46 protein-coding genes (1 of these 46 only partly in view) are annotated in these 55,526 nt (G+C 51.5%); 28 read left to right on the top strand and 18 right to left on the bottom strand.

Going from position 1 to position 55,526, the window contains the following annotated elements; translation table 11 throughout:
- Positions 1-424: 424 nt before the first annotated feature.
- Entirely contained in the window at positions 425-1,291 is an 867-nt protein-coding gene (locus tag V7775_RS17345) for a helix-turn-helix transcriptional regulator (protein WP_335753174.1), read from the bottom strand.
- 191 nt (positions 1,292-1,482) lie between these two features.
- On the opposite strand from V7775_RS17345, the gene V7775_RS17340 reads away from it, so the two are divergent.
- The 13 genes from V7775_RS17340 (at position 1,483) to V7775_RS17280 (ending at position 16,140) form a co-directional block, all read left to right on the top strand.
- Positions 1,483-2,739: a cysteine desulfurase-like protein gene (locus V7775_RS17340; RefSeq protein ID WP_335753173.1), complete on the top strand. Its 1,257-nt coding sequence runs from the start codon at positions 1,483-1,485 to the stop codon at positions 2,737-2,739.
- Positions 2,740-2,780: 41 nt separating this feature from the next.
- Entirely contained in the window at positions 2,781-3,599 is an 819-nt protein-coding gene (locus tag V7775_RS17335) for a transporter substrate-binding domain-containing protein (RefSeq protein WP_335753172.1), read from the top strand.
- 76 nt (positions 3,600-3,675) lie between these two features.
- A complete protein-coding gene (locus V7775_RS17330) occupies positions 3,676-4,371 on the top strand; it encodes an ABC transporter permease (RefSeq protein WP_335753171.1) in 696 nt (231 codons plus the stop codon).
- Positions 4,368-5,057, top strand: coding sequence for an ABC transporter permease (locus V7775_RS17325; protein ID WP_335753170.1), 690 nt, complete (start codon positions 4,368-4,370; stop codon positions 5,055-5,057). Before V7775_RS17330 ends, V7775_RS17325 begins: the two co-directional genes overlap by 4 nt.
- Positions 5,058-5,064: 7 nt before the next feature.
- Entirely contained in the window at positions 5,065-5,808 is a 744-nt protein-coding gene (locus V7775_RS17320) for an amino acid ABC transporter ATP-binding protein (protein ID WP_335753169.1), read from the top strand.
- Between the two features lie 24 nt (positions 5,809-5,832).
- On the top strand, positions 5,833-6,618 hold the full coding sequence (locus V7775_RS17315) for an inositol monophosphatase family protein (protein ID WP_335753168.1): 786 nt from the start codon (positions 5,833-5,835) through the stop codon (positions 6,616-6,618).
- A gap of 4 nt (positions 6,619-6,622) precedes the next feature.
- Positions 6,623-7,582: an ornithine cyclodeaminase family protein gene (locus tag V7775_RS17310; protein ID WP_335753167.1), complete on the top strand. Its 960-nt coding sequence runs from the start codon at positions 6,623-6,625 to the stop codon at positions 7,580-7,582.
- Entirely contained in the window at positions 7,579-8,721 is a 1,143-nt protein-coding gene (locus tag V7775_RS17305; protein WP_335753166.1) for an aminotransferase, read from the top strand. Before V7775_RS17310 ends, V7775_RS17305 begins: the two co-directional genes overlap by 4 nt.
- A gap of 41 nt (positions 8,722-8,762) precedes the next feature.
- Positions 8,763-11,768, top strand: coding sequence for an aminotransferase class III-fold pyridoxal phosphate-dependent enzyme (locus V7775_RS17300; protein WP_335753165.1), 3,006 nt, complete (start codon positions 8,763-8,765; stop codon positions 11,766-11,768).
- Positions 11,769-11,829: 61 nt separating this feature from the next.
- A complete protein-coding gene (locus V7775_RS17295; protein ID WP_335753164.1) occupies positions 11,830-12,789 on the top strand; it encodes an ornithine cyclodeaminase family protein in 960 nt (319 codons plus the stop codon).
- 10 nt (positions 12,790-12,799) lie between these two features.
- Positions 12,800-13,771 (top strand): pyridoxal-phosphate dependent enzyme, encoded by a 972-nt coding sequence (locus tag V7775_RS17290; RefSeq protein ID WP_335753163.1) that lies wholly within the window; start codon positions 12,800-12,802, stop codon positions 13,769-13,771.
- Entirely contained in the window at positions 13,768-14,730 is a 963-nt protein-coding gene (locus V7775_RS17285; RefSeq protein ID WP_335753162.1) for a succinylglutamate desuccinylase/aspartoacylase domain-containing protein, read from the top strand. Before V7775_RS17290 ends, V7775_RS17285 begins: the two co-directional genes overlap by 4 nt.
- Before the next feature lie 549 nt (positions 14,731-15,279).
- Complete coding sequence (locus V7775_RS17280) at positions 15,280-16,140, top strand: formylglycine-generating enzyme family protein (RefSeq protein ID WP_335753161.1); 861 nt, start codon at positions 15,280-15,282, stop codon at positions 16,138-16,140.
- Between the two features lie 38 nt (positions 16,141-16,178).
- Here V7775_RS17280 and V7775_RS17275 read toward each other — a convergent pair whose 3' ends face one another.
- Positions 16,179-17,219 (bottom strand): L-idonate 5-dehydrogenase, encoded by a 1,041-nt coding sequence (locus tag V7775_RS17275; protein WP_335753160.1) that lies wholly within the window; start codon positions 17,217-17,219, stop codon positions 16,179-16,181.
- A gap of 90 nt (positions 17,220-17,309) precedes the next feature.
- On the opposite strand from V7775_RS17275, the gene V7775_RS17270 reads away from it, so the two are divergent.
- Positions 17,310-18,080, top strand: coding sequence for an SDR family oxidoreductase (locus V7775_RS17270; protein ID WP_335753159.1), 771 nt, complete (start codon positions 17,310-17,312; stop codon positions 18,078-18,080).
- Positions 18,081-18,311: 231 nt separating this feature from the next.
- On the opposite strand, the gene V7775_RS17265 is transcribed toward V7775_RS17270, so the two are convergent.
- A complete protein-coding gene (locus V7775_RS17265; RefSeq protein ID WP_335753158.1) occupies positions 18,312-19,844 on the bottom strand; it encodes a bifunctional diguanylate cyclase/phosphodiesterase in 1,533 nt (510 codons plus the stop codon).
- Between the two features lie 394 nt (positions 19,845-20,238).
- On the opposite strand from V7775_RS17265, the gene V7775_RS17260 reads away from it, so the two are divergent.
- The 12 genes from V7775_RS17260 (at position 20,239) to V7775_RS17205 (ending at position 38,255) form a co-directional block, all read left to right on the top strand.
- The gene (locus V7775_RS17260; protein WP_335753157.1) at positions 20,239-21,492 is read left to right on the top strand and encodes an alginate export family protein; all 1,254 of its coding nucleotides are present in this window, start codon (positions 20,239-20,241) and stop codon (positions 21,490-21,492) included.
- Between the two features lie 11 nt (positions 21,493-21,503).
- The gene (locus tag V7775_RS17255; protein ID WP_335753156.1) at positions 21,504-22,100 is read left to right on the top strand and encodes an alginate O-acetyltransferase AlgF; all 597 of its coding nucleotides are present in this window, start codon (positions 21,504-21,506) and stop codon (positions 22,098-22,100) included.
- Between the two features lie 24 nt (positions 22,101-22,124).
- Positions 22,125-23,522 carry an MBOAT family O-acyltransferase gene (locus V7775_RS17250; protein ID WP_335753155.1) on the top strand — a complete coding sequence of 466 codons (1,398 nt, stop codon included), beginning with the start codon at positions 22,125-22,127 and terminating at the stop codon, positions 23,520-23,522.
- An 11-nt stretch (positions 23,523-23,533) separates the two neighbouring features.
- On the top strand, positions 23,534-24,583 hold the full coding sequence (locus V7775_RS17245) for an alginate O-acetyltransferase AlgX-related protein (RefSeq protein ID WP_335753154.1): 1,050 nt from the start codon (positions 23,534-23,536) through the stop codon (positions 24,581-24,583).
- A complete protein-coding gene (locus tag V7775_RS17240) occupies positions 24,580-25,893 on the top strand; it encodes an alginate O-acetyltransferase AlgX-related protein (RefSeq protein ID WP_335753153.1) in 1,314 nt (437 codons plus the stop codon). Before V7775_RS17245 ends, V7775_RS17240 begins: the two co-directional genes overlap by 4 nt.
- A 119-nt stretch (positions 25,894-26,012) precedes the next feature.
- Positions 26,013-26,534, top strand: coding sequence for a molybdopterin-dependent oxidoreductase (locus V7775_RS17235; protein ID WP_335753152.1), 522 nt, complete (start codon positions 26,013-26,015; stop codon positions 26,532-26,534).
- Positions 26,535-26,574: 40 nt separating this feature from the next.
- The gene (locus tag V7775_RS17230) at positions 26,575-29,136 is read left to right on the top strand and encodes a hybrid sensor histidine kinase/response regulator (RefSeq protein WP_335753151.1); all 2,562 of its coding nucleotides are present in this window, start codon (positions 26,575-26,577) and stop codon (positions 29,134-29,136) included.
- Positions 29,137-29,254: 118 nt separating this feature from the next.
- A complete protein-coding gene (locus V7775_RS17225; RefSeq protein ID WP_335753150.1) occupies positions 29,255-30,679 on the top strand; it encodes an HlyD family secretion protein in 1,425 nt (474 codons plus the stop codon).
- The gene (locus tag V7775_RS17220) at positions 30,666-32,249 is read left to right on the top strand and encodes a glycosyltransferase (RefSeq protein WP_335753149.1); all 1,584 of its coding nucleotides are present in this window, start codon (positions 30,666-30,668) and stop codon (positions 32,247-32,249) included. Before V7775_RS17225 ends, V7775_RS17220 begins: the two co-directional genes overlap by 14 nt.
- A gap of 191 nt (positions 32,250-32,440) precedes the next feature.
- On the top strand, positions 32,441-33,880 hold the full coding sequence (locus V7775_RS17215; RefSeq protein WP_335753148.1) for a mannose-1-phosphate guanylyltransferase/mannose-6-phosphate isomerase: 1,440 nt from the start codon (positions 32,441-32,443) through the stop codon (positions 33,878-33,880).
- Positions 33,881-34,094: 214 nt separating this feature from the next.
- Positions 34,095-35,507 carry a nucleotide sugar dehydrogenase gene (locus tag V7775_RS17210; RefSeq protein ID WP_335753147.1) on the top strand — a complete coding sequence of 471 codons (1,413 nt, stop codon included), beginning with the start codon at positions 34,095-34,097 and terminating at the stop codon, positions 35,505-35,507.
- 42 nt (positions 35,508-35,549) lie between these two features.
- Positions 35,550-38,255: a calcium-binding protein gene (locus V7775_RS17205; protein ID WP_335753146.1), complete on the top strand. Its 2,706-nt coding sequence runs from the start codon at positions 35,550-35,552 to the stop codon at positions 38,253-38,255.
- 19 nt (positions 38,256-38,274) lie between these two features.
- Here the strand turns inward: V7775_RS17205 and V7775_RS17200 are convergent, their stop codons facing one another.
- The 13 genes from V7775_RS17200 to V7775_RS17140 form a co-directional block, all read right to left on the bottom strand.
- On the bottom strand, positions 38,275-38,889 hold the full coding sequence (locus V7775_RS17200; RefSeq protein ID WP_335753145.1) for a response regulator transcription factor: 615 nt from the start codon (positions 38,887-38,889) through the stop codon (positions 38,275-38,277).
- Between the two features lie 237 nt (positions 38,890-39,126).
- Complete coding sequence (locus V7775_RS17195) at positions 39,127-39,558, bottom strand: universal stress protein (protein WP_335753144.1); 432 nt, start codon at positions 39,556-39,558, stop codon at positions 39,127-39,129.
- The gene (locus tag V7775_RS17190; RefSeq protein WP_335753143.1) at positions 39,555-42,164 is read right to left on the bottom strand and encodes a TRAP transporter permease; all 2,610 of its coding nucleotides are present in this window, start codon (positions 42,162-42,164) and stop codon (positions 39,555-39,557) included. The genes V7775_RS17195 and V7775_RS17190 overlap by 4 nt, the downstream gene beginning before the upstream one ends.
- A 92-nt stretch (positions 42,165-42,256) precedes the next feature.
- Positions 42,257-43,213 (bottom strand): TAXI family TRAP transporter solute-binding subunit, encoded by a 957-nt coding sequence (locus V7775_RS17185; RefSeq protein ID WP_335753142.1) that lies wholly within the window; start codon positions 43,211-43,213, stop codon positions 42,257-42,259.
- A 656-nt stretch (positions 43,214-43,869) separates the two neighbouring features.
- A complete protein-coding gene (locus V7775_RS17180; protein ID WP_335753141.1) occupies positions 43,870-44,640 on the bottom strand; it encodes a hydroxypyruvate isomerase family protein in 771 nt (256 codons plus the stop codon).
- Positions 44,640-45,284 carry a 3-oxo-tetronate 4-phosphate decarboxylase gene (gene otnC, locus V7775_RS17175; RefSeq protein ID WP_335753140.1) on the bottom strand — a complete coding sequence of 215 codons (645 nt, stop codon included), beginning with the start codon at positions 45,282-45,284 and terminating at the stop codon, positions 44,640-44,642. The genes V7775_RS17180 and otnC overlap by 1 nt, the downstream gene beginning before the upstream one ends.
- On the bottom strand, positions 45,281-46,525 hold the full coding sequence (otnK, locus tag V7775_RS17170; RefSeq protein WP_335753139.1) for a 3-oxo-tetronate kinase: 1,245 nt from the start codon (positions 46,523-46,525) through the stop codon (positions 45,281-45,283). The genes otnC and otnK overlap by 4 nt, the downstream gene beginning before the upstream one ends.
- Positions 46,525-47,424, bottom strand: coding sequence for an L-threonate dehydrogenase (gene ltnD / locus V7775_RS17165; RefSeq protein ID WP_335753138.1), 900 nt, complete (start codon positions 47,422-47,424; stop codon positions 46,525-46,527). Before ltnD ends, otnK begins: the two co-directional genes overlap by 1 nt.
- 17 nt (positions 47,425-47,441) lie before the next feature.
- Positions 47,442-48,251 carry an alpha/beta fold hydrolase gene (locus V7775_RS17160; RefSeq protein WP_335753137.1) on the bottom strand — a complete coding sequence of 270 codons (810 nt, stop codon included), beginning with the start codon at positions 48,249-48,251 and terminating at the stop codon, positions 47,442-47,444.
- Positions 48,248-49,078: a sulfite exporter TauE/SafE family protein gene (locus V7775_RS17155; RefSeq protein WP_335753136.1), complete on the bottom strand. Its 831-nt coding sequence runs from the start codon at positions 49,076-49,078 to the stop codon at positions 48,248-48,250. Before V7775_RS17155 ends, V7775_RS17160 begins: the two co-directional genes overlap by 4 nt.
- A gap of 1 nt (position 49,079) precedes the next feature.
- Entirely contained in the window at positions 49,080-50,567 is a 1,488-nt protein-coding gene (locus V7775_RS17150; protein WP_335753135.1) for a tripartite tricarboxylate transporter permease, read from the bottom strand.
- 10 nt (positions 50,568-50,577) lie between these two features.
- Positions 50,578-51,033 carry a tripartite tricarboxylate transporter TctB family protein gene (locus tag V7775_RS17145; RefSeq protein ID WP_335753134.1) on the bottom strand — a complete coding sequence of 152 codons (456 nt, stop codon included), beginning with the start codon at positions 51,031-51,033 and terminating at the stop codon, positions 50,578-50,580.
- 62 nt (positions 51,034-51,095) lie between these two features.
- On the bottom strand, positions 51,096-52,052 hold the full coding sequence (locus V7775_RS17140; protein WP_335753133.1) for a Bug family tripartite tricarboxylate transporter substrate binding protein: 957 nt from the start codon (positions 52,050-52,052) through the stop codon (positions 51,096-51,098).
- A 108-nt stretch (positions 52,053-52,160) separates the two neighbouring features.
- Here V7775_RS17140 and V7775_RS17135 point away from each other — a divergent pair, with 108 nt between their 5' ends.
- Both V7775_RS17135 and V7775_RS17130 read left to right on the top strand, forming a co-directional pair.
- Positions 52,161-53,174, top strand: coding sequence for a LacI family DNA-binding transcriptional regulator (locus V7775_RS17135; protein ID WP_335753132.1), 1,014 nt, complete (start codon positions 52,161-52,163; stop codon positions 53,172-53,174).
- Positions 53,175-53,447: 273 nt separating this feature from the next.
- A complete protein-coding gene (locus V7775_RS17130) occupies positions 53,448-54,488 on the top strand; it encodes an NAD(P)H-dependent flavin oxidoreductase (RefSeq protein WP_335753131.1) in 1,041 nt (346 codons plus the stop codon).
- A 34-nt stretch (positions 54,489-54,522) separates the two neighbouring features.
- On the opposite strand, the gene V7775_RS17125 is transcribed toward V7775_RS17130, so the two are convergent.
- Positions 54,523-54,885, bottom strand: coding sequence for a VOC family protein (locus V7775_RS17125; RefSeq protein WP_335753130.1), 363 nt, complete (start codon positions 54,883-54,885; stop codon positions 54,523-54,525).
- Positions 54,886-55,000: 115 nt separating this feature from the next.
- A protein-coding gene (locus V7775_RS17120; protein ID WP_335753129.1) for an MSMEG_1061 family FMN-dependent PPOX-type flavoprotein crosses the window boundary here: on the bottom strand, positions 55,001-55,526 show its 3' portion. It continues 113 nt past the right edge of the window; 526 of the gene's 639 nt are visible here — the last part of the coding sequence; the start codon falls outside the window, past its right edge — the gene reads right to left on this strand; its stop codon occupies positions 55,001-55,003.

The following is a 55,526-nucleotide window of genomic DNA, read 5'->3' as shown; positions in this document are numbered from 1 at the left end:
ACACACATAAACCTACCTGAACCAAAACTACGTCTCTGTTTTTAAAACATAATTTTTGAGTCACACAGAGGGTCATCAAAGCGGGCGCTATATGTCATGTCACAACGACGCCTGCTTGAATTAATCAGATTGTTTTGATGGTCTGTGGCACGCTTAGAAACCCAATCGTCGCCTTTACCACGCCTAGTCTGGCCAAATTCTAGCCCAATAACCAGAAGATTGAGCGGTATCAAATTCAAGGGGACTAATTACTAGCCATCCCAACCACCAAACCTTTTGAATCACGTCATCAAAGCTGCCCGCTGAAAGAATCACGAAGCAGAGAACCAAATAACTTAGCTCCAAGGGCGCAAGAGAGCGGTTCTCTTATCGCAAGGAGAACAACCACCGCCCAAATTAAGAACGTCCCAGTCGACCGATAGGCTTAAACATTCTTTAGATGCAGTAGGAACAAGCTGAACAGCTCGGCCTGAGATGAAATTTCTAGTTTCACATAGATGTTTCGCCTATGCGATTTAACCGTCGAAATTGAGACACCCAACTGCAGAGAGATGGATGTACTGGTGTGCCCGACGAGGACCAGTTGCACGACCTGCATCTCACGGTCCGTCAGGACGTCGCTGCCGAAGTCTTGAAAACGATCTTCTTGGCCGGGCCGTTGGTCCGCGCAGTCAAAGCTTGCCGGATCAATCTCAAATTGTCGGCGCACGATCCGCTCTAACACCGGAAACAGGCGCTCTAAACGCACCGAACAAGTGGTGGATTGTCTCTGCCCACGTGGAATTAGGAAGCTAAAGTCAAGCGCCATGCCGTTCGGTAACCGGATCAGAACAATGCATTCGGCCATGTTCTTTGGCCATCCTGGTGTGCGGTAGCCGATCGTTTCGCTGTCCTCTACGAAAATATCTATATCCGCAGTATCTATGACCCGTTTGAAATCATCGGGAACAAAGTCTGAAATCTGGTAGACGCCCGATGCCGCATTGCCTTGGTACGCCCGAAACACCGGATTGATAACATACGTAAAATTCAGAAAATTGTCCAAACCCCGCTGATAATTACACAAGACCGGGCGGTTCGCGAGGTTAACAGGGCCCACGTTGGCCTGATAAAGAAAGATGTGGAAACATTCGAAACCAAACGTGTTGGCCAATGTGTCAGAAAGATTGCTAAAAAAATCCTTTGACGCAATCAACCCTATCAACGCAAGAGGATCAAAAAGCAGCGGCTCTGTTTGAATGCCATCAGCCACCTGCTCCAATGGCTTAGAAATTTGTACGCTCTGGTTCATGCATTCATTAGAGTGCCGTGTGGCCGACATAGCAAGGCTCGAGCAAAGAAATGAACGTCGCGGCGGCTTCATCCCATGACATCGCACAAGAACTCATCCTTTAGGACGATATACCGTCGGCGCCGCCCGCCCGTAGGCTGCACCCTAAGAGGCCGACGCGGATTAACGTGAGGGCCAGCCTTGGGGGACTGATGGCTTTTCCGATATCCGAAGTGCGGGCGTGCTTTCCATCGCTTGCCCAAACAGACAACCATCAGCCACGTATCTACGTGGATAATCCCGCAGGCACGCAGGTGCCATTGTCTGTTGCGAATGCCGTGCGAGATTACATGCTAACCAATGCCTCCAACGCGGGCGGTCATTTTGTGACCAGCGTCGCTACGGATGCTGTGTGGCAAAAGGCGCATGAAGACGCCGCGCTATTCTTGGGGGCTCGTTCGTTCAAGGAAATCATCATCGGACAAAGCATGACGTCACTGGCGTTTCACCTGTCGCGCAGCATTTGCCATGATTTCCAACCCGGAGATGAGATTGTCATCAGCCGCATGGAACATGAAGGGAATGTTGGCGCTTGGCTGGAGATAGCCAAGGACAAAAACCTAACCGTCCGTTGGGTCGATTTTAACCATGAAACGTGGCAAGTCGAACCCGAAGACCTAGCCGCCCAGCTTAGCCCACGCACCAAACTGGTGGCGCTGAATTATGCCAGCAACATGACCGGGTCGATCAACGACATCCCTACCCTCGCAAAATTGGCAAAAGATGCAGGCGCACTGGTGTTTGTAGATGCGGTGCAATTGGCCCCCCATCATCTGGTCGACGTTTATGCCATAGGGTGTGATTTTCTGGCCTGTTCCTCCTACAAATTTTTCGGACCACATCTGGGGCTTATTTGGGGGCGTGGTGATCTCCTAGGCGCGCTATACCCATACAAAGGGCGCTGCGTATCGGACGACATTCCGGATCGCTTTGAATGCGGCACACCCCAATATGAATTGCTGGCTGGGCTATCAGCGACAGTGCAATATTTTGAGGATCTTGGCCGCAAAGGGTCATCATCAACAGACCGCCGCGCCCTTGTTGCGGCCTCATACCAGATGTCGCGCGATTATGAAGAGCCGCTGACCAACCTGTTGATCGACGGCCTAAAGCAAATCTCCGGTGTGAAAGTCTACGGCATCACCAATCCCAACAGGATCACACAGCGCGTGCCAACGGTCTCAATTCGGCATGCGTCCATGCCGCCCACGGATATTGCACAAGCACTTGCAAAGGCCGGTATTTTTGTCTGGCACGGACACAACTACGCCTACGAACCTGCGCGGTCCTTGGGTCTGCCATTAGATGAAGGCGTCGTCCGCATCGGACTGTCACATTACAACACTAAAGAAGAGGTCGAGGCCATTGTCACTGGCATCGAGCGGATAACACGGGGGAGCAACCCTTGAGGATAAGTCAACAAAACGAAACGTAACCAACGGAGAGCATCATGAAATTCACCACATTACGTAAAATGACAATCGGACTGGCAGCCGCCCTAACGCTAGGCGGCGCGGCTGGTGCATCTGCTGAAACGCTGCGCGTCGGCATGGAATGCACCTATGCGCCATTCAACTACCGCACATCTGACGGCGAACTGGTCGGGTATGACGTGGACGTCGCCAAAGGTGTTGCCGAAATCATCGACGCCGATCTGGAATATGTCTGCCAACAATGGGACGGTATGATCCCCGCGCTTTTGGCCAACAAGTTTGACCTGATTGTCGCATCCATGTCGATTACGAACAGCCGATTGGAGAAAATCGATTTCTCCAGCCCTTACCGGGACTCTGTAGGCCGTTTGGTTGGAAGAAAAGGCATGGACAAGCCACTGTTTGATCCTTCAGGCGGTCCAATTGCAGAAAATTTTGCCGGTCTGCGCATCGGGCTAGAGCGCGCATCAACTTATGAAAGCTGGTTCAACGCGACGCTGCCAGACGCAGATATCGTGCTCTATGACGGATCCGAACCGCTTTATCTTGATCTTGTGAATGGCCGCGTTGATGCGATCATGACCAACCCGATGAAAGCACACCTGCGCTTTTTGGCCAAAGAAGAAGGCACCAACTACGAGTTCGTAAGCCCAGCCATCAGCGAAGTTGAATACTTTGGTGTCGGTGTCGGCATTGGCCTGCGTCAGGGACAACCCGAACTAAAAGCCCGCCTCGACGGTGCCATCAAGAAATTGATCAACGACGGCAAGTTGACGGAATATGCGCTCAAGTATTTCCCGTTCCCAATTCACAACCAAGAATGGGGTAACGACTGATCCAGTCGCGCGTCCCCTCCCCCACGGCGCATCATCGCGCCGTGGGTCTTAACTGAAACACAACCGAGGATTTATCGTGGACGCATTGGTCGGATGGTGGGATGACTATTTTTGGGGCTCCGTTGTGGTGGCTCAGGTGTTCATCTGTTCACTGTTCCTCATGGTTATCTTCGGCCTGATCGGGGCGGCGGCTAAACTTTCTGACAGTGTCGTTGCTCAAAAATTGGCGAACGGCTACACAATCGTGTTTCGCGGTACACCAGAAATTTTGGTCATTCTGTTGCTTTACTTCGGGTCGGCCATCGCGCTGACTTCAATCGCCCAAATCTTTAATCCGGACATAAAATTTCTGGATGTCCCGCCATTTTGGGCCGGCACCATCGCTATTGCATTGATCGTCGGTTCTTATGCCACTGAAACCTTTCGCGGCGCTTTTCTGGGGGTGAACCCGGGCAGCATCGAGGCCGCGCGTGCCCTTGGCATGTCGGATCTGCAAACCTTCATCTATGTGCGTATCCCCGAAATGTGGCGGCTCGCGTTGCCCGCTTTTGGTAACCACATGCTATCGTTGGTGAAAGACACTGCATTGATTTCGATCATCGGGCTGAATGAAACGCTGTTTGTTGCAAAACAGGCCATTGGCACCACCGGAGAACCCTTCACCATGTATATCGTCGTCGGCTTGATTTATTTGGCCTTCTCAACCGTGATCACCCTGACGGTGATGGGGCTGGAACGTTACGGTCAACGTCATATGGTGAACGCACGATGAGCTTTGATTTCTCCATCATCGTCGATGCCCTGCCAAAAATGTTGATGGGCATTGGGCTGACTTTTCAACTGTTGGTCGTTTCTGCCGTTCTAGGTTTGATCCTTGCCATCGGCCTGATGTTGATGCGGATCAGCGGGAAATGGTATCTGTCTTGGCCCGCTCAGGTTTACATCTACATCTTTCGGGGCACACCCATATTGGTGCAGATATTCATCGTCTACTATGGCTTTCCCCAACTTGAGTTTATCCGCGACGGGTTTCTGTGGCCCATGTTCCGAGACCCTTTCGGGTGCGCCATCTTTGCTCTGACACTGAACACTGGCGCCTACGTTTCCGAAATCCTGCGCGGTGGCGTGCTGGGTGTGGATCGCGGCATTTTGGAAGCCGGCAGTGCGCTTGGCCTGTCTGTACGTCAAAAATTTATCTATCTAACCACGCCTATCGCCACGCGCCTTGCACTTCCTGCTTATGGAAACGACATCATCAGTCTGCTGAAATCCACGGCCCTCGCCAGCACAATCACGCTGGCCGATATGACCGGCATTGCACGCACTCTCGTGGCCCAAACCTTCGCGCCTTATGAAATCTTCATCTCATTGGCGATTGTCTACATGATCCTTACTTGGATCCTTCAAAAGTCACTTGGCCGGGTCGAACGCTACCTTGGCCGGTACATGGAAAAATGAGAGCAACATGACTGAACAGGCACTGATTCAGATGAGAGACGTCGGCAAGTACTTTGGCTCGTTTCAGGCCCTTAAGGGCATTAATCTGCATGTCTCCAAAGGGGAACGCATCGTAGTCTGTGGCCCTTCAGGGTCGGGAAAATCTACGATGATCCGCTGCATCAACCGGCTGGAAAAGCACGATGAGGGGCAGATCATCATCGGTGGCAAGGAACTGACCGATCAAGTCAAGGACATCAACGCGGTGCGGCGCGAAGTGGGGATGGTGTTCCAAAGCTTCAATCTGTTCCCGCACATGACAATCGTGAAAAACCTGATGCTAGCGCAGCGTTTGGTGCGCAAAATCCCCAAAGCAGAAGCCAAGGCCACAGCGATGGAATACCTCGAACGGGTCAAAATCCCTGAACAGGCAGACAAGTACCCCATTCAATTGTCAGGTGGTCAACAGCAGCGCGTCGCGATTGCCCGTGCTTTGTGTATGCGGCCCGAGATCATCCTGTTTGATGAACCGACTTCAGCGTTAGACCCTGAAATGATCAACGAAGTGTTAGAGGTGATGACTGATCTGGCCCGCGATGGCATGACGATGATCTGTGTCACCCATGAGATGGGGTTTGCCAGGTCCGTCGCAGACCGCGTGATCTTTATGGACGCCGGCGAAATTGTTGAAGAGGCCACCCCTGAAACATTCTTCAATGCACCAAAAAATGAACGCACCAAGAAGTTCCTCAGCCAAATTTTGACGCATTAGAAACTCCTACCGAAAGCCACTAACATGACCGCAGATTTTCCAGCGCACGCTGAGTACCTCGCCTTTGCCGAAACCCTCGCCGATCAAAGCCGCAAGATGTTGCTAGCAGTCAAAGGTGCCGCACCCGAAATTTCGATCAAATCGGATGCTTCCTTTGTGACGACAACTGACAAGGCGGTTGAAACCGCATTGCGCGAGATGATCCAAGATACCTACCCTGATCATGGCATCCTTGGTGAAGAGTTTGACAACATCAACATCGACGCAGATTTTGTCTGGGTCTTGGACCCGATAGACGGCACCGCCGCATTTGTTGCCGGCATTCCTGTTTATGGCACGCTGATCGGGTTGGCGTGGCAGGGGCAGCCCTATGTGGGAGTGATCGACCATCCCGTCACATCAGATCGCTGGGTGGGTGTTTCGGGCAGGATGGCCGAACACAATGGCACGCCCGTTCGGGTGCGCGCCTGCGCGTCGGTTGAAACAGCCTATGCGACATGCAGTAATGCCGATTTCATGAATGATGCGGAACGCGCCCGTTTTGATATCCTACGTAAACGCGCGCAATACGTTCAATATGGCGGATCGTGTTATTCTTATGGTGTGCTTGCCTCTGGTCGCACAGACCTCTCCATCGACAGCGGTTTGGATTCATTTGATGTATACGCACCTGCCGCGGTTATTCAGGGGGCTGGCGGTTATGTTACCGATTGGCATGGCAATCCTCTGACGTTGGACATGGCCGGCAATGTCCTTGCGGCGGGCGACAAAGCGCGGCTGGACGAAGCTGTTACAATCCTCAAAGGATAATCCGATGAACAAGCCTCAAATTCTTGACGCGCAGGCCGTCGCAGACCTGTTGCCGCAATTGGATGTGAAGGCCGAGCTGACCTCTCTTTTTCGTGCGTTGGGGGACGGCAGTGCTGTGCAACCTGCGCAAACCATTACCGACTTTCCCAACGGTGGAGGCGACTTCATCACCTATATGGGTGCACTGAAGAGCGCGGGTGTTTTTGGCGCAAAACTCTCGCCCTATATCGTCACAGATACAGGTCCCGTGATCACCGCATGGACTGCACTAATGTCGATGGAAACCGGTCAACCGCTTGTTTGGTGCGATGCTGCCCTGTTGACGACAGAGCGCACGGCGGGAACAACCGCATTGGCCGTTGATCTGCTCGCGCGCGCATCTGCGCGTCACCTTGCAATCATCGGTAGCGGCCCTGTGGCCCTCGCGCATCTGCGCCATGTTGCGGCATTGCGGGACTGGCAAAAAATCTCGGTCTATTCACCCAATCTCTCTAGCGAGCGGGCGGCCCTCTGGCGTCAGGCCTATCCTCGGATAACCATTGCCGCAACCACGCGCGACTGCCTTGCAGGCAGCGATGTTGTAATGTTGTGTACGTCGTCCGGCAGCCCAGTGATCGACCCTACAGATACAGGCAAACCGTCACTGTTCACCTCAATCAGTACCAATGCGCCAAACGCCCATGAAGTCCCTCCGGCATTTCTATGTGATGCGCAGGTATACTGCGATTATCTGCCAACGACTCCCGACAGCGCTGCTGATATGCGCCTTGCCGCGCAAGATCACGGTTGGAGCAAAGACCGCATTCACGGCGACCTTGCTGGATTGCTCAGCGGCACCAGTGTGACACCGCGCAACGACGCACCCGTCTATTTCCGCTCTATCGGGCTGGGACTAGAAGACATAGCAATGGCACATGGCATTTGGCAATTGGCCCAAGCGACCAGCGAAAGGAAAGCACCATGAAGATCAAACCCTTTGGCGTTGAAATCTGGATGAACGAATTCGAGGACCATTGCGAATTCAATCTGGCAGAAACCTGTGTGGCATCACTGACGATTGAACAACTGCTGGAAATGTCGGGCAAGAACGACAGCGTAATGTCTGATCTGTTACCAATGAAAATGACCTACGGCGCGATCCAAGGGTCGGACCGACTGCGCGATGCGATCTGCACGATGTATTCTAAACAAACACGCGATAACGTTGTGGTGACACACGGGGCGATCGGGGCGAATGCTTTGGTCCATGAAACATTGGTCGAACCCGGCGATCATGTAATTTCCGTGCGGCCAACGTATCAGCAACACTATTCGATCCCTGAAAGCTACGGCGCTGAAGTGGATATTTTGCATCTTCGCCCCGAGAACGGGTTTTTGCCTGACCTTGCGGAGCTCAAGGCGTTGGTGCGCCCTGAGACTAAGTTGATTGTGCTGAACAATCCCAACAACCCCACGGGCGCATTGATGGAAGCAGACGCGCTTGACGCCTTTGTTGCGATTGCCCGAGGCTGCGACGCTTATGTTCTGTGTGATGAGGTTTACCGCGGCACCAATCAGACTGGCGATGGCTTCAGCCCTGCCATGGCCGATGTTTATGAAAAAGGCATCAGCGTTGCAGGTATGTCCAAGACATTCTCGCTGGCAGGTTTGCGACTGGGATGGATAGCGGGACCTTTGGACGTGCTTGAGGCGGTATCCATCCACCGTGATTACAACACGATCAGCGTCGGCATGCTGGATGATTACTTTGCTGCCATGGCACTGGAGGCCAAGGACAAAATCCTTGCACGCAGTCAACAAATTACGCGCGGAAATCTGGCGATCTTGGACGCTTGGGTCGCGCAGGAACCATCAATATCTTATGTGAAACCCAAGGCGGGCACGACCGCGCTGCTAAAGTATGATTTTGACATGCCCTCACGCGACTTTTGTATTCAGCTGCTTGAGCAGACTGGCGTGATGTTCACGCCCGGGTCAGTCATGCACATGGAAGGTTGGCTGCGCGTTGGATACGCCAATGACCCTGAAATATTGCGTGCGGGATTGGCCAAGGTCAGCAGCTTTCTGGCGGGTTTAGCCGCCAAATCAAATACTTCTGCGTGACCCATCCAGTGAACGTGACGATCAAAGACATGGAATAAAAAATGACATCTGAATGGCAAAGCGTTCTGCGCACCCTGTGGGGCATTGACGCGCAACTCACCAAATTGCCCGGTGAGTTTGACCTGAACTTTATGGCGGAAACGCCTCATGGTGACGGATTTGTCCTCAAAGTCATGCGCCCTGATTGTGACCCGGGCTTGGTTGATTTGCAGATCTCTGCGCTGCGTCATATCGCTGACCGCGCGCATGATCTGCCATTCCCGAGCGTCATACCCACCCTATCGGGCGATCAGATGACCATGTATAATACCTCCAACGGCGAGACGCGCCTATTGTGGGTGCTGGAGCGCCTGCCGGGCCAGATGTTTGCAGACGCATTGCCCAAGACAGATGCCCTTATTCATAATTTGGGGCGCGTCATGGGAGCTAGTGATCTGGCGCTGGCGGACTTCACTGATCCAGGCCTGACACGCGATTTCAAATGGGACCTGATGCAGGCGCAATGGATCACACCAGAGATTTCAGACGTTGCAAAGGGGCCGCGCCGTGCGCTGCTAGAAGGCATCGCTGCGGCGTTTGACGCCATCCTCCCCGCACTCCAGCACCTACCAAGTCAAGCGATCCACAACGACGTAAATGATTACAACATTCTGGTGGATGGCGCGTTATCTGAGCCCCATCATATCTCGGGCCTCATTGATCTGGGTGACATCTGTGCGGCACCACGCGTCTGCAATCTGGCCATCGCCGCCGCCTATTTGGTGCTGGATGCGCCTGATGCAGAAAGGCGTCTAGCCGCACTTGTTGCGGGTTACCATTCGGCGAATCCGCTCACGACCGCAGAGATCGATCTGATCTGGCCGCTGTTGCAGATGCGTCTGGCGGTAAGCGTTGTGAACTCAACGTTGATGGCGCGTGATACCCCCAACGACCCCTATGTAGTTATTTCTCAGGCCCCTGCGTGGCGGTTTCTTGAAGAAACGTCGATTGATCCGGGACTGCTGCGCGCGCGGTTGCGCACGGCCTGTGATTTGCCTGTCACCGATGCGGCACCCCGTATATTGGCGTTTCTTGACCGTGAGCGCGGGAATTTTGCGCCTGTCATGGGGGCCGACCTGAGTGATGCCCCGATGGGATCGCTATCTGTGGAACACTCGGTTTGGCCACAGAACCCCTTCCATCTGGGGCAAAAAGAGGCTGCGCGGATTGGAGAAGAATACGAACAAGACGGGCAGATTTGGCTAGGATATTACTTTGAGCCACGCCTGATTTATGCCGAACCAGCCTTTCGCAACGGGCCATGGCTAGCCTCTGACCGGCGCACCGTACATCTGGCAGTAGATGCCTTTGCGCCAGCGGGTACACCCATATACGCGCCCATGGATGCAACTGTTCATGTCATTGAGAACCGGACTGGGCACCTTGATTATGGTGGCGTGGTGATTTTGGCTCATGACACGCCCGGTGGGGATCGTTTTTACACCCTCTACGGGCATCTCAACCCCGATGTTTGCAAAACCCTGAAATCCGGACAGACGATTGCGAAAGGTACCGCCTTTTGTACATTGGGCACTCCAGATCAGAACGGCGGTTGGCCGCCTCACATTCATTTCCAGATGGCGCTGACGCTGGATGGGTTGGGCGATGATTGGCCCGGCGTAGGCGACCCTGACGAGAACGATTTGTGGCGCGCGATATGTCCAAACCCTGCTGCACTGCTCAACCTGCCAGACACCAAAACGGATTATGTACCCACCAACAAGGCCGATGTGCTGGCAAGCCGAAAGGCGCATTTTGGCGACAACCTTGTGCTGAGTTACAGCGATCCGATCATGCTGGTGCGGGGCTGGCAACATCATCTATTTGACGAATGGGGCCGCCCCTATCTGGATGCCTATAACAATGTGCCGCATGTGGGCCACGCGCATCCGCGCATCCAAGCTGTTGCAGCGGATCAGCTCAAACGCATGAATTCAAACACCCGCTATCTGCATCCTGCCCAAACCGCCTTTGCAGATAAGCTATTGTTCAAACTGCCCGATCAATTTGATGTGTGCTTCTTCGTAAACTCCGGCTCAGAAGCGAATGAGTTAGCCTTGCGATTGGCCCGTGCTCATACGGGGGCAAAGGGTATGGTAACGCCTGATCACGGGTACCATGGCAACACCACTGGCGCGATTAATCTGTCCGCGTATAAGTTCAACGCCAAAGGTGGTGTCGGGCCCTCCGATTGGGTTGAATTGGTTGAGGTCGCAGACGATTATCGCGGCAGTTTCAGGCGAGACGACCCAGATCGCGCGCAAAAGTTCGCGGATCTGGTTGATGGCGCGATTGACCGCTTGAGTGGCAAGGGCATTGATCTTGCGGGCTTCATCGCCGAAACTTTTCCATCTGTTGGTGGTCAGATCATCCCACCAAAGGGATATTTACAAACGGTCTACGCCAAAATCCGCGCTGCAGGCGGCGTGTGCATTGCTGATGAGGTGCAGACTGGATTGGGTCGGTTGGGTGATTACTATTTTGGGTTCGAGCAGCAAGAGGTTTTGCCTGACATCGTCGTGTTGGGTAAACCGTTGGGCAACGGGCATCCGATGGGCGCACTGCTCACCACACGGGCCATCGCAGATAGTTTCGCAAAAGGACCAGAATTTTTCTCAACCTTCGGGGGCTCGACCCTGTCATGTCGGATCGGCAAAGAGGTTCTAGACATTGTTGACGACGAAGACCTGCAAGCCAACGCCCAACATCAGGGCGACAGATTGCTGGCAGGGTTGCGGGCCTTGCAAGACAAACATGATTGCATTGGGGACGTGCGCGGCATCGGTCTGTTCGTCGGTGTGGATCTGGTTACTGATCGCGCCAACAAGTCCGAGGCGACCGCATTGGCCACGCATGTCAAAAACCGCATGCGCGATAAACGCATTTTGCTGGGGACCGAGGGACCACGTGACAACATTCTGAAAATCCGCCCCCCTCTGACCATCCAGCCTGACGATGTTGATATGATAATTACGACGCTGGATATGATCCTACACGAACGGTTTTGACACTCACATCACAGTCGTTCGTGCCTCTATTTATGTTCCTCAACCCAAAAGAGACGATTACATGCTCGACCTCAACAAACCGCAGATCATAGCGTTGTTTGACTTTGATACGGCCGTCAACCGCATCAATGACGCATACATTGCGTCCACCCAAGGCAACGTTCAGACAGGCGATGTGGTACATCTGGCCTTTCCCGAGGCAAACGGTGATTGCCACGTCAAATCAGGCCACATTTCAGGTACGACCAGCTATGTGATCAAGATTGCATCCGGCTTTTACGACAATCCTGCAAAAGGCCTCCCCTCATCCAACGGCATGATGTTGGCGTTTTGCGCGACGACGGGCGAACCCCTGGCCGTTCTGCGGGACGAAGGTTGGCTAACGGATATGCGCACAGCAATTGGCGGTGCATTGGCGACGCGCGCATTGGCCCGAAAGAATGCGAAACAGGTGTTGATCATCGGTGCGGGTATTCAGGCCCGGTTTCAGGCAATTTGCCTTGCTAAATTGATGCCGGAAAGGGCGTTGGCGTTTAGCATCTGGGCGCGCGATCCATCGGCTGCCCAAGCGATGAGCGCAGAGTTGAAGGGGACGGGTCACGTCGTCGAAACGGTTTTGGATTTGGAGGCCGCCGTCAGCAATGCAGACATCATCATAACCACAACAACTGCCACCGAACCGCTGTTTGCAAACGGACTGGTACGCACTGGCACCCATATAACTGCGATTGGTGCTGATTGCCCCGGCAAACAGGAACTCCCTACCGATCTGGTTACCACTGCATCCTTACGCGTATGCGACATGGCACGTCAGTCCCTGAACCACGGAGAATTCCAAACTGCCAGCCGCACGGACGCGGCGTTGCAGGTTATTGAATTGGGCGAGGTTCTGTCTGGCGCACATGCTGGGCGAACCTCAGACAATGACATTACCGTAGTGGACCTCACCGGAATAGCTGCACAGGACATCGCGATCACCCAAACCATCATCGACGCTGCGGCGTCCACCGACCCCACATAAAGGACATCCCATGACAGCCTCCTCCACCGTTCTTGAACAAGCCGCCCTGTCGGTAGCCGCGCATCGCCGCATCAAACACTTGCTGAATATGACCCCCTGCATCCCCTCACGCCTGTCCTTTGAGGACGGCACCGATTTGGTGTTCAAGGCTGAGAATTTTCAGAAAACCGGATCGTTCAAATTTCGCGGTGCCGTGTCCAAATTAACATCGATGTCGACAGAAGTGCCCGCAATCACCGCATCCTCTGGCAATCATGGGCTGGCACTTGCCACTGCAGCACAGTTGACGGGCCATGATCTAACTGTGGTCCTGCCCGAAACTGTTGCACGTGAGAAACTGTCACGTATCCAAGCGCTTGGCGTTGAAACCATTTTGCATTCAAACGATTCCGGGCTGGCCGAACAGCACGCCCAAAAGCTGGCCAAAGAGCAGGGGAAAATCTATGTCTCCCCCTATAACGACCCGCAAGTCATTGCGGGACAAGGCACAATTGCACTAGAACTATTGGAACAACTGCCGCGCCTCGATGTTGTCTATGTCTCGATTGGCGGCGGCGGCTTGATCTCGGGCATCGGTGCTGTTCTCAAAGCGTTTTCGCCAACCACCCGCGTTGTTGGTGTTAGTGCGATCAATTCGATGGCCATGTCCGCCAGCATCCGGGCAGGTCACAACGTCGAAGTCACACATACCGATACACTGGCTGACGGTTGCGCAGGGGGAGTGGACGAAGGGTCGATCACCTTGCCGTTAGGTAGTGAAGTCATCGATGAACTGATCGATTGCACCGAAGAACAGATCGCAAACGGTATCCGTCACATGGCATGGAGCGAAAAAATGCTGGTCGAAGGGTCAGCCGGATTGGCGCAGGCGGCATGGGAAGCGGATGCACCCAACCGAACCGGCAAGGTCAGCGCAGTAATTCTATGCGGCGCAAACTTTGATCGTGACCGGATCGCGCCAGTTATTTGCTCAACGCCATGATTGCTCTGGACCAACCGGGCCTAACGTCAGGATATGCGCATTTTCACAATTCTACCGACAAAAGCGCATGGCAGTCGGTCCGCCTGCCCATTCATTGTCTGAATGGAACTGACGGACCGACAACATTGATCTTGGGTGGGATGCATGGCGACGAGTACGAGGGGCCTGTTGCGATTGACGCCTTGGCGCATGCTGTCGATACTGAAGCATTGGTTGGGCGCTTAATCCTTTTGCCAGCCCTCAACTTGCCCGCCGTGATGGCGGGAACACGGCTGACCCCCGATGACGGGCTGAATTTAAACCGCGTATTCCCGGGCGATCCTTTGGGCAGCATCACACAACGAATTGCACACTGGCTGAGCGAGACGATGATGCCTCTGTCTGATCACATCATTGACCTGCATTCAGGCGGGCGCACATTAAACTTTGCGCCCAGCATATTGATTCCCGAAGCTTCCTCGCAAGTGTCCTTGGCAAAGGCCGTAGGCATGGCGTTCGGTGCACCCTTTACCGTACTGATAGACGAAGACCATGCCCCAATGACAATTGATGCGGTCGCCGAGAAGCTGGGAAAAGTTATTATCTCGTCCGAGTTGGGCGGCGCGGGCATGGTGACACAACACACTGCAACCCTCGCAACGCAGGGTCTGGCGCGAATGGTTGCGGCTCTAGGCCATCTCCCAGTGACAGGGAGCCCGCCTACATCACACTACGTCCGCCTGCCCTCGCCCGACAAATATCTAATCTGCGACGATGATATGATTTTTGTGCCAACCGTCATCTTAGGGGACGCGGTGCACAAAGGCGATATTATAGGGCATGGGCGGTTCATCGACCGCATTGACATCAAACCACGCGCCTATGTTGCACCCCACGACGGTTGGGTGCTGTGCTTGGGGGGACAAGGGTTGTCGCGCAGAGGAGATGTTGTTGCGGTTATCGCCCAAGACGTCAGCTAGTGCTTGGATGTCCAGAAAAGACGTAACCAAGGTATGAGATGGCGCCGTTTCCCCAGACGGCCCCTCCCGTATATCAGGCCGCTGGTAGTTGCGATAAGCACAGCATCACTGCAAAACTCGTCCGTGTATCGCGATGCCTATTCTATTCTCCATCATGCCAAACATTTCTCGAAAGAAACTGAACCCAAAACGCGACAAGACCTGATCGAAATATGAAATCAATTTGTGATCGTTTGAATAGCACCTTCAAAAGGGGCTTGAGATAGCTAACCTGTCGCTGCGTGCCACAAGGTTCCAGTGCATTTTCCTCAGGATGAACAAATTCCCGTCGCCCCATCATTCTAAGGCTTGGGCTTGGCGGACAATTGGTATTTTCGTCTGCCAATATCCAATTTACTGATGGGAACATGTTTCCTTTTCCAGGTCTCGATTGATCCTGTTCTGTTCGCATTGACTGGGATAATTGTGCTAAACTTGCTGAGTTTCGTAAGCGCCTGTCTCCAAAATAGCTTACGACCTTTGAAGTGAACACAGACAAGGCTGCACCTCATGTCAACGCTCCCCAACCTCTCTTTTAATGTCATCAGACTAAACGGCGGCAAAGGGGTGGTTGGCACAGATCGCCCTGAGATCCAGACAGACGGGGAAAGCCCCGCGCGTAAGGTAACACTAAAACCATTTGGGATTTCTGACACGACTATAACCAATAATGATTTTGCAAGGTTTATTGCCAAGACTGGTTATATAACAGATGCCGAACAGCTGAATTGGTCCTATGTCTTTCGCGGCCTTCTAGACAACTCTCACGGCACAAAACATCCTAATCTACCGTGGTGGAACGCCGTTGAAGGTGCCAAGTGGGATGCGCCCCTTGGCCCCGGATCAGATGTTATTGGATTGGAGGATCATCCGGTTATCCATGTGTCATTTTGGGACGCACGGGCCTTTGCGAAATGGGCCGGCGGCCGGCTGCCATCAGAGGCCGAATGGGAGCACGCCGGACAAGGCGGGAGTTCAACAGCGCGGTATCCGTGGGGCGACGACGAACCAAGTGACGACAACGCAAACCACTGCAATATCTGGCAAGGGATTTTTCCATCAAATAACACGTTAGCAGATGAGTTTTATGGCACCGCCCCTGCGCGCAGCTTCCCCCCAAACGCCTACGGATTATACAACCTTAGCGGAAATGTATGGGAATGGTGCGACGAACCATTTCGCATTCGGTCACTGACAAAAGTCGCTAAGCAGCGCAACATCGAGGCTAAAAAACACAACGAACGCATTTTAAAAGGTGGTTCGTTCCTGTGCCACACATCGACCTGTTGGCGTTACCGAATTGCTGCCAGATCCGGCCGCGAACCTGACAATTCAACATCAAACTGCGGATTTCGGGTTGCGTTTGATTAAGACGCGCCAGCCCACTAACACCCACGCTGTTTTACAATCTAGGTCTCGTCGCCAAACAAAATTTGCACCTTCATTGCTTGGGATCGATCGCCAGATAGCTCAAATGCCTCGACCGCTTGTTCCATTGGAAACGTGTGCGTATGCAGCGGTGAGACGTCAATCAGCTTGCTCTGCATAAAGCGCACTGCCTCGGGAAATTCCTCGTGAAACCGAAACGATCCACGCAGGTCCAACTCTTTGGCGGTCATGGCCTGAACAGGTAATGTCATGTCTCCGCCCAAGCCCAACTGAACAATCACGCCCCGTGGCCGAAGTGCTGGGATTGCACCGTTCAACGCAAGTGCTGAACCAGAACATTCAAACAAAACGTCAAAATAACCTTTACCTGATTGATAGGGTGCCAATGCATCCGGATCATTCATCAAGTTCAAAGCGGTATCCGCACCAACCTTGCGCGCGATTTGAAGAGGAAAATCGCTCAGGTCCGTAACGACAATCTCGCCCGCACCCGCACGGCGCGCCGCTAGGACGCACAGCGCCCCAATGGGACCGCATCCAGTGATAAGAATTCTTTTGCCAACCAGATCACCGGCACGTTTTACCGCATGAAGACACACAGACAGCGGCTCTGCCATCGCTGCCTCCGAGGGTTCCAAACCATCAGCCGGAACACACTGCACAGCCTTCGCAACAAGAAATTCCCGAAACGCCCCTTGGATATGAGGGAACGGCATCGCGCTGCCGTAAAACCGCATATCCTCACAATGGTTGGGTAAACCTTTAACGCAATAGGTGCAGTTTGAGCAGGGCCGCGAAGGAGATACTGCAACCAATTGACCAACCTTGAGGTCTTCGACACCCTCGCCAAGTTCCGAAATTACACCTGCAACTTCGTGCCCAAGGATCATAGGTTGTTTTAAACGTACAGCTCCAAAGCCCCCGTGATTGAAGTAGTGCAAGTCTGAGCCACAAATGCCCCCAGATTGGATTTTTACAGATACTTCGCCAAACCCCGGCACTTCTTTAACCTGCTCATCCAGCCTTAGATCTTTGGCGCCGTGTGCAACAACTACTTTCATGAGGTCCCAACACCTTGATTGTACATAAACTTCAATCTAGATTTAGTTTCAGGGCCAAGCAAATAGAATATCAAACTTTTAGGACGCCAAATGGTAGAAAATATCCTCGATACCTTTTCTCTAAAAGGGAAGCGCGCGCTTATCACTGGCTCCTCTCAGGGCATCGGGCTTGCGTTGGCCCATGGGTTAGTGGCGGCTGGTGCAAGCGTCGTACTGAATGGCCGAAGTCAATCAAAGCTCAACGAGGTTGCGGCATCTTTTGACGAGTCGCACGTCCATTCCTTGTGCTTTGACGTCACAGATCATGCCAGTGTGCGCGCCGCAGTTGATGGATTTGAAGACGACATTGGTGCCATCGACATTTTGATCAATAATGCCGGAATGCAATTCAGAACCCCGCTAGAAGCCTTCCCTGCTGATAAGTTTGAACAGCTTTTGCAAACCAACGTGGCATCTGTGTTTCACGTCGGGCAGGCTTGTGCCCGTCATATGATTCAACGCAAAGCGGGAAAAATCATAAACATTGCGAGTGTTCAGTCATTGCTCGCTCGTCCTGGTATTGCACCCTATACTGCCACAAAAGGCGCTGTAACGAATTTGACCAAAGGGATGGCCACGGATTGGGCAAAACATGGTTTGCAATGCAATGCGATTGCCCCGGGATACTTTGATACACCTTTGAACGCCGCATTGGTCAGTGATCCAGATTTTTGCGAATGGCTCAGTAACCGCACACCGGCGGGTCGTTGGGGTCAGGTTGAAGAGTTAGTAGGCGCAGCCGTCTTTTTGTCGTCCTCGGCATCAAGTTTCGTAAACGGCCACACTTTGTTCGTGGACGGAGGCATTACAGCGAGCCTGTAAGCCTCTACATTTCAGGAACAACTGAAGCGCCCCGATCCACATTTTCACATACAGTTCGAGCTTAAAAAACTTAATATCCATTGGTAGAAATTCGTCCCGTTTCTCTCCAAAGGTATCAACGATGACAACACATCAAAGCCGTTCACGTTGGTCCGGTTTAGTTGTGTTTTTTCCCATTTAGGGCTTTGTTACACAGAACGAAAGTACGGAGACTTCGCTTCTGTTGGCACCCTATACGTCTTGTGTTTTTCCAACCCTCAATGCCGACGAGTCCACCACCCTGTTTCGTCCATCTTTTTTGGCCCTGTAGAGCGCATCATCGGCATTCTTTAAAATATCTTGAATTTGACTGCCGTCATACGGGTATGAGGCCACCCCACACGAAATAGTAACTGTAGGAAGTATACGACCCACATAAGATATTGATAAATCCTGTATTCTCTCACGCAGAACTTCCGCGACCTGTATGGCTTGATCATGTGTTGCGGCAGGGAGTAGGACCATAAACTCTTCTCCACCATACCGGCATAAAACTTCATCCGCAGAAAGAAATGTCCCCATTGCGTCCGAGATCGCGCGCAGAACCATATCACCCGCATCATGGCCATGATTATCATTGAACAATTTGAACTTGTCCGCGTCGAATGAAATTACACCAAAGGACCCGCTTTTGCGTGCCTGAAGTTTTAACTCATTGCGCAAAGACTCCAAAAAGTGACGGCGATTAAATAGCCCTGTCAACGGATCGCGTGTAGATTGGTGATGCAACTCATCGCGCAACTTAACATTCGCGATTGCGAGGCTAATCAGCTCACCACATTGCGCTGCAAATTGGTGGGGCCGTCGTAGGCATTTTTCCTTTGAGGTCGTTTCCAAGAATTGTATGTGAAGCAATCCGACAGTATCCCCGTGAGCAATGATCGGGACGCAAATGTAATCTTCGGAAGAAGGCGTCTCTTGGTCTTGGACATGCGAACAGTCAAATGAAATTTTCTGCGGAGAAAATGAATAGTTTCGACCGCGGCGCAAAGCCCAACAAGCGTCAGCCTTGATATGGTCGTGGATGTCCGTTTCACCCCAGGAAATAACACCATCAAGAACGTCACGCGAATTAGAATAAATATACAACTCGCCACGGCTGTCCCCGATCATTTGGCGCATGTATTCTTTTAGAACAATATATAGCTCGTTCAATGATTTACATGTTTGAAGCCAATCACCTAGCTCAGCCAACATTGATGCTTCGTACTGGCGTAGTTTCTCTTTTTCTAGCGTTTCAAGGAGCTTTGTCTGCGCAAGTTCAGCAGCCTCATTGGCAGCCACTAGATCAGTTGATTCCTGCCGCTGCTGTGTCACGTCTGTAAAAGTAACAACATAACCCCCGTCGACCAGCGGACGTGCCGCAGTGGAAATAATCCGACCAGATCGCAAGAGGCGGTCAAATTGAAACGGCGTTTTGCGCGAAAAACACTCCTGCGTCTTGTCTACTGCACCTTGGTCCAATTCACCCCGCGACAGAGCACCATCCAAGAACACGCTTCTTTCGATACCAACATACAAGTTTGCCGGGCGCATTTCTAGAACATCAAAAACCCGATCCGTATACATTGTGCACAAACCATTAGCATCCCACACAAGAACGCCCTGTTCCATACCATCAGCCACCTGCCCAAGGAATTCAGGATCCATAGAAATAGAATTCAGGCCCTTTGCCCAGCCCACTTTGTCCTCGTTTATGGCTTTTTGAATAACGATCTTGTTCACTTCACATTGCTCCCTAGCCCCTCTAATCCGGATAGGTTCAATGCAATAATAAGTAGTTTACGCATGCAGTATGTGATCCCTACATTTTTAGAAAACCACAAACCTTCGCCGCCAATGCTTACTCAGTTCCCAGCTCCCCCAACACCTAAATTTCGGCATGAAGTAAGTGTTTTCGGGGAGAAATTGGGGACCATCATCGCGGACATTGAATGAAACTCACATGTCTATTTCATCTGATTTCAATAAATTTTTATAACGAAATTTAGCCTTGTTCCTATCCGAAAGAATAGAGGCACTAGGCTGATTGCCCCATCAGTGGACTTATGGAGGTCTGCTCAAAGCCATCCTCCAAAGGTAGTTATTACTCATCCCTTTTAGTGTGAGAGCTGAGATTATGATGATGAATAACAAGGTGGTACGTTATGCTGTGGCAACAGCCTTAAGTGTTGTAATACTAACGCCCCAAATGAGCGAAGCTGGCACCAAGAAAGCCAAAGCACTGACTGCAGCTTCTGTCTTTGATGCCGAAAAGCGCAAACGGACCAAGCGTAAGGCTGGTAACCGGCTATCATACTCATTGTATTTCAGCAGTCGCTTTCAGAGTGAGCGCAACCGCCGCCGCGATGACGACGTGGATGACCTATCCGAAGGATATGCGTTTTATCTGGGGTTTGTTGGGCGCCTTGATCTTGGCTTGGGTATGATTGCATTTGGTCACGGTGAATACGATGCCAGATCCAAAACCACACATGACCAGACCTATGACCTCACAACCCGTTGGACCACCAAAGAAGCATTTGTTTCTTTGGAAGTAAACGATGAAGCCCGGATCACAGTTGGCCGCATGCGGTTTTCTGATTTGAACAAGTGGGTCGCCGACGCCGCCGTTGATGGCATTCATTTCGGACATAAAACAAAAAGCCGCGTGACTGAATTAGCCGCCTTCACTGGTACAAATAAGGTGACCAGCACCTATTTGCTGGCACATCATGGCCGCGTAAGGAACAACCTGCGCTATGGCGCGTTAGGTCTGATTGAAAAAGACGGCTCTGATGGTCGCGTTCACCTTGCTGGTTATACAAACGCTGTTGTTTCACAACGTTTTTCATACGAACTGAATGTAGGCTTAGTTGCAGGTGACGCAGCCAATGGTAAAAACGCAGGCATAGGGTTTGACGTCCGTACAACCCAGAAAATGGGTTCCAGCACATTAAAGCCGCAGCTTATGTTTGGTTTTGCGGCAGGTTCCACAGGATACCGTCAATCTGGCTTACACTCTAATAAAACGTACAATCTGGGTCAGACACAGGTCCACCGCTATGGATATGTATTTCAGCCTGATTTGACAAATCTGGCAGTTGGGTCCGTTGCTGTTGGCATCCGACCTTCTCGTAAACTGTCCGTGGACTTAGGGCTGCACCTTTATGGGCAACTCAGCAAATCGACCACTGGTCCAAGCGCGCGATTGTCAGGTGCGACTACGGGTAATTCAGCCTTTTTAGGGCACGAAGTCAGCCTTGTTGGCGCATGGCGTCCAAGCAAAAAAACCAAAGTTGAATTTGGCGTGGGTCACTTCAAACCGGGTCCCGCCTATGTCGATCAATCATCTGCGACACGTGTCTACGCACGCATGTCCGTAACTTTTTAAGGCTCATTATCATGAAAAATCATTCCTTGTTCGCCGCAGTTTGTTTACCCTTCCTTTCACTCTGCTCCCCGTCCTTTGCTGAAGACAACAGCTTGTATGCTGAAGCTTTGCCTGCTGATGCAAGCTTTGTGCGCTTCATCGGTTTTGAAGGCCAGGACAGCGCCGAATTTGCTGGGTTCACATTCGAATTGGCTGCTGATGAAGCTGGGAAGTACATTCCAGTGTCCGCATCTCAACTAAGCAACATCACCCCCGGCACATACACATCAATATTGCGCGGCCCCAACGGATCCCAGCAGACAATCAGTGAGGCGACACGCACACGTCAATCCAAGGTCGCATTGTTGTTGGTAAACGGTACCGACACCGAACTTGAGCTGCGTTTGGCGGACGGATCCGTTGATGTAATTTCAGACGTTAGCCCCGCCTCCTCGGCGCTGCGTGAGGTCAATCCAGTTGCCATCACATTGGGTGTTTTTGCGGTAGATCAACAGGTGCCACAAGCCACTTTTGAGGTCGCATTACGCCGAGGTCAAAACCTTAGCTTTGTCGCTGATGCACATGGCATTCGCTTGATCGAAAACCAATTTGCACCACTCGCAAAATAACGTTTTATCGAAAGGGACGATGTCATGATTTTTTCCAGCTCAATCTTCGTTTTCGGGTTCCTACCCTTGTTTCTTGCAGCCTATTACGCGGTGCCCAAATCGGCGCGCTCTGTCATGATCTTGATCGGCAGTTACGCATTTTACGGCTGGTGGAGGCTCGACTATCTGGCTGTTGTGTTTGGCATGTCAGCCATCAGCTATTTGGCCGCACACGTAGCGTATACGACAAACACAGCTGCCATTAAAACGTGGGCAGTTCGCCTTGGCGTTACCTTTGATTTGGCCGTTTTAGGATATTTCAAATACACGATGTTTGCGATGTCGGGCCTTAGTGACCTGTCCGTTGCATTGGGGGGCGCGGACATTACTGTCCCGGCGATCATCTTGCCCATTGGCATCAGCTTTCACACGTTTCAATCCATCAGCTACATCATTGATGTGTCTCGCAAAGATGCCCCTCCCGCGCGAAATTTGATCGACTTTCTGGCTTTTGGGTCTCTGTTCCCCCAGCTTATCGCTGGCCCGGTTTTGCGCTACAAAGACTTGGCTGACCAGTTTGCAGACCGCACCCATACGCCAGCGAAGTTCGTGCAAGGCATCAGCCGGTTTGCCCAAGGCTTGGCCATGAAACTTTTGGTTGCAGACAATGTCGCCCCTTTGGCTGATCGGATGTTTGCGCTTTCCAACCCAACAGGCGCCGAAAGCTGGCTGGGAGCATCGGCCTACTCAATCCAACTGCTATTTGACTTCGCGGGATATTCCGCGATGGCTATTGGCCTGGGTCTAATGATTGGCTTTCAATTTGTTGAAAACTTCAACGCCCCCTACACAAGCAAATCCATCACCGAATTCTGGCGCCGGTGGCATATCAGCCTTTCTATGTGGCTTCGCGATTACCTTTATCTACCCCTTGGTGGCAATCGACGCGGTGCGACACGCACCTACATCAACCTCGCAATGACAATGGTGTTAGGTGGATTGTGGCATGGCGCAAACTGGACCTTCATTTTGTGGGGCGCATGGCACGGCATCTGCTTAGCAATTGAGCGTGCTTTGGGAGCAAAATCCAAAGCAACCGTTTGGCCCGCTTTGATCGCTTGGCCGCTCACAATGACCCTCGTGATGATCGGCTGGGTTATGTTTCGCGCAGCCTCGGTCACCGAAGCATTCAATGTCTATGCGGGCATGGTTGGTTTCAACGGGTGGTCCTTGTCAGCCTCGATGGCTTGGCAAATTCAACCTACCGAAATTGGAGCTCTGATTTTGGGCGGTGTGATTTCACTCTTTGGTCAACAATTGGCTAAGGTGATTACATACACGCCCTCAGCTCTGCGCCTGACCTCTACTTTTGCGCTGATGGGCATCGCGTGCATCGCCCTGCTAGCGCAAACCCACTCTCCCTTCCTGTACTTCCAATTCTAAGGATCATGAACATGTTGATGATAAATGAAAAAACTCAGTTAGTGGCGTCGGTAGGGTTCATGTGTTCGCTTTGTGCAGTAGGCCTCAGCACCCACATTTTGATGGATCAACCAACCGTCAATGGCAGTGTGATAGACGGAGCAATGCAATCCATTTACGAGGCCAGCTTTGTAGACGCCAACCCGCTGAACAATGTTTCAATATCAGTCATGGGCGCGATCAAATACGCGGCCTTTAAACAAGCCGAACAAGGCGCAATTGTTGGCAACGATGGATGGCTGTTTACATCGGAAGAGTTCGAAGTCGGCGCTAAGTTTCAAGAAAATATATCCCAGTCTGCCACTGAGATCGCACGTGTTAAAGCAACCCTGGAGCAGAAGGGTATCAAACTGATCCCTGTGATCATCCCAGACAAAGCGGATGTGTATCCAGAAAATTTACGCACTGCTCGCCCATCAGAGATCAAGACACGTCGTGACGACCTCCTGTCTCAATTGGCCACAAGAAACGTAGTAACCCTTGATGCCTTTAAAGCCTTGGCATCAAATGATGTGGGAGGGCGCGCATTTATAAAGGATGACACGCATTGGTCGCCAGATGGCAGCCGCGCTGTTGCAGAAATGATTGCGTCACACCTTACGAATTTGGACATAACTCTAACGCCCGCCACAGTTACAACTACGCAAGGCCCTACAATAGATTTTGACGGTGATCTGCTGCAATTTGTCCCTACAGGAGCATTGCGCCCAACCTTCGGTCCAGAACAAAATCAAATCGATACGTACACAACCACTGTAGAAACAGCGGGCGGCCTGTTCGGAGATGCAAACGTTGACGTTGCGTTGGTTGGAACCAGCTTTAGCGCAAAAACTGAATGGAACTTTCCGGGATTCCTTCAAGATGCTCTCGGCGCTGATGTCCTAAATTTTGCATCAGAAGGCAAAGGCCCATTTGCACCAATGCACGCATTTCTAGCGTCTGACACCTTCCAGAATACACCTCCAAAAATCGTCGTTTGGGAAATTCCCGCACGTTACACATCCAAGGAAATGAACCAATGATCCGAATTTTGACACATCTGACGCTTGCGGCAAGTCTGACACTTGCAGTGCCAGCAACCGCAGCGCCCTATTGCGCAGACCTCAATGTCCAAGACCAACTGCCTAAGAAATATCAAAAACGGGGGCCGTTTTACTCGGATGTTTCCACGGGTTGGATTATCGGCAAGGATCAGTTGAAGAACAAATACGCCGTCACCAGCGAAGCAATCGCATTGTGGAAGGAAATTAAAGCGGAGTTTGACAACCGCGGTGCAAATTTGATTGTGATGGCTGCGCCCCCAAGACCGCTGTTTGCACCGGGCGCCGCAATCGACGCGATGGACCTTCCCGAAGATCTAAATCTATCCGAGATCAAAAAGGGGTTCAGTGATTATATTACTGCTCTAAACGCTGCAGGTATCGTTGCGCCTGATTTATCTGTCATAGCCCAAGGTCCAGCGGCTGAGGGTTACTATTTTACCCGAGATACACATTGGACGCCTCAAGGCGCAGCCCTTTCGGCGGCACATCTAAACGCATCGATTGGTAACGCATCTGTTCAAGACAGCATGGCACGCATAACCAACACTGCTACGTATGAGGAAAAAGGATCCCTGGCTGGCGTGGTAAAAGATGCCTGCGGGAACCGCCCTAAGATTGAAGTTGTTTCAGCTCCTCAATATGCGCAACAAGGTTCTGCGTCATCCTTGCTTGGTGATGCGCCCATCAAAGACGAAATTGCGTTAATTGGCACCAGTTTTTCGGATCGCTATCAACGTGATGCTTACCAAGTGGCCGACGCTTTGGCGTTTATGATGGATGCTTCTGTTGATAATTTTTCCGTCACTGGCGGCGGTATGGTTGGATCAATGGAAACGTTTATCCGTAGCGGCGCATTAAAAGAGGGAAATTACCAAACAGTCGTATGGGAAACCCCCTATTCCGCACCCTTGACGCACGTTGATGGATTACGTCAAATCTTGGGGGCCTTGCAGACAACAAGCGAGTCAATCGAAATTGGAACGTTAGACACCCATGTCGGCGACGACTGGGTTAGTTATGAACAGATCTTTTCAATAGAAGATATACAAACCCTTGAAATCGAAACAAAACAAACAAACACAGGGCAATTGGTTGTCGAATTTATCCATGCCGATGGTAAGAAGACACGCACAAAAATGGGTAAAACAGACAGAATAGCCGCTGATTTACGCAGTAACAAATGGGCGTTCTCGTTAAAGAACATGTCGACAAGTCAGATTGTACGTATTAAATTACGGCTACCAAAGGCCAGCAGGCAAGAGACCGCCGTAATTCACTTTTTCAAGTGATCCCGATGTTTCAAATACGTGAGCTATACCAAAGGATAGTCCGCTATACCTCTGCGTGGTGTGTATCTTTAGACCTCGCTGCTAGAACCGACATGAATTATTCTTTAGTCGGAGCTCCCATGTCTATCGTAAATACATTTCATGCTGCCGTTGCCGTTCTTTCATTTGCTGCCTTACCCGCAATAGCCGATACCTTAACCGCCCCAATTGGTGAGGTTCTGCTGACCATCTCTGGCGACCTGAGCAATCAGACAGCCGATGCACCTGAGGGCACTGTGACGCTGGATCTTGAAATATTAAAATCTCTGGATACGAAAGTGTTTACCACTTCCACGATATGGGTAGAGGGGGACATTGAATTTACGGGTGTCAGCCTACGTGATGTGTTGGATTATGCAGGGGTTACAGGCTCAACAATTGGAGCCATCGCTTCGAACGACTACAAGGTGGAAATTCCAGCCGATGGGTTGGAAGAAAACGCGCCAGTTGTCGCCTATATGATGGACGGTGCTACAATGTCGGCGCGTGGTAAGGGACCACTTTGGATTGTTTACCCCTTCGATGACGATCCGAAGTACCGTACAGAGGTAATATATTCGCGCTCTATCTGGCAATTGAACCGGATCGAGTCGACAAACTAAGGGCGCGTATATGCCCAATGGCATCGGGAAGGCGCCGGTCTTGTTTGAAAAAAATGACAGACTGCGGCGATTTGTACCTCTTGGTATTATCCTGATTGGCATTGTTGTGCTGGCGGGTTTGGCTTTTGTGATCACTCAACGCATGAACGTATTGCGTGAGGCCCCGGCTGATAACCTCACCTGGACCTTGTCGCAGGTCGAAGTTGATGTTTTGGTTCTGATGGACGAGGCTCTGCTAACTGCGCAATCCAAAAACCCAAACGTCGCTGAAATTCGGCGCCGATTTGACAATCTATACAGCCGCACAAGCGTATTGAGGGATGCACCAGTGTTCGCAGCAGTACGAGCAGATCTCGTTTTCGAAGAGCAACTCAAAAATTTTGAAAACTACCTAACCAAGCTATCTTTGATCATAGATAGCTCCGATTCTAACGTTTTGGACAACCTACAGCTGCTCATAATGGAACTAACGAAGGTCCGCGAAGAAGCACATGCAATTGCGATCACAGGCATAAAAATAAGATCACAAGCCTCAGATTTAGAACGCGCGTCCCTGGCGCGATTACTGCTTGTTGCTGCAATCGTAACTATGACTACCATCTTTTTCCTTGGTTTTGTTTTGATACTAATCATGCGCCAATATCGACTGCGCCAAGAAGCATCTGAGGCTGTTGTCCGCGCCAACGCTCGCCTTAAGTCGACATTCGATGTTTCCTTAGATGCCATCGTGGTTGCCAACGCAGACGGCATTATTTTGGAATTTAACAAAGCTGCAGAGACTGTTTTTGGTTTCAATGCTAACGAAGCCGTTGGTCAAGAGATGTCCCAGATGATCATCCCAATACATCTTAGGGCAGCTCACATTGCAGGAATGGAGCGTATAAACAAAACCAACGAGGCGCGCCTCGTTGGCAAAGGCCGGATCGAGATCACGGCCTTGCGCAAGTCAGGTGAGGAATTTCCTGTCGAGATTTCCATCGGAATGGCATTTGATCATCGAGGCACCATTTTTATCTCCTATTTACGCGACATCACCGAACGCGTCGCTGCTGAAAAAGACCTGAAAGCGGCCCGTGATGACGCATTGGCCGCTGAGAAAGCAAAGTCGAATTTTCTAGCCGTCATGAGCCACGAAATGCGCACACCGCTAAATGGTATTTTTGGCTCGCTGGAACTATTGGGTAATTTCAAAATAACAAAGAAACAGCGTAATTATTTGGACATCGCCAAACGCTCTGGCGACATTTTGTTACACCACGTTAATGATGTTCTTGATATTTCGCGTATTGATGCTGAAAAAATGGAGCTTGTCGAGGATCGTTTCGATCTGGCACAGTTCTTCGCCGATGTTATCACCACAAACGAAGCAACCGCTGATGCACAAAGAAATACATTAAAGCTACACATGGGAAATATGCCCACCGAGACTGTTTTGATGGATGAACGTCGGATGCGCCAGATCACCTACAATTTGATCAGCAACGCCCTAAAATTCACAAATAATGGCACCGTGACCCTTAACGCGAACACCTTTGCAGACCCCTCAGGCCAAAATACTTTAGAGTTCTCGGTGCTCGATACGGGCGTCGGCATTCACGAAACGGAACAACCTCATGTCTTTGAGCGGTTCTATACTCAAGAGCGATCATATGATCGTTTCGCTTCAGGTGCAGGTTTGGGGCTCGCTATTTGCAAACAATTGATCGAAATGATGGGGGGGACTATTTCCTTGCAAAGTACCGTTGGTAAGGGTTCTAGCTTCACGGTGTCGGTACCCTTCAAGATCGACACGTCACCCAATGAAGTGGTCCTAACAACTGAAAAAAATACTGATCTGTCCGCGCTTCAGGGCCGGGAAATTTTGCTTGTGGAAGATAATGAAATCAACCGTTTGATTGTCCATGAAATGTTGAAAACCAACGGCATGGTCGTACACGAGGCCCACAATGGCCAAGAGGCTGTCGACCTCGCACAGACACATCCATACGCAGCTATTTTGATGGATATCAGTATGCCCATTATGAACGGCGCTGATGCAACAAACCTTATTCGCACCACCGCTGGCCCTAACCAAGGGGCAAAAATAATTGGACTAACCGCACATGCATTGCCCGAGGAACATACCCGTTTCATTGCGTCGGGAATGGACACTGTTCTAAATAAACCCATCTCGCAATCCACCTTGTTAGGTGCCTTGGTGATGGCGATTCAAGATAATGATCTCGATCATCACGCGGTACATGAGCAGACGAATACGAATCTAATTGCAGTTGATACCTTCACTGAATTGGAACAAATTTTGCCACCAGCACGTCTTCAAAAACTTATCTCAGACTTTGATGTTGAGATAACCACGCTACTTGCTCACATTCCCTTGTTGTTAGACGCAGGTGATATGGTCGCGCTCGCGGTGGATACTCATAAGTCTATCGGATCATCCGGTATGATCGGCGCACATCATCTCCAAAAACTATTACGTGAATTGGAAAAGGCAGCCAAAACCAAGGATGAAGACCACGCAAAAACGCATGCAGCTTCAGTCATCTCTGCATGGCCCGCCACACAATCCGCGTTGCAGGCCAAATCCTATACGTTAGGCTAGGTCCCCCTACCCTAAGGCACAACAAACTGGGCCACTGCGCCACCCCAAGACAGAACAAAAGCAGCTAGTAATTCTGGGTGAGAGTCGCCGGCGTGCCGGTTTTAACCTGGAGTATGCAATGAACATTCGCCATGAATGTCCAATGCCGGATCTGTCCTTTTCAGTGGCAGCGCCGTTGCATTTACATAAAGCGAACGGATGCAAGGTAATTGTAACCCGTTGGTCTTTAGCAGGCGTATGGCTTGAACCTGATCAAGGCGACTTGACGGGTGAAGTTATCCTTTCTGTTCCATTCCAAGGCATCGACGTATCGTTTCCTGCGCATTTGAATGAAACCCAGACGTCAGGCCATTACACATTTCATGAATTAACAGTCCGCCAGCGCGAAACGCTTGGTGCTTTTTACAAAGGCGTGATGTCAGGTCAAATGGTGTCGACCAATGACATGATCACCAGCCTTGATACCCCCGTTGATTTGGTCCCAATGGGCGAAACTGATGAAGAAGAAACCGTAGGGCGCTCCAAGGCCAAGCCTCGTTTGTTGCGGATCATCTGGAACACGTTGTTCTATTTGGCAGCCGCCGCCTTTTTGATCCTCTTCTTGGGTGGTCAAATCTGGCAACGCCTGTCGCATGTCCAACTAGACCATGCCCGTTTTGTGGCGCCTATTACAGAATATGACGCCCCTGAATCAGGGTACATCAAGCGGATCAATGTGGCCGTCGGCGATCGTGTCATGCCCGGAGATATTTTGGCTCGCATCGAAGACCCAGACCGTGAAAGTGACGTAGAAGACGTACGGGCCGAAGTTCTTTTGGCCGAGCGTCGCCTGCGCACAGCCCAAACCCGTCTGACACAACACAATTTGCAACGCAAAACCCAGCACGCTGCCCTCACGGCTCGCTTTCAAGCGCTTTGGGCGCCATGGGCGATCAATGATCCACATCTCCTAAACTATCCCGATCCAATCGAAGCAGCACGCCGCGCCTTGTATGATTTTGAGCGCGAACGCGACATCAACGCCATGACATACTTCAACCTGCTCAGTACTCTTGAAGAAACTGTGAACGAGCGTGACTTGGATCTGCGCCGCTGGAAACGTGAATTGCGTCATCGCAAGGCTGCGGCTGATGAATTGGTCGTACGCGCCAAATATGATGGTACCGTATTCGGCATTTATGCCCTCAAAGGCAGCTACGTAACCCGCGATGACCTGGTTGTAGAGGTTGAGGACAACACACCACGCAATGCTGTGGGTTGGGTGGATGATAGCTTGGCCACTAGCGTCTATATCGGCATGACAGCTGATGTCGCATACATATTTCGTGGCCAATCCAAACGCATCCAGGGAAAAGTGACCGACATTCAGGCTGGCACCGATATCGCGCAACCTGACAAGTTTGGGATGGTCATCACGATCAAGGCCGATGATGCGGGTATCAAGAAAACGCGCAAATGGTTTCGCCGCAATGCACCCGCACGCATTCGTTTAAAACGTAATCTTTTTGCCTCGTGGTTTGGAGGCGATGATGAACGCACCTAAAACGGTTTATGCATTTGAAAAGCATCTGGACGGCTGGCTGCACAGCCTGTCTGGTCCTTCTCCAAAGGGGTTCGACAAATGGCCACCCCGAATGATTTTTCAGTTTGCAGCCTTGCTGGCTTTGCTCATTGCTGCGTTGGTATTTTGGCCAAACAACTTCTTTAATCCAAACCTCATCAACATCACCTTCGTGCTTGGATCCCTTGGGATTTGGCGTTTTGGCTGGTGGTTTACGCACGCCGTACGGGCCGAAATCTTCTCTCGGGTCAAATTCCCAAAAATGCGGTCAGCAACAAATATTGTCTGGGCGTCCGGCTGGCGGCCACGACATCTGCACATTCAGATGACAACCTATTTTGAAGAGCCTGCAATCACGCGACGGGTCATCGGTTCCATTCTTGGGCAGATCAAACGCGAGGGCATCCCAACCACACTTTGGATTGGCACGGGGTCATCCTATGACGAAGAGATTATTACTGATTTCGTTCGCATCCATGGTGCAGATGTAGACGCCGACATTGTATTTTTACGCCAGAACCAACCTGGAAAACGGATGGCAATCGGTATGATCTTGCGCGCCATAAACCGGGCGGGCGTTCACCCAGACGATCTAGTAATCTTCATGGACGGTGACGCAGTTTATGGCATCGACGTATTGGAAAAAACCTGTTCGATGTTCGGTGCTGATCCTGAATTACAGGCCCTAACAACCAACGAAGAGGTCATCTGCTACGGTCCGCAATGGATCCAAAACTGGTTGTCCATGCGTTTTGCCCAACGTCGATTAGCCATGCAAAGCCACGCCATGTCGGACAAGGTTCTGACCCTAACAGGCCGGATGAGCGTGTTCCGCGCCCGCTATATCATCGACGAAAAATTCATCCGCACAATTGAGGCCGATCACTTGGACCATTGGCTATGGGGGCGGTTCCGGTTTCTATCAGGCGATGACAAAAGCACGTGGTACTATCTGCTATCCAAGCACGCAAAGATGACTTACGTGCCCGACGCCTGCGTATACACCATCGAACAAATCGAAGGTTCCGGCACAGGGCGCATGATCCAGAACTTTCGTCGTTGGTCCGGCAATATGCTACGTAACGGCTCACGTGCCATTGCGCTTGGTCCCTTTGTTGCCAAACCGTTCATCTGGTGGTGTTTGGTCGATCAGCGCATCGCAATGTGGACGATGTTGGTAAGCCCCGTCTTGGCCATCTTAACCCTTTTTGTCGAACCAATGTACATTGTACATTGCTTGATCTGGATTGTCTTAAGCCGGACGTTGCTTTGCCTGTTTTTATTCCGCTATGCGCGTGCACCAGATATCACTTGGCCGTTTATTTTGTATTTCAACCAAATCATCAATGCCAGCGTAAAGGTTTACATGATCTTCCACCTGAGCAAGCAAAAGTGGTCAAACCGCGGTAACCAAAGTGCTGGAGGTGGCACCGCAACTATCGACAAAATCAAAAACGCTACTGCGATGTTTCAGTTGATCACAACAGTCATTGGATTTCTCATTGGAATAGCAATCTACATAGACCTCTTGCCTCTCCCTCAGGTATTCTAGATGTTTAACTGTTTGAAACTTATGAATTCTATCGTGCATTCAGTGGCCTATACTTCTGCATACTTCAACAATGCTATTGAAGGGAAAACTGTTCTTGTGGTGCCACGATTAGATTTCAGAACTCCTTTAAACCTGTTGTTAGGCCAAGCGATGAACGTGCGGTCACATGTGAGAGTGTTAGGAGTTTATCAATGATCTATCCAGTAATTCTAGCGGGCGGTAGCGGCACACGTCTTTGGCCCCTGTCACGCAAAAGCTACCCCAAACAGTTTGCACAATTGAACGGTGATACAAGCCTATTTGAACAGACCGTAAAACGGGTTCAAGGCCCGGGTATTGAAGCCCCGATTGTTGTCACAAATACTGACTACCGCTTTATTGTTGCGGAACAGCTTCAGGCTGCAGGCGCTGACACTCCAACAATCATGATCGAACCCGCAGCACGCAACACCGCGCCAGCCATTTTAGCCGCAGCTCTTAGTTTGCAAGACCAGCCCAACGCGATCATGTTGGTTATGCCTTCCGATCATGCGATTGCCGATGAAGCCGCGTTCAACCAAGCGGTCCGCGCCGGGGAACAAGCCGCGCAAGCAGGTAAGTTGATTACATTTGGTGTGACACCGGACCGGGCAGAAACTGGCTACGGCTATCTTGAACTGTTTGATCCAATCACAATCACAGTCCCGTTTGCGCAACCTCTAAAAGGGTTTGTGGAAAAGCCTAATCAGGACCTCGCAGATGAATTCCTGGCCTCAAACCGTCATTTGTGGAACGCTGGTATCTTCATGTTCCGTGTTGCAGAAATTCTTGAAGCATTCGAAGTGTTATGCCCACGTTTAATGATGCCAGTCCGCCGCGCAATTGAGGGCGCACGCCACGATCTCGATTTCTACCGCTTGGACGAAACACCATACAAAAAAGCCGAAGACATCTCGATTGATTATGCCGTGATGGAGGCCTGCGAAACACTGTCAGTTATCCCCCTGAATTGTGGATGGTCGGATTTGGGCAGCTGGGCTTCGGTTTGGCAAACAGGTGACGCCGACGAAAACGGCGTTGTTGAGCACGGCAATACAACTGCAATTGAATGTGAAAACACGTTGCTGCGCTCTGAAGCTGACGGCGTTCAGCTGGTCGGCATTGGCCTCAACAACATCACAGCAATTGCGATGGGTGACGCAGTACTTGTAGCCGACATGAGCAAGTCAGAAAATGTTAAAACTGCTGTGAAAATGTTAAAGGCAGAAAAGGTAAAACAGGCCGAGCAGTTTCCAAAAGATCACCGGCCATGGGGCTACTTCGAAACGCTATCCTTGGGCGAGCGTTTTCAAGTGAAACAAATTGTTGTTCACCCGGGTGCCGCCTTATCCTTACAAAGCCATGTTCACCGCTCTGAACATTGGATTGTGGTTGCCGGATCCGCAAATGTAACCGTGGACGAGGATGTGAAACTCGTCTCGGAAAACCAATCAGTATACATCCCGCTTGGTGCGATCCACCGGTTGGAAAATCCAGGAAAAGTACCACTGCACCTCATCGAAGTGCAGACAGGTGCCTACCTGGGAGAAGATGACATCGTGCGTTACGAGGACATTTATGCCCGCGACCGTACCGATGACAAAGCTGCATAAACCAAGACCAATAAGCACTCTCACACCACCTTTAGCGGCGCCTTCGGGCGCCGTCTTTTTTTGTGTGAACTCATATGAATTCGACAAGGATAGGCCACCCTATTCCAAAGGATAGGCCACGCATACGGAGGATGCCATTTTTAACCTTTGGCGAAATAGAACCAACAAAATCAAATGGATATACAGGTGTTAGTCACAAGTTAGGAATGAAAACATGCTTGATATGAACCACCAATTCGATGCACATCTCAATGTTCAATCGTCACTGGCACCACTGCGCGTTATCAACGTAAAGCCCTCCATCAGTGTTGTCGGTCTTGGATATGTTGGTGCCGTATCCACAGCATGTTTATCCAGCTTGGGACACCATGTCATTGGCGTAGATATTGACCCTGCCAAAGTAAATTGTATCGCAAATGGGAAATCCCCCATTCATGAATACGACTTGGAGCGGTTGCTAGGCCAAGGTGTCGATGATGGCCTTGTTACGACCACTCAGGATTTGGAACAGGCCGTTATCGACACTGATGTGACATTTGTTTCTGTCGGCACGCCGACTGCCGCGGATGGCGGTTGTGACCACAGTTATATCGATGCTGCGGCCCGCGCGATTGGCGCCGGACTAAAACGCAAAAATGACTTCCACGTCGTTGTCATGCGTTGCTCCATCCCGCCGGGTGTCACAATGGGCTTTATGGCCCCGATCATTGAAGAGGTCAGCGGCAAGAAAGCTGGTGTGGATTTTGGAGTTTGTTTCAACCCAGAATTCCTGCGCGAAGGCGTAGCTGTCGCAGATTTCTACGCACCACCAAAGACTGTCATCGGCGCAAATGATGACCGAAGTGCTGGCATCATGACTCGTATCTTTGAGGCCGTGGATAAAAAGCCAATAGTGACCTCAATCGAGACTGCGGAAATGGTCAAATATGTCGACAACGTCTGGCATGCCACAAAGGTCTGTTTCGCAAATGAGGTTGGTCGCTTGTGCAAACCGCTTGGCGTCGACAGTCACGATGTCATGGACGTGTTTGTCCAAGACACGAAGCTAAACCTCTCTCCCTATTACCTAAAGCCGGGCTTTGCATTTGGTGGTTCGTGCCTGCCCAAAGAAGTACGCGCAGTGGCCCACATCGCTAAACAACAAGGCGTCTCCCTGCCCTTAATCGAAAGCCTTGGCGTGTCGAACGCTACGCATATCGAACGTGCTGTCGAAATGGCGCGTGAAACGGGCGCAAAGACCATCGGCGTTCTCGGCCTGGCATTCAAACCTGGCACCGATGATTTGCGCGAAAGCCCCATCTTAGAAGTTATCGCTGCGCTAAACGCAGAGGGCGTCAACGTTGTGATCCATGATCCCGCAATCACCCCTGAAACTCCGCTTGAGGGGCAATTGGCGTATGTCCGTCATGGGAGTGCGGGTCTGCAATCTCTGGCACATGATCTGCCCGCCATGATGCGCGCTGATTGCGCAGATGTGATTGAAAAAGCCGACGCATTGATCGTAACCCATTCCAACGATCTGTACCGCACGGCACTGGAAAATGCAGGTGACAAACCTGTCATCGATTTAGTCCGCATCAACGCCAATCTTGATCCACAGCAGAACTACAATGGGATCGGTTGGTAACCCAAATCGTTCTTTCATCCTGATGTTTTTAAAGAGGAAATCATGAACACATCTCAAACAACCAACCAGCTGTACGGCACCAATGTGTCCGAAACGTTGGACGGCTCAATAGGCGCAGATTTGGTTCTGGGCCTATCGGGCGACGACACGATCATTTCAGGTGCTGGTAATGACGTGGTTTTCGGTGACTTTGCCGAAGAGAACTTGTTAGTAGGCACTGATGGAGCCGCTAGTTTTAGCCAGTATGGCGAGTCTGGTGCATGGTCCATTCAAACGGAATCTAGCGGCCATACCAGCATGACCCAGTCCATCGATACCCAGGCTGGTGAGGCGTATGAGATCAGTTTTGATCTTGCTGCAAACTACGGTGCGCAATCTGTCAGCGGTGCGGTCGAAGTTATCTGGAATGGCATAGTCATCGACAGTTTTGACACCAACAGCGCTACGTTCTCGGCGCACGACATCTCGTTTCAAGGCGTTGGTGGCCCGGGTGAGCTTACATTTCGATCCATTGACAGCACGGACACATCTGGCCCTGTTGTGAACACTGATGGGCCCATTTTCTATACGTTGGAAAACAAAGAAATCGGCGGCCAAACTGTCGAGGTGAAGGCCTTTGCAGAGGGTCAGACTGGCATTTACCAAGTTATCAATGGCACTTTGCAAGTCTTTGATCCAATCGAGGCCACGTATACAGTCGCTGGCAGCCCCGCAACTGTGACGGTAAACGCTATTGGGTTTAACATCGAAGATAACCTTATCTATGGCCTTGCTGTCGGCAACGGTGTGGATAGCCTTGGGAACCGGGTTAAGAAGGAAGACCTCGTGATGCTGGATGCCGCCGGGGACAGCTACAACATTGGGTCAACTCCCTACCGTTCATGGACGGGCGATTTCGATGCAAATGGCAACTTGTGGGCTTTCCAGTCTAGCATGGACAGCATCACGATGATCGATGTCAGTGACGTCGATGCAAACGGCGATGTGGCTACTAAAACATTTAAGTTCCCGAAAAAAATGATCACTGATCAATTGTGGGATGTAGCGTATGATGCAGTTTCGCAAAGCTTTCTGGGCGTAACTCGTCCACGTTCCGAGGGCGAGAATTCTACAATGTATACCATCAACGTCTCAGAGGTCGCCAACGGTGGCGAGCCAACATTCGAGACAAATGATGTGACTGGCACAATGATCGACGGCGTGATGCATACAGGCGTGCCATTACTTACTTTCGGTGCAGCGATCCAAGACGCCGATGGCAACTTTTACGTGGCTGGCAACAGCGGCGATCATGATATGAACAATTCCACAGCCAGTGCTGGCGGCATCTACCGTGTTGTAACAAATGCGGACACGGGAACGGTTTACCTCGAATTGGTGGCGACCAGCCCCAGGTCCTCATCCAATGATGGAACATCAGATCCGCGTGCCACGGATCCATTTGCTGAGGTTGACGTCAGCGCATCGGTCTTGATCCGCAACCTAGACGTAACAATTGCACCAGATGCGGACGATACCTACGATGATGTCATCCAGAACGGCAGTGGTGCTGATCAATCAGACGGCGGCATTGGCGCAGACACTATCGCAGGCCAAAGCGGCAATGACACGCTGGTTGGTGGTGAAGGCGACGACGATCTGTTTGGTGGCAACTCTGATCAAACAGCCCCAGTCACGGTCTACACTTACGATGAATTAGGCAACCGCTTTGATGTCGATGGCAACCTGTTGCCAGAGGAAAACGATGATCTATTTGGCGGTGCTGGGAACGACAACATTCATGGTGGTTCTGGTCACGACACGCTTGATGGCGGGACAGGCAACGACAACCTGAATGGCGGCTCCGGCAGTGATCTGCTGAATGGCGGGGTTGGCAATGATATCCTTGCGGCCGGTTCGGAAAGCGATGTGGCCCATGGCGGCGCAGGAGATGATCAGTTGATCGGCGGGGCTGGCGATGACGCGCTATCAGGTGATGATGGCGTCGATAATCTGGCTGGTGGCACGGGTGCTGACACGCTTGACGGTGGGGCTGGCAATGATGTGTTGAACGGTGGCATCGGTAATGATGTTCTGATCGGTGGCACAGGCGATGACGTCCTTAATGGCAGCACGGGCGACGACACGCTGACAGATGTCGCGGGTGACAACACCATGAACGGCGGCTCTGGACATGATAACATGACAGGCGGTTCTGGCGTGGACAGCATCATCGGCGGCTCTGGTGACGATGTTCTGTCAGGCGAAGGAGCGCGCGACGTTCTGAAAGGCGGCACTGGAAATGACACACTGAACGGGGGCGGCGATAAGGACAAACTTTATGGTGGTAACGGTGATGATCTGATCAACGGTGACCAAGGCAGCGACTATATCAATGCCGGGCATGGTGATGACGTTATCTATGCTGGTGAAGGTCGGGATAAAATCCTGTCTGGTACGGGCTCTGACAATATCTGGGGCGGCGATGACACGGATTGGTTTGTGTTCCGCACATCAGATGCCAACAACAGTACTGACACGCTTCATGATTACACCAATGACGGGGTGGAAAACGACCGCATTGATTTACGTAGCTTTGATCTGCTTTCAGATGGGTCATCTTCGGCTGATTGGATTGGCAACTATGTCACTCAAAACGCCGATAACAGCGTCACAATTGATCTGGAAAACCTTTCGATTAACTTGAATGACCATGCAAACCTTCAAGACCAGTTTTTAGCTCAAGTTTTGGACGGTCTAGAGTTCTAAATCAACAGTCAGAGGCGGGTCAGAATAGACCTGCCTCTTTCGCTATCATCGCAGCATGCGTGCGGTTTTTAGCTTCAATCTTGCGACACAAGGTTTTCACGTGCAATTTTATGGTCACTTCTTGCAGCTCGATTTCGCGCGCGATCTCTTTATTGGGAAGGCCACGGGTCAGACATGATAACACCTGAAATTCCCGATCCGTCAGAAGCTTTTTCATCGGATGGTCGGACTCTTCAACCTCTTTGGTCATAAAATCAATCGGAGCGTATTTCTCGCCCATCGCCATGAATTTAATCGCATTCACTAACGACTTTGCGGCCATGCTTTTTGGCAAAAACCCAGCGGCTCCTCGCTCTAGCGCTTGCTCGGCAATGTTCCGATCCGCAGATCCCGAAATCAACGCCACAGGCCGCGGTCTGGTCGCCTCAAGAATTTTTTCTAACCCTTCCAGACCGTTCATGCCGGGCATCTCGTAATCCAACAATACCAAGTCAAAAGGGTCATGGGCGACTAAGGCTTTCTCCACGCTTGGCAAATCAGGGTATTGAACCACCTGAAAAGTACCTTCGCTTTCAAGAAACGCTGCAATGGTCTCTCGTACGAGTTCATGATCGTCAGCTAACAGAATTCTCACATTTACCTCACCAGATTGCTATCTAGAGTTACCACCTTAGCTGCCCAGTTGGAACACAAATGTAAAAACAGAACTAGTCTCAGAAGTTTAGGCATTGATGTGTGTTGCACCTGGTCAATTTACTGATCTTCAGCCCAAAGAATATCAGCAACTGTTAAACGTTAGGTAGCGCCTTTGAGCATGGTAGCCCAAAAGCGCATAAAGTTGAGACGAACCAACTCAGCAACAAGTAAACTACTACCTCACAACATATACCGAACACATGGCGTGCCGGACAATGCGGGCCGCGTTGGGACCCAACAAGAAGTCTTTGAGGTCAGGCTTGTGTGCCCCAACCACGATGATATCCGACTCGGCTATTTTTGCCGTTTTCAGTACTTCATCATATACGCTTCCGGTTGCCACGATGTGGCGCACATTCTCATTATTTGCAGCACCTAGCGACTCTGAAATCAAATCATTCAGCAGTGATTTGGCTTCTTTCGCCATCTTCTTGCTATGATCCTTGTCAAAATAGCCTCCGACATGGCTCATGCCATAGTCGGGGACAACGGTGATGACATCAAGCTGCGCCTTTTCCATCTCAGCAATCTGAAGGGCCACTTTGAGAACTGCGCCCTCGCTCTCAGGGTTGCTAATGTCGACGGCACAAAGAACTGATTTTGTCATGCTGGAACTCCTTCTTTGTTCATACGGCCCCGTTGTGACATCACGATCAAGAGCAACAAAAGTAGTGCTGGAATAAACACAAGTTCCTTGGGCATTTGTGTCGTTGGTGCTTGGATGCGCGCAATCTGGACTGGGGTATCGGCATAGAAGTCAAAGCTGCTCAAGTTGGAGGAAAAGGGCGAACTAAACGATGGCTCATCCATTTTCACAACGTCGCCCTCTGGAAGTAAAATCAGACCCGTATCGGCCAAGCGAGTTGCACCATCCGCATCGCCGACGATCGGCAGAACTAACGTCGTTTCCTTAGTTTCACCTGAATCAAAGTCAGGGCCAGAAACCACCAACCGGAATTGCTGACCATCTGTTGCGGTGTCCAACGCTTGGGCAAACGCAGTTGGGGCAACGGATTCAAATGGCGGCTGAATGCGGTCCATGACGAAATCAGGCCGGAACAACATAAACGCAACCACAACCAAGGCTATGCTTTCATAAAGGCGGCTTTTGGTTAGGAACCAACCCATCGTGCCCGCCGTAAAGACAAGGATCGCAATCGTCGCAGATATGAAGACCAAGATACCTTGGACCCATGTAACATCGATAAGTAGAAGATCCGTGTTGAAGATGAACACAAATGGCAACGCCACGGTGCGCAAGCTGTAGAAGAAGGCCACAAAACCAGTTTTGATCGCGTCTCCACCTGATACAGCAGCGGCCGCAAAACTGGCCATGCCCACAGGAGGCGTTACATCCGCCATGATCCCAAAGTAGAACACAAACAAGTGGACGGCGATGAGCGGCACAACCAAGCCTGACTGCGCGCCCAGTTCTACAACCACACCGGCCATAAGTGATGAAACAACGATGTAGTTCGCCGTTGTCGGCAGACCCATGCCCAAGATGAGGCTAAGAAGACCAACAAGCACCAGCATCGCAATCAAATTACCACCTGATAGGAACTCAACCAACTCGGCCATAACTTGGCCAATGCCCGTTAAGGTCACTGTGCCCACGATCACACCCGCAACCGCAGTCGCAAGGCCGATACCGATCATGTTGCGTGCGCCCTCTACCAAACCTTGGAGCAGATCAACAACACCTTCTTTGGCAGCGTTTGCCATGTCACTTTCGCCGCGAAGCAGTGCCTTTAACGGGCGCTGCGTCAGCAAAATCACAAACATTAACATCGTGGCCCAGAAGGCTGACAGTCCGGGTGATTTTTGCTCGATCATCAGGAAATAGACCAACACGATAATCGGCAGCAGGTAGTAGAGACCTGATTTGTAAATCTCTCCCACAACAGGAAGCTCAACATCCACAGCGTTTGGATCATCCGGTTCCAGATCTGGAACGCTAGCCGCCAACCAAAGCAAGCCAACATAAGCAGCTAAGGCGGCCAATGACAGGATCAAGGGTGATCCGCCTGGAAGTGCTGATGTAACCCATCCAACCGGATACTTAAGAGCGTAGCACAGTGCTGCAAAACCAGCAAAGAATGCGGCCATACCACCAATGGTTTTACCCATTGATACAACGCGGTTACCAAGAACCGGCATATTGCTTTTCACCGCTTCAAGGTGAACGATATAGACCAGTGCAATATAGGAGATAGTCGCTGGCAAGAACGCGTGTGTAATCACTTCGACATATGAAATGCCGACGTATTCAACCATCAAGAATGCCGCCGCGCCCATAACAGGCGGCATGATCTGTCCGTTTACCGAACTGGCAACCTCAACCGCCCCAGCCTTTTCAGAACTGAAACCAACCCGCTTCATCAGCGGGATCGTAAAGGTACCCGTCGTCACAACGTTTGCGATTGAAGAGCCCGAGATCAGGCCAGTGGCAGCAGAGCCAACAACCGCGGCTTTAGCTGGACCGCCCTTGAGGTGCCCCAAGGCGCCGAAGGCCATTTTGATAAAGTAGTTCCCTGCACCCGCTTTATTCAACAATGCGCCAAACAAAACAAAGAGGAACACAAACTTGGTCGAAACGCCAAGGGCGATACCAAACACACCTTCTGACGTGATCCACATGTGGCTCATCGCCTTCTTCAGTGATGCGCCTTTCCAGCGGATCACGTCGGGAATTATTTCAGATGAACCAAAGAAAACATAACCGAGGAAGATCGTCGCAAGGATCGCCATTGCAGGTCCAAGCGCGCGACGCGCGCCCTCAAACAGGATCAGCAGGCCCGCAAGCGCAAACCATTTATCAACGTTATCCGCAAGCCCACCCGCATCCACGATTTTTTGGTAAAAGATATAGCCATACATCGCGATCGCCGCGCCGATGAGGCCAAGAACCCAATCCGCCATTGGAATATGATCGCGCGGGCTGGTTTTAAAGGCGGGATAGGCCATGAAGGCCAGAAAGACCGCAAACGCCAAATGCACTTGGCGCGAGTTGTTCATGATATCGCCAGGCAGAACATAGTTAGCAATCGGTGAGGCCAGCAGAACCTGAAACAGGGACCAAATAACAGCAACGGTTGCTAGAAAGGTGCCAACTGCCCCCGCTGGATCACGTGCGCCAGCGTCGGAAGAACTTACAAGATCTTGCAGTTCCTCTTCGCTCAATGCGCGGTTCTCGGAAGCACTATTGGCCATGGTCGGTATCCCCCCTGATGTGCAGCTTTGGCTGCATCTATTCATTCTGAATTAGGTAGAGGGGCGACAACGCCCCTCTGATTTTCGTTAGATTAGTCGACCAAGCCAGCTTCTTTGTAGTACTTCAACGCACCCGGGTGCAGTGGAGCAGAAAGACCCGCAGTTGCCATTTCTTTCGGGTCAAGGTTCGCAAAAGCAGGGTGCAATTTACGGAAGTCTTCGATGTTTTCCATCACAGATTTCACAACAGTGTACACAGCTTCGTCTGAAACATCTGTAGAGGTTACAAACGTTGCACCCACACCAAATGTCATCGTCTCAGCGTCGTTGCCGCGGTACATCCCGCCTGGAATTGTTGCAGAGCGGTAGTATGGGTTGTCTGCAATCAGGCTTTCAACTTCTGCACCATCAACCGTGACAAGAACAGAGTCACATGCAGTTGTTGCTTCTTGGATGGAACCTGATGGGTGGCCAACAGTGTAGACCATTGCGTCGATCTGATTGTCGCAAAGGGCTGCAGACTGCTCAGCTGCTTTCAACTCTGTTGCCAGAGCAAAGTCGTCCGTTGAAAGGCCTTTTGCTTCCAAAAGAACTTCCATTGTGCCGCGCTGGCCAGAGCCGGGGTTGCCGATGTTGACGCGTTTGCCCTTAAGATCGTCAAAGTTGGTAATGCCCGCGTCTGCCCGTGCAACAACTGTGAATGGTTCTGGATGTACTGAGAACACAGCGCGCAAGCCTTCAAAAGCACCAGCGTCTGCAAACTTAGATGTGCCATGGAACGCATGGTGCTGCCAATCGGACTGCGCAACACCAAATTCCAGCTCGCCTTCGCGGATGGTATTGATGTTGTAAACGGAGCCACCTGTGGACTCGACTGAGCAACGAATGCCGTGCTCTTTACGGCCTTTATTTACCAAACGACAGATCGCGCCGCCTGTTGGATAATAAACGCCTGTCACACCGCCTGTACCGATTGTGATAAACTCTTCTGCAAACGCTGCCGGTGCCAGCATTGTGGCAACAGCTGCCGCAGCGAATGAAAATTTCATTTTAGTATACATCATATAACTCCCAGTTTTGATGTGGCGACCCAGCAGTCTGATCAGTTTTTTCGATCTAGAAAGCCGAGCTGCCTCCATTTCAGCCTGTTTTCAGGTCCAATTACAAGCATTAGTTGATATACCTACGCACATCCTCTCCCATATTATTAGCGAACTTTGAGAGTTTCAATTCGATCCATTTTGGACGCCAAGAATCTGGAAGCTATTCGGATCTTTGAGAAATATGCTGTTAAAGAAAATTATTCGCTGCCCACATGAAGAAGCATTGATGCCTTCCCCCACGTAACTCATCCAATGGTCACAAGGATGTCTCCATAAATTGAGAATCAAAGCGATGCTTCTAGTCCATCAGTCATTCATAATTGGCACATGTGTGGATGCCCAAATATCACTTTTTCCATACAGCGGCACAACCTCTTGTCCACAAAAGGACATCCCTATGGCAACTCCCACCTCCTGAAGAGCTAATTAGCTTAAACTTTCGGCGAGCTTGGCAGCTAAACAGCGCGTTACCGAGCCTGAAGCCGCCATTGCACAATAGACCCGTTGGGCACATTTGGGCGCGCTGCTTTAGCGTCATCTTTATTGGTCAGGTATCTTCATGACAAATGCATCAATAGATCCTGCTTATCAGGACCTCTGTCTTAGGCGCCCTTAACCCGCGCGTTCATCCATCCCAATGACAACTGTGTCGCACCAGTAGGTTTGTATTCCGCGCCAATGGGTTGATCGTACCCAAGCCGATCAATTTCGGCGAATACATGCGCATAGTTCACCTCACCATGATCCGGCGTGCCGCGATCAGGAACACTGGCAAACTGGATGTGGCCAATAACACCATTCAAATCCGCGAGTTTGTTACACAGATCACCTTCCATCAATTGCACATGATAGCAGTCAAACATCAGCTTCAAGTTTGGCAGGCCAACCTCTTCAATGATCTGACACGCTTGCGCCGTGGTTTTTAAAAAATAACCCGGTGCATCGTAAGAGTTGAGCGGTTCGATCAAGATAGTGATGTTATGTGGTGAGGCCGCTGCACAAGCATAGTGCAGGTTCTCAACAAAGGTTCCATGAGCCTCGTCACCCTGAGCGAACCCAGCCATAATATGCACATTGGGCGTACCAATGGCAGCTGCATATGCAATAGCTTGATCAATCGCAGCACGTGCATCGGATTGGCGCCCCGTTAAGGCTGACAGACCATTCTCGCCCTTTGCAACATCCCCGCGCGAGGTGTTCAGACCCAGCATCCTCAGACCTGTTTCGTCCAGCGCTGCCTTTACCACAGTTGCGGGGACAGCATACGGCCAATGACATTCCACCGCGTCAAATGCTGCTGCTTTGGCTGCGCGAATTGCATCCGGCAGAGACAGATCAGACCATAGAAACCCAAGGTTAGCTGAGAATTTCATCAATCGTCCCATTCAATATCAAAATGTGTGACCAGATCAGCCACCTGTGTAGCGTTCAGCATACGTGCAGGGATTCCGCGCATCATCATTGCCAACCGCGCGGTATCTTCTAGCTCTTCAATTGCGTTACACGCTGCTTCCACGTCTTTACCTGCCACCACTGGACCGTGGTTCGCCAACATCACAGCGGAGCGTTTTCCAGCCAAGCCGCGCACGGCCTCTCCCATCGCCGGATCACCGGGGCGAAAGAATGGTAGCAGCTTTACCTTGCCCAGTTTCATGATCGCATAGGGTGTCATGGGCGGCAAAAAGTTGTCCTCGTCCGCATCCGGCATCATAGACCACGCCACAGAGTGGCATGCGTGTAGGTGGACAACTGCCCCCGCCGCACTGCGCGTGTCATAAAACGCAGAGTGTAGTGGCATTTCCTTGGTAGGAGCATCCCCACCGATCAACATCCCTTTTGCATCAAAATGGCTAAGGCGTGCAGGATCGAGCCGACCAAAGCTGGTGCCCGTAGGCGAAACAAGGAGTCCACCGTCTGGTGTGCGTGCCGAAATATTGCCCGTACTGCCGCCTGTTAGCCCTCGATCAAACATCGACTTTGCCAGCATGCAAATCTGTTCGCGCAGTGCGGTTGTCATTGGGCAGATCCTTTCAGCACGTTGGCAGCCTTTTCAAAGTAATCTTCACTACCAAAGTTGCCCGATTTCAGCGCAAGCACAAGGGTGTCACTGGCGCGGAGCGCTGGCACACCGGGGTCAATCTCAGGCCCGATTTCAAGTTGGTTGAGCGATAGCCCCTCCACCACCGCCCCTGAGGTTTCACCACCTGCGGTAAGCAACTTTGTGATACCCGCAGCCGCGCATCTCTGGGCTATGTCCGCAAAGAACTGCTCAAACGCTCGCGCAGATTCGTCGCGTCCATATTTGTCTTGTGCTATTTTCACGATGGCAGGATCAGCGGAACTATAGACCAAGGGCAATCCATCATTTTGCAACACCCATTCCGTAGCAATCGCTGCCGTCACCGATCCATCAAACAGCGCGTCTGCGGTAACCTCAAATGTCGGGTGTTTGATCTTGTGTTGTTTAATCTGGCCACGGGTAGCAATTGAACACGACCCCGATAGGATCACGCATTTACCAGCTTCACCCACCCAGTCTTGACTCACTTTGCTGCTAATTCCAAAATTGGAGGGCAGCCCAAGCGCCGCCCCTGATCCACCAGTCACCAGCGCCAACCCTTTAGCAGCGGCCCCAATCTGCAGAAGGTCCTCATCTTGCAATGCGTCCACGACGATCAGGCGTTTACCTTCGTCAGACTCGTTCTGTAATTTGGCACGAATAGCATCTGCGCCAGCGAACACCGTGCCAGCATCGATATGCCCAACTGCTCCCCGAGTTTGCGCCGCAAGCACACGCCGAATGTCGGGGTCTTTCATTGGGGTGAGTGGATGGTTTTGCATCCCACTTTCGCTCAGCAACATGTCGTTCACAAACAAATGCCCCTGATAGATCGAACGCCCCGTACCGGGAAACGCCGGGCATACAATCACCATTTGTGCACCCAGCGCATCCGCCAATGCCTCGGCCACAGGGCCGATATTGCCATCCACAGTGCTGTCGAATGTTGAGCAATATTTGAAATAGAATTGCTTGCAGCCTTGCGCGCGCAGCCAATCCAGCGCCGCAAGGGACTGCGCGATTGCATCGGTCGCCGGAATGGAGCGGGTCTTAAGCGCAACAACACCTGCCTCGACATCAGCTCCCGCAGGCACGGTTGGCACACCCGTGTATTGAACGGTGCGCATACCCTGTTTTGCTAAAGTGTTCGCAAGATCACTGGAGCCTGTAAAATCATCCCCGATACAGCCTAAAAGCATCAGCTATCTCCCGGCAAAGTCAGACCCGCATTGCGGGCATAAACTTTGGCAACAGCCGCGTCATCCTCTGCTCCAAGCCCCGAACCAGACGCCGCCAAGAACTGCTGCAAAGCGGCCGCAGTAAGCGGTGCACCGAACTTTGCCGATTTGGCGATATCCAACACAATCCCCAAGTCCTTGGGCCAAATATCCACCGAAGACTTGGGACTGTAATCGCCTTCAACAATATGGGGCGCGCGATTTTCCAACATCCAACTGGTTCCGGCACATTGGCTAATCACTTCGACAAACTTATCAGGTGTGACCCCTTGGGTCATGCCAAATGTGAGTGCCTCAGCCATGGCGGCGATATGCACCCCCGCAAGCAGCTGGTTAACCGCCTTCATCGCAGAGCCTGCCCCTGCCGCATCGCCTAGTTGAAATACTTTCTCAGCCATCGCATCAAGCGCAGGCGCGGCACCATCAAAGGCCGCCTTTGAACCCGATGCCATAACGCTCAAATTGCCCAGTGCCGCTTTCGCCGCTCCGCCAGAAATGGGTGCGTCGAGATAGTTCAAACCAATGTCGGCACAACGGCTCTCCATGTCCTTGGCAAATTCGGGAGCAACAGTTGCACAGGCAATGATGGTTGAACCTTTCTTCATCTGCGCGGCCCAACCGCCTGCACCAAAAAGCACGTTTTGCGTCTGTTCAGCATTTAGGACAACGACAACCAGAACATCGCAATGTGCAGCCGCGTCAGGTTGTGACGCACTCAGACCACCTTCCGCCGCAAAACGCGCGGTGGTTGCAGCATTGATATCGAAACCCTGCACGCGATGGCCAGCCCGCAACATTGATTGCGCAATACCATAGCCCATCGAGCCTAGGCCGACGATTGAAATGTTGTGATTAGACATGGGCAGCCTCGTTTTGATTAAGTCCAGTTTTCGATAATCTTTGCCACCGGAATGGGGCTGACAAAGCAGATGTTATGACCACCCTCGACAACATGCAGCGTCGCGTTTGGCATTGCAGCGGTGATATTTTCGGCACGCTCTAATGGTGCCTGTTGGTCAAACTGGCCCGCAAAAACAAGCGTCGGGGTGGCGATGTTTGGCAGCTCAGACCACGCATCATGTGCCTCGCGGGCCTGTAAGAGGCGTGGGTGACCTTCTGCATTTTTGCTGTGTGCCATGAATGTAGCGTCAGACGCAACGCGCGCTTCAATCTTCGCCTCAGCAGCAGCGGGATCTTCCACCAGCAGCGCTTCAAAGCGTGTATCCACAATGCCCAGGGCGCACTTTGCGCGGAGACGCACGTCAGTGATTTGCTTCAATTCATGGATCGGGTAGGATTGACCACCCACACCACCTGCAGCCCCCACGCATAATGCCATCCGGTTGATCCGCTGTGGTGCAAGCGCTCCCAAATGTAGCGCCGTCATAGCCCCAAAGCTTTCGCCCAGCACGTCCACACGATCCCACCCAAGGGCGTCTATCAGATGCAACGCATCACGCGCGTAATCCTGCATCGTCCAATCGCCATCAGGCGCATCCGTCAACCCCAACCCACGTGGATCGGCTGCGGCAACCTCGAAGTGCCGAGGCAGATCGCTGTCAAATATTGGTGTCCGCGAGGATAGATCAAAGCTGGAGCCACCCAAAAACAGCAATGGCTTTCCCGTTCCTTCAACCCTCACGTTCACCGTGATGCCCTCAGTTTGCATCCGTCGCGTCGTTGTCATGTGAGTGCTTTCCACAACATGCGAACGGCACTAATAAACAGGAAAACCGAGAAGGCGAGTTTGAGCTTACGGGGCTCCATTAAGTGAGCGATCTTGGCTCCGTAAGGTGCCGTCAGAACGCTCATTGAGAAAAGAACAGCAGCCGCTGGCAGATTTACGAAACCGAACGAACCCGGTGGACGGCCTTCAACGCCGATTCCAGCCCAGACGAACCCGCAAACAGCTGGTACGGCGATGGCTAAACCAAAAACAGAAGCCGTGGCAACCGCACGGTGAACCGGAACTGACAGCATCGACATCACGGGAACTGACAACGTGCCGCCGCCAATGCCCATCAACGCAGAAGTGAAACCAATTGGCAGCGCAAGGGCGCCTTGTTTGATCCTACCCTCAGGCGGAGCCTGCGAAAGCGTCATTGTCTTGGGGAGTGCAAGGTTTATGGAGGCCACCAATGCAACTGCGCCGAAAATAAGCGTCAGGCCATTTGACCCGATAGATTTTGATGCAATCCCACCCAAAAGCGCACACAGAAAAATTGCAGGAACCCAACCGCGTAAAATGTCAAAATCAATTGCGCCACGTTTATTGTGCGCCCGTGCAGACGAAATTGAAGTGGGGATTATTGTCGCAAGTGACGTGCCCACAACAAGCAACATGGCGATGCTGTCATCAATCTCAAACAGTTCTGCAACCACGATCAGAACGGGCACAATGACGATGCCGCCCCCGACACCCAACAGCCCCGCCAATACACCGGCGATTGCGCCAGTCACCAATAGACCCAGCGTCAGCCCCAAAAGAACAGAAATTGAAAACCCAGCAATCATACTAAGTGGCCCTTCTTGGTTTAATCGCGCGAATGAGCAGCAATGACAGCATACCTACTGCTGCGAAAACCAGCACGCCAGCGATTGGATGGCCCACAAAGAATGCCGAAAAGCTACCGTCGGTGATGATCAGCCCCTGCCGCAAGCTGATTTCCAACGTTGGCCCAAGTACCATACCGATCACAAGCGGAGCCATTGGATATCCCTGACGGCGCAGGATGAAACCTAGAATACCCGCTATCGCCATGACCAGTAGATCAAATGGGTTGCCGCGTACAAAATACACTCCCACCGTACACAGCAGGCAAATCATCACCAGCATGTAGGCCTCTTTGATCCGCAGGATCGGGGCCGCCATACGCGACACCAACATGCCTAAAGGCAACAGCATCAAGTTAATGACAAAGAAGCCCGAGAAGATTGCTGCCATCAAAACAGGGTTTTCTGTCATCAGACGCACGCCTGGCGTTACACCGTGCAGCGTGAGCGTGGCTAACATCACGGCAGTAATCGCATCACCCGGAATACCCAGCGCCATGGTCGGGACCAACGCCCCGCCCGTGACCGCATTGTTGGCGGCTTCCGAGGCAATCAAACCATCCGGTTCGCCCTTGCCAAAATTATCGCGGGTTGGGGCAGATCGACGTGCTTCAGCATAGGAAATAAACGCCGCAGTTGCGGCACCAGTACCCGGCAAAACGCCAATGCCGTTGCCAATCAACACGGATTTGACAAGGCCTTTGATGCGGCCTTTCCACTCGTGCAACTTGGGCAAAACGATGCCATCGAACTCGACCAATGGCGTATCGTCGTCGCGCCGAGCAGCGGCACGTGTCAAGACCTCGGACAAGGCGAAAACACCAATGACAACGGCCAACAGGTTAAAGCCAGCGATCAGTTGAAACTGGCCAAACGTAAAACGTGCTTCGCCTGTGATCGGATCACCGCCAACAGTGGACAAGAAAATGCCGATAAATCCTGCAATCAACCCTTTGATCAATGATCCCTCTGACACCGACACAATGCAGGTCAGGCCAAGCAAGATAAGCGCAAAAGTTTCAATTGGCCCGAAGTTTAACGCGAATGCTGCCAGTTGAGGTGCCGCAAAAATCAAAACAACCGCAGATGTCAGACCCCCAATAACAGACGCAATTGTGGACCAACCAAGCGCTTTTCCTGCTTCACCGCGCTGCGCCATTGGATACCCGTCAAGGCAGGTCGTGGCAGATTGCGGCGTGCCGGGGGTATTGATCAGAATGGCCGAAATTGACCCGCCGTAAACAGAACCCGCATAGATCGCGAGCAGCAGCAGAATTGCAGGGGCCTGCGACATTGTCAGGGTGAATGGAAGGATCATCGCAACAGCCACGGTTGATCCAATTCCGGGCAGCGCGCCAAGTATAATACCAAGCATGGTGCCAAGTGTGAGAACCAACATGCCCTCAAACGTTAGGATCAGGCCCAACGCTTCTGGAAGAGATTGAATCATTGCAGCATCCTCAAATCCACCAAAAGAAAGGTGAGGTCGGCAACGACATTTTCAGCGCGTGATTAAACAATGCAACCAACGCCCCTGCCCCCACCAATGGTATTAGAAACACTTGCACCGGATTGCGTAATCCAAGCGCGAGCAAGATAACGACGCCCACCGTGAAAGAGCTGATAAAGTACCCAAGCGGCACCAAGATCAGAACGTATCCGACAAACGCCACCCCTATGACCACAACAGGCAGCAATTCGATTGATGCACCCCTTGAGCTTTGTAGAAAATCAATCACTACATTCAGCACAGTCAAACCCAGCAAGATGATAAGAATGATGCGGGGAAAGAACATCGGACTAAATGCGCCCCCGAGGTCTGCAAATTGCAACCCAAAAGTAGACACGACCAACCCAGCAGTCAAAACAAGTATTATCACAGAAATCACTCTGCGTTCAGTGAACAGCGCTGTCATGGAAAATCCTTTTCGTGTTCCACACCCGACGCGATGCTCGGGTGTGGAGATTGGTACATGACTTAGAGGCCAGCCGCTTCAATCAACGATGCGTTGGCTTTGTACTGGTCGCGGAAGAACGTGTTAAAGTCCGCCGCGTTGCGATAATTTAGGACCGTGCTTGTCTGTGTTGCGAACTCTTGAAAACCATCCGAGTTCATGGCCGCTTCACAAGCTGTGCTTAGAGTTTCAGTCACTTCCGGCTCCAGACCAGCAGGTGCAAATAGACCACCCCAAAGGTAAAGCTCGTTCAGCGGTGCAGCGATGCCAACTTCGGCAGCTGTAGGAACATCAGGCATGCTGTCCAGACGTTCGCTGTTGAACACCACCAATGGGCGGAAATCGCCGCGCGTCATCAGCAACTCAGTATCACCAAAGAACTGGATTGTACCCGCTGCCATTGCTTGCAACGCAGGGCCAGACCCCTGAAACGGCAGATGCTTCATATTGTCGATCACACCAAGACCCGAAAACGCCGCAACCGTCGTCAGGTGTGTAATCGCACCAGGGCCGGATGAGCCGTAGATGTATTTTCCGGGATCGGCTTTTACTGCAGCAACAACGTCTTCGATTGTCTCGAATGGGCTGTCGGCTTGTGTGAACAATACAGTCGGTGACGCGGCAACTGAACAAATCGGCGTCCAGCTGTCTACGTTGTAAGGCACGTTTTTGATCTGTGGCTGGATAGTTGAAACCGTCACGGACCAATAGCCCATTTGATACCCATCAGGACGCTGACCAGCAAGCGCTGCTGCACCTACGGTTCCAGAACCACCAGCCATGTTGGACACATATGCGTTGCCACCCAATGCGTCGGCAAAATGGGGCGCAAAGGCGCGCAACAGCAGGTCTGTACCGCCGCCCGCATTGAACGGCGCCGCCAAGTTGATCGGGCGTTCAGGGAATTCTTGCGTCACTGCGACGCCCGCTGTGAGTGCCAATGCGATGGCTGCTACAGAAGTAGCCATAAAGTTATTCATGGTCTTCCTCCCAAAAGAATCTTCGTTGGTAACGTTGTCATTACTTTTGACATCGTTGTCAAATGGTCATTCATATACCATTATCTGAATCTCCTAGGAGGTTCCGGTTTGAACAAGAATCCACGCAAGTCCACACTCAAAGACGTAGCCGCTCTAAGCGGGGTCAGCGTCATTTCGGCGTCTCGCGTCATGCGCAATGCCCCAAATATTTCAAAGGCGTTGCGCGAGAAAGTAGAAGAGGCAGCCAAGACACTCGGGTACCAACGCAACCGGATTGCGGGATCGCTACGGGGCCAAGCCACAGAACTGGTCGCCGTCATTGTCCCCTCCATGAGCAATCACGTCTTCCCCAATATTATGGACGGCATCGACGACGCGCTTGAGGGATCTCAGCTGCGACAGGTGTTAGGAATGAGCAAATACGACGCTGCCACAGAGGAAGCGGTCCTGCGAGACATGCTCACGTGGAATCCCGCTGGAGTTATCCTAAGCGGACTTGAACACACTGACGCCACCAGAGAGATGCTTGCGCATTTTTCCGGGCCAATTGTCGAGGTCATGGATGTCGATGGGGATGCCCTTGATCTGGCGGTTGGTGTTTCAATGAAGGAATCAGGTACGTTGATTGCGCGCCACCTCTTCGAGGAAGGGTATCGACGTATTGCCTATGTAGGTGCGTGGGGGGAACGCGATATCCGCTCATTGAAACGTCGCGTCGCGGCTGAAGCAGAACTGGAACGCCTTGGGGCACCACTAGTGACATCCGTGATCATGAATGAAGCATCTTCACCGCAAATTGGCGCAGACGGCGTCAAACAACTGCTTGCGATTGATCGCAATATTGACGCAGTTTTCTTTGCAAATGATGATCTCGCGCTCGGCGGGTTATTTTACTGTCAGGCACAAGGTCTAGATGTTCCAAATGATGTCGCCCTTGTTGGGTACAACGGGCTAGACATTTGCCAATCTATCTCGCCACGCCTCACCACCATCTTGACCCCTCGGTATGAAATCGGTCGTCGTGCTGGTGACTTGATACGCGCTCGAATCTCAGGCGCGGACGCGATTTCAGACAGGACATCCCATCTGGATATTCAACTCCTCAAAGGCGGCACGACATAAAACCCGCAGCGTGTAACAACGGCACCCCTCAATGCAGAAGTTGTCCCTTTCACGTTTGCAACACCCCCCAGCGAACCGAGCATGACGAAGCACGGTGAGTTGGTGAGTTGGTGAGTTGGTGAACAAATTCGATCGGGCATTCATGAATACCGCAAATAGTTCGCGCCCTTTTCCGGCTAAACCATCTGAACCCCAAGTGTACCTCATACGCAGTTTTGCATCTTCCCCCCAGATGTTTAAACTAAACTAAATTGCAAATGGGACATCACGGACATGCATTCATTTTTCGAAGACATTGGCGCAACCATACCCCTCATCCAAGCACCGATGGCAGGTGCACAAGATGAGAAGCTTGCCATTGCCATTGCGCAAAAAGGTGGCATTGGATCAATCGCATGTGCCCGGCTAGAACTTAACGAGATTTCTACGTCCGCGAGGCAATTTCGAGACCAATCGTCAGGTCCCCTTAACTTAAATTTCTTTTGTCATGCCGTTGCCCCACGTGATGCGCAGCGCGAGGCGGTCTGGCAGAAAGAACTGAGCCGCCACTACACCGAAAATGCGCTGGGATTCGACTATCCAACTGATGTTGCGCTTTATGCAATTGACGCGGAGACAGTCGATATCATCTGCGCAATCAAGCCAGAAGTCGTGAGCTTTCATTTCGGCATGCCTCCAAAAGATTTTGTAGACCGCATTCGCGCAACGGGATCAAAGATCATCGCCTCCGCCACGACCCTCAAAGAAGCTCTGTATCTTGAGGAACAAGGATGCGACGCCGTCATCGCGCAAGGCTGCGAAGCGGGTGGTCATCAAGGTGTCTTTTTACCAACCGAAAACATTACACCACTGCCCATGATCGAATTGGTCACCCGATGTGTTGTAGCGCTGAACATCCCAATCATCGCCGCTGGCGGCATTGCGGACGACAAAACCATTCGAGCGGCGATGCAGGCAGGTGCGATCGGGGTGCAAATTGGGACGCGGTTCTTGAAAACACCGGAATCCACGATCCCGTCACGCCACCGCGCGCTTCTTGATGGTCAAGGCGTGCAAGAAACGGCGATTACAAACGTTTTCACGGGCCGTCCTGCACGCGGTTTTGTTACTAAATTAGTCCAAGAACTGGGTCCGATGAACCCAAACGTCCAAACTTTTCCTTTGGCCATATCCGCCATAACACACCTCAAAACTGCTACCAAAGGATCCGATGACTTTGACGCAATGTGGGCGGGACAGAACTGGGAAATTGGTCAAGAAAAACCCGCCGCAGACGTCGTGGATGAGCTTGCGACGGGTTTTGATAACTCATAGAAAATGGGCCGTCCAAATGAACGGCCCAGATCGCTTATCCAAAGATATAGAACGCTAGCTTGTTGCCATCTAGATCACGCACATAAGCACCATAAAAGACGTCGTCGATGCGCTGACCGGGGTCGCCCTCGGTTGTCGCGCCGAGTTCGATTGCCTTAGCGTGCATCGCGTTAACTTCTTCTTTTGAAGACGCTGCAAATGCGATCATCGCACCGTTGCCACATGATGGCTCGTTTCCGTCAAAAGGCTGGCAAACCGCAACCATTGGCTGCTCGATTGATTTACCGATCATCGCCAAACGACCAATGTCGACCTGAACCGTTGCGTCAAACAATTCGGTGTAGAATTTTTTCGCTTGTTCGATGTCTTTTACACCGATCGTTGAGTAACCAATCATGGGCTTTCCTTTAGTTTGATTTTTCTTACCAACCTACTAGATGGTTGGCTGGCAGAGGGCAAGGAAAACCACCCTCCTCACCAGATTGTTATCTCATGAAAAGCGCGCTGATCGTCTAGTACATATTGGTTCGGATATCCCTATCGATCCGGCCTTCCATATCATCCAAAAACTCTTGCGAATAGTTTAGATGGGCAGACATCATATCGCCCAAACTAGGAGCCGTTTTTCGATCTATCTGCGTTTCCGGATCCCAAAGGCCTGACCGACGGATCGCTTTTGAACAATGTCCATAGGCTTCTTGAATTTCGATCAAAAGCCCGACAGGTGGCACCCGGTCTTTGATCGCGCATCGCGCTAATAATTCAGGATCGCGTGTTGCAAATCCGCGCCCATTAACCCGCAGGGTATCAAAAACACCCGGTATCATAAACAGAACCGAAACCGGTGGATTGACCAGAATATTGCGAAACGTGTCAAACCGCTGATTGCCTGGTCGATCAGGGATCAACAGATACTTTGGTGTAACAATCTCAACAAAGCCTGCCGGATCACCGCGCGGCGATATGTCGGTGCACCCTTGGGTATCTTGAGACGAGACGACGCAAAACGGCGATAATCGCACAAAGTCTTGCATTGGC

Source organism: Sulfitobacter sp. (genome assembly GCF_036960155.1).
Classification (GTDB): Bacteria; Pseudomonadota; Alphaproteobacteria; order Rhodobacterales; family Rhodobacteraceae; genus Sulfitobacter.
Note: the sequence above shows the minus strand (reverse complement) of the source record. Positions and strands in the feature narration are given on the sequence as shown.

Bases quoted from the DNA above. Each gene is read 5' to 3' on its own strand.
- V7775_RS17345 (WP_335753174.1), bottom strand. From the start codon at position 1,291: ATGAACCAGAGCGTACAAATTTCTAAGCCATTGGAGCAGGTGGCTGAT.
- V7775_RS17340 (WP_335753173.1), top strand. From the start codon at position 1,483: ATGGCTTTTCCGATATCCGAAGTGCGGGCGTGCTTTCCATCGCTTGCC.
- V7775_RS17335 (WP_335753172.1), top strand. From the start codon at position 2,781: ATGAAATTCACCACATTACGTAAAATGACAATCGGACTGGCAGCCGCC.
- V7775_RS17325 (WP_335753170.1), top strand. From the start codon at position 4,368: ATGAGCTTTGATTTCTCCATCATCGTCGATGCCCTGCCAAAAATGTTG.
- V7775_RS17320 (WP_335753169.1), top strand. From the start codon at position 5,065: ATGACTGAACAGGCACTGATTCAGATGAGAGACGTCGGCAAGTACTTT.
- V7775_RS17315 (WP_335753168.1), top strand. From the start codon at position 5,833: ATGACCGCAGATTTTCCAGCGCACGCTGAGTACCTCGCCTTTGCCGAA.
- V7775_RS17310 (WP_335753167.1), top strand. From the start codon at position 6,623: ATGAACAAGCCTCAAATTCTTGACGCGCAGGCCGTCGCAGACCTGTTG.
- V7775_RS17305 (WP_335753166.1), top strand. From the start codon at position 7,579: ATGAAGATCAAACCCTTTGGCGTTGAAATCTGGATGAACGAATTCGAG.
- V7775_RS17300 (WP_335753165.1), top strand. From the start codon at position 8,763: ATGACATCTGAATGGCAAAGCGTTCTGCGCACCCTGTGGGGCATTGAC.
- V7775_RS17295 (WP_335753164.1), top strand. From the start codon at position 11,830: ATGCTCGACCTCAACAAACCGCAGATCATAGCGTTGTTTGACTTTGAT.
- V7775_RS17290 (WP_335753163.1), top strand. From the start codon at position 12,800: ATGACAGCCTCCTCCACCGTTCTTGAACAAGCCGCCCTGTCGGTAGCC.
- V7775_RS17285 (WP_335753162.1), top strand. From the start codon at position 13,768: ATGATTGCTCTGGACCAACCGGGCCTAACGTCAGGATATGCGCATTTT.
- V7775_RS17280 (WP_335753161.1), top strand. From the start codon at position 15,280: ATGTCAACGCTCCCCAACCTCTCTTTTAATGTCATCAGACTAAACGGC.
- V7775_RS17275 (WP_335753160.1), bottom strand. From the start codon at position 17,219: ATGAAAGTAGTTGTTGCACACGGCGCCAAAGATCTAAGGCTGGATGAG.
- V7775_RS17270 (WP_335753159.1), top strand. From the start codon at position 17,310: ATGGTAGAAAATATCCTCGATACCTTTTCTCTAAAAGGGAAGCGCGCG.
- V7775_RS17260 (WP_335753157.1), top strand. From the start codon at position 20,239: ATGATGATGAATAACAAGGTGGTACGTTATGCTGTGGCAACAGCCTTA.
- V7775_RS17255 (WP_335753156.1), top strand. From the start codon at position 21,504: ATGAAAAATCATTCCTTGTTCGCCGCAGTTTGTTTACCCTTCCTTTCA.
- V7775_RS17250 (WP_335753155.1), top strand. From the start codon at position 22,125: ATGATTTTTTCCAGCTCAATCTTCGTTTTCGGGTTCCTACCCTTGTTT.
- V7775_RS17245 (WP_335753154.1), top strand. From the start codon at position 23,534: ATGTTGATGATAAATGAAAAAACTCAGTTAGTGGCGTCGGTAGGGTTC.
- V7775_RS17240 (WP_335753153.1), top strand. From the start codon at position 24,580: ATGATCCGAATTTTGACACATCTGACGCTTGCGGCAAGTCTGACACTT.
- V7775_RS17235 (WP_335753152.1), top strand. From the start codon at position 26,013: ATGTCTATCGTAAATACATTTCATGCTGCCGTTGCCGTTCTTTCATTT.
- V7775_RS17225 (WP_335753150.1), top strand. From the start codon at position 29,255: ATGAACATTCGCCATGAATGTCCAATGCCGGATCTGTCCTTTTCAGTG.
- V7775_RS17220 (WP_335753149.1), top strand. From the start codon at position 30,666: ATGAACGCACCTAAAACGGTTTATGCATTTGAAAAGCATCTGGACGGC.
- V7775_RS17215 (WP_335753148.1), top strand. From the start codon at position 32,441: ATGATCTATCCAGTAATTCTAGCGGGCGGTAGCGGCACACGTCTTTGG.
- V7775_RS17210 (WP_335753147.1), top strand. From the start codon at position 34,095: ATGCTTGATATGAACCACCAATTCGATGCACATCTCAATGTTCAATCG.
- V7775_RS17205 (WP_335753146.1), top strand. From the start codon at position 35,550: ATGAACACATCTCAAACAACCAACCAGCTGTACGGCACCAATGTGTCC.
- V7775_RS17195 (WP_335753144.1), bottom strand. From the start codon at position 39,558: ATGACAAAATCAGTTCTTTGTGCCGTCGACATTAGCAACCCTGAGAGC.
- V7775_RS17190 (WP_335753143.1), bottom strand. From the start codon at position 42,164: ATGGCCAATAGTGCTTCCGAGAACCGCGCATTGAGCGAAGAGGAACTG.
- V7775_RS17185 (WP_335753142.1), bottom strand. From the start codon at position 43,213: ATGAAATTTTCATTCGCTGCGGCAGCTGTTGCCACAATGCTGGCACCG.
- V7775_RS17180 (WP_335753141.1), bottom strand. From the start codon at position 44,640: ATGAAATTCTCAGCTAACCTTGGGTTTCTATGGTCTGATCTGTCTCTG.
- otnC (WP_335753140.1), bottom strand. From the start codon at position 45,284: ATGACAACCGCACTGCGCGAACAGATTTGCATGCTGGCAAAGTCGATG.
- otnK (WP_335753139.1), bottom strand. From the start codon at position 46,525: ATGCTTTTAGGCTGTATCGGGGATGATTTTACAGGCTCCAGTGATCTT.
- ltnD (WP_335753138.1), bottom strand. From the start codon at position 47,424: ATGTCTAATCACAACATTTCAATCGTCGGCCTAGGCTCGATGGGCTAT.
- V7775_RS17160 (WP_335753137.1), bottom strand. From the start codon at position 48,251: ATGACAACGACGCGACGGATGCAAACTGAGGGCATCACGGTGAACGTG.
- V7775_RS17155 (WP_335753136.1), bottom strand. From the start codon at position 49,078: ATGATTGCTGGGTTTTCAATTTCTGTTCTTTTGGGGCTGACGCTGGGT.
- V7775_RS17150 (WP_335753135.1), bottom strand. From the start codon at position 50,567: ATGATTCAATCTCTTCCAGAAGCGTTGGGCCTGATCCTAACGTTTGAG.
- V7775_RS17145 (WP_335753134.1), bottom strand. From the start codon at position 51,033: ATGACAGCGCTGTTCACTGAACGCAGAGTGATTTCTGTGATAATACTT.
- V7775_RS17140 (WP_335753133.1), bottom strand. From the start codon at position 52,052: ATGAATAACTTTATGGCTACTTCTGTAGCAGCCATCGCATTGGCACTC.
- V7775_RS17130 (WP_335753131.1), top strand. From the start codon at position 53,448: ATGCATTCATTTTTCGAAGACATTGGCGCAACCATACCCCTCATCCAA.
- V7775_RS17125 (WP_335753130.1), bottom strand. From the start codon at position 54,885: ATGATTGGTTACTCAACGATCGGTGTAAAAGACATCGAACAAGCGAAA.